This is a genomic window from Desulfobacula phenolica, from assembly GCF_900105645.1.
In the GTDB taxonomy this organism is placed as follows: domain Bacteria; phylum Desulfobacterota; class Desulfobacteria; order Desulfobacterales; family Desulfobacteraceae; genus Desulfobacula; species Desulfobacula toluolica.
The window spans coordinates 288358-346028 of the sequence record NZ_FNLL01000004.1; the positions used below are offsets into that span (position 1 = coordinate 288358).

Sequence of the window (57671 nt, forward strand, 5' to 3'; positions counted from 1 at the left end):
GTTTGACAATATTGCCTATGGATTAAAAATCAGGAACGACAAAACAAACCTTGAACAAAGGATCAAAGAAGCCCTTTTAAATGTCGGACTTGATTATCAGAGCTTTGCTCCCAGAAAATGGCACGAATTGTCAGGGGGAGAGGCTCAAAGGGTGGCCATGGCTGCCAGACTCATCCTGAAACCTGAAATACTGCTCCTTGATGAACCCATTGCAAGCGTTGACACAAAAAGTGCCAAACTTATCCGCAAGGCCTCATTAAACGCCCGGAAAAACTGGGGAACAACTCTTGTTATTGCAAGCCATGATCTGCAATGGCTTTACTCTATCAGCGACATACAACTGGCCATTTTCAGAGGCACTGTTTTTTCTACGGGCATGGAAAATATTCTGACAGGACCGTTTGAAAAATCAGATCCAAAAACCTTGGTAAAAATTCTTGGAGACGGTCAGCGCATAATATTAAAAGCCCCTGACCGGCATTCCGACACCGCTTTGATCAGAAAAAAAAATATTTGTATTGACCTTGAAAAACAATCCGGAGCAAGTATGGGTAAGCAACCGGACAAAGGCAATAGATCTGACAAAGACAATAAATTGTCCGGCCATATAGCTTCCATGCTTCTGGAAAAAAAAAGCGGCCATATCATGGTAGCAATCTCTATTCACGACATTTCATTTACACTCAGACTTGCTCCCGATCAAACAAGAAAAATGGATCTGTATCCCGGCAAAAGCATTGTTCTCAAATTTCACTCAAAAAATACCGAATGGCTGTAGCCAATGACAATCCCGACCTTTTGTTCATGAGTTACCCGGTTTAAGCACAATAAAAAACAACTTTCCGTATACATTCATATGACCTGCAGCAAATTCTGCATAAGAACTGTTTCCACAAAAGATATCCGCTCTGGCAGGACCTTTAATGGCACCTCCCGTATCCTGGTTCAACACAAAAAAAGAGGCTTTTTTCCAATCCTTTACATACATGTTCTTGACAGCCCCGTCCTTTACAAGATTGAAATTTGTTTTATCCGGCAGTTGGGTCCGGGCAAAACACAAAGCCCCTTTGGGAAAAAGCCTGCTGTCTGTTGCAATGGATCGCAAGGCTGTAACATCGACTCCCAGACTGCCATAGGGACCGCCCTCTTCTCGTTGAAAAAACACAAAACTCTTGTTTTCGTGCAACACTTCATCCATTCTTTTTGGATGCTGTTCAAGCCAGGTTCGAATGGCCTGCATGGACATATTTTCTTTTAAAATTTCATTTTTTTCAATCAGATACCGTCCAATTGATTTGTATGCATTTCCATTGCTGCAGGCATAATGCACCCGTACCATATCCCCCTGGCCCAGATCAATTCTTCCGGAACCCTGAATTTCCAGAAAAAACCTGTCCACACGGCTTTTCAGCCAGACAATTGGCTCGGATTCAACATCAAACCCTTTCAGAGAATTAATTTGCGCCCTTGAATAATAGGGCACAACTTTCTTTGTTGAATCATTTACCCTTGCCACCAGACGTTTGTGACCTTTATACTTATCTGAAAACGCTGACAAATCAATTTCCAGCAAATCTTTAGGCCTGGAATAAAGGCAAAAAGGATAATCATCTTTTTTCTCAAGACTTCCCTCATAGGTCGGCTCAAAATACCCGGTAAACAGCACGTCACCGTCCTCATTGCCGGCGGCTTCATAAACAATAAACAAAGACCGGATAAATTCATCCAATTCATTGGCTGAAGGATTTTTTAACAAAAAAGCCTTGATGGTTTCCAGAGACTCAATCATATGGGCGGCCGTGTATGCATCTTTTCCATACTGAAATTTTCTTTCCAGGGGAATTCTTTTAAAATACACAAGGCTGTGATCAATTGAATCCACAAGATCCTGAAAATCCAGACTGCCTGTCAACACCGAACTGTCCACAAATACCGAACTGTCCTTAAAACCCAGACTGTCCGTAAACACAGGATAGGTATTAGGTTTCAATTTCTTCAATGAATTAAACCGTGTAATTTTTTCTCTGACTTTTGGCTGGCATCCGCAAAAAAAACCGGCCATGATGATGATAACCATAAACACCAGAATAAGTTTAAACGCCGTATTATTTATCATTTTGATACCGATTGTTAAATTCTCTGGCAAACATTTTGGAATATACTATTTTTTGCAAATCATCCATGGATTGAGAAGACACATCAAGGTTCTCCAGCTTTCTGGCAGTTGACATTACCCTTGTCTCCATTGCCCCCACCGTTGTATTGTAAGTTGACACACACTTTTCAATATCCTTTCCAAGGCGGTTGATATTGCCGGTCATGCTGCAAATCCTTGAAAACAGCTCAACCCCGAGTGACCTTATCTCTTCTGCATTTTCATAGCTTTTTTTCTGTTTCCAGGAATAGGAAACCGCCTTTAAAAGTGCAATGAGAGTCGTAGGAGTGGCAAGAACTACACCCTTTTCAATCCCTTTTTCAATCATTTCCGGGTAAGCTGTTAAGGCTGCACTGAAAAAATTTTCCCCTGGAATAAACAACACCACAAACTCAGGAGTCGGAGAAATATGTTGAAAATAATTTTTGGATGAAAGGGCAGTGATATGCATCATCACCTGACGCGCATGATCTTTCATCCGGGCTTTTCTCTCTTTTTCACCAGAAGCTTCAAGAGCATCCAGATAGGCCATCAAAGGAACCTTGGAATCAATAACAATCTTACGGTTTTCCGGCAGGGTGACAACCATATCCGGCCTTACAGAACCTTTCCCCCCCCCTGTGGAAACCTGTTCGTCAAAATCACAGTGATCTGTCATCCCGGCCAGTTCAGCCACCCGCTTCAAGGTGATCTCCCCCCACCGTCCCCTTACATGGGGAACTCTTAATGCCTTTACAAGATTTCCGGTTTCAATGTGAAGCAGGGCCTGGTGGCGACCCATTTCCATGAGTTTTTCCGTGATCGCCCCATAGGCCTTTTCCCTGTCTTTTTCCATGGAATTGAGATGGGCTTCATACTTATCAAGGGTCTGCCGGACAGGATCAACCGTCCTTAAAATCTCGTTTCCCTTGATATCAAAATCTTTTTTAGCCTCTTTCACATAAGAAGAAAAATATTTGTCGGCAAGGGCCATAAATTGGGCGGAATTATCAAACAAAGCCTCATTGGACAATTTTTTCAAATTTTTAGAAAAAAACAGAACCCCTGATTTTGCCAGAACCGCACATAAAACAACGCCAAAAAAGAAACCAATGCCAAGATACAACAGATTTTCAGGGGTCATAACACTATTTTGCATTATTTTTAACTATTTTAACTACTTGAAACATTCGAAGCATTTGAAACATTTGCAGTATAGGTTCCGCTTTTTCCCCCGGATTTGGATTTCAGATAAATATCAGATATTTTCATGGACCTGTCATAGGATTTGCACATGTCATAAATGGTCAGGGCAGCAACGGAAACCGCTGTCAATGCTTCCATTTCCACACCGGTTTTTCCACTCAAAGATACTTCCGCCTCAATATCAATGGCACTGTTTTGCGTATCAAAGGAAAAATCAACCCTGGCATGGGTGATATTTAAAGGATGGCACATGGGAATCAGGTCTGATGTTTTTTTTGCCGCCATGACCCCTGCAATTCTTGCGGCTTCAAGCACATTACCCTTTTTCACTTTTTCATCCATTATCCTGTCAAGAGTATCTGATTCCATGAAAATTTTGCCGGCAACCACGGCAACTCTTTTGGTTTCAAACTTATCTCCCACATCTACCATTCTAACCCTGCCATCCTTATCAAGATGCGTAAAATCTGTCATTTTATTTTTTTGCCTGTTTATAATATTGTTTTTTGCTCGTAACTTCAGCTTTGATCAAATTGAGTGTATCAGTCAATGATCCAAGCACATTCTCTCTGATGTCGCCTGCAACCACAAGAAACATGACATCATCACCGACCGCAAGGGATTTGCCCTCATTGATATGCACCAGGATCTCAATAATCCCCGGTCTTTTTTTCTGTTCGCTGAGAATCTGGTCAAGCCTTTCATGGTCCACAGTAAGCTCAAGCCCGGTGACTTCATCACCTTCCCGCGAGGTTCCCCTGACCACACCGTTATGGCATAAAATCATCCCGGCCTTATGGTAATCCGGGTGTTGTTTTATCTGTTCCATCATTGTTGTAATATTCATGTTTTTCTCCTTTTTTTTGCCCTGTTTTTATGGGCGATTACCTTGGCAGCCGCAAGATCATCGGGTGTATTGACATTAAATATAAAGCGCATTTCCGGGTCCAGTGCTTTTAATTGTTCTACGGGAATTTCTTTAACCTTTTTTTTTCTGAAAAAATTTTTAATCATGAAGATATTTTTTGCAAGATTATTTTCTATCAGGGGAATACACTCTTTTGAATACACGGCTGACAAAGTTTCAAGCCCGTCATCCGTCCTGGGAAGAATCACTTCATACCCTGGTTCTATCTGACCCACAATATGCTCAATCACAGACTGTTTAACAAAAGGGGTGTCACAAGCCGTCACATAAGCATATGGACAGGACGCATAAAAAAGACCTGCGTGAAGACCTGCCAGAGCGCATTGAGAAGGAATAATATCCGTCACCACGGTCATGTCCCAGCCGGCAAACTCTTCAGGCTCATTTACCACGATAATGATCTCTTGAAACAAATCTGAAAACATGCCGTAAATATTTTCAAGAATCATTGAATCCCCGATTTTGCGAAAAGTCTTTTTTTTTCCGGGAAGCCGGCTGTTTTTCCCACCGGCCAGTATCACACCTGTACAGTCAAATTTCATTCACACCTGTCCTGCCAAAAATTAAATGTTTATTTTGTAAAAGATTATAGCAACTCAAACTTAAAATCAAGGTATTGCCCGCTATAAAAAAAGATGATACAGATTCTAAACACATATTAAGTCAAGGGAAGGTTAATATATGAAAAAAAAAACCATTCTGAGTGATCAGGATTTCAAACGAATCATCACAAGAATAGCTTATGAGATCATAGAAAAACATAAAGGGACAAAAAACCTTGCCCTTGTAGGAATCCAGACAAGAGGGGATTTTCTGGCCAAACGGCTGGCAGATCAAATCCAGAAGATAGAAAATGTAACCCTGCCGGTGGGCAGCATGGATATCAACATGTACCGGGACGACTGGACAAAAATCAGCCGCCAGCCCATTGTACGGCCGTCCAAAATTCCTTTTTGCGTGGATGACATGGACATAATTCTTGTGGATGATGTACTGTTTACCGGCAGGACCATCAGAGCTGCCATGGATGCGTTGATGGACTTTGGCAGACCGTCCCGCATTGAGCTTGCCATTCTGGTGGACCGGGGACACAGAGAACTTCCCATCCAGGCCGATTACAAAGGGATATCCATAGGCACCGAACACCAGGACATGATCAATGTCATGGTTTTGGAACATGACAACCAGGATATGGTATATATTGAACAGGATTAAAAATGAGTACACATTTACACAAAAAAGATGCACCAAATCATATTAAAATTGCCGTAATTTCAGTATCAACCACACGGGGTCTGTCTGAGGACAAGTCAGGTGCATGGATAAAAAAGCAGGCAAAAAAAGAGGGCCATGAAGTGGTGATTCATCAGGTAGTTACCGATGAGATTGAAGCCATCAGGGAATTAACCGAACATATCACCCAGAAAATCTGCCCGGATGCAATCATCATGTCGGGCGGAACCGGTATCAGCCCCAAAGATGTTACCATCGAAGCTGTCAAGCCTTTGTTTAAAAAAGAACTTACCGCGTTCGGACCTCTTTTTGCCCAGCTGAGTTTTGAAGAGATTGATTCAGCCGCCATTCTCTCCAGGGCCACTGCGGGAATCATACAACAATCCATTGTATTTTGCATGCCGGGCAGTATCAAGGCCTGTAAACTTGCCTGTAATGAACTGATCTTCCCTGAACTTGGACACTTGCTCAAACATATTAAGGAATAAAAAAATGAAAGAAATTAATGACTTTATTGAAAACTGGAATGAAACTAAAACAAAAACCAGACAGGCGTTTATCGAATTATATGACCACTTGAAAACACTTGAGGATACCACCCTGGAATTTAATGCACGCCCAAAGGTCAGCTACTCTCTTCGTCCACGGCACAACAGCCAGAAAAACCGCTCCCTGTTTGCCATGGTGGATGTCATTGATGATGATCCCGATGAACGCTGGCTGTCCGTATGTTTTTACGGAGAGATGATTACAGACCCTGACGAGACCGGCGACCTCATCCCCGAAGGACTGCTGGGTGAAGACGGGTATTGCTTTGACCTCTATGAATACGATGCAGATGAAATCCAATACCTGAAAAAAAGACTGTCCCAGGCCTATGAGAATGCAAAAGAGTAATACCTGATAAAAAATTAAATCTGGCAAAAAAAATGAACCCTGATCCATTGGTCAATCTTCTTGTTTCCCAAGAACAGCGATCCGTTTTAAAAAAGCTGTCATCTTCCATGCCGGATGTTATTTTAAATGACCGGCAGATCTGTGATTTTGAACTGCTTGCAACAGGCGTGTTCTCTCCTTTAAAAGGTTTTATGAAACAGATTGATTATGAATCCGTTCTGGACCGCATGCGCCTGGAATCCAAAGAGCTATGGCCGATTCCCATCTGCCTGGATATTCAGGACAGCCTTGCGTGTACCCTTGAAACCGGACAGTCTGTGGCCTTGAGAGACCCGGAAGGATTTCTTCTGGGCATCATGAACATCGAAGACATCTGGCCTCTGGACATGGAAAAAGAAGCCCTTGCCATATACGGTACCCAGGACAAATACCACCCCGGCGTTGACTATCTTTACAACAAATCCGGCAAAACCTATATCGGTGGTGAAATACAGGCCGTAAACCTTCCAATCCACTCGGATTTTAAACAGATCAGAAACACCCCGGCAGAAGTGCAAAAAACATTTGCAAAACTTGGATGGAAACGTATCGTGGGTTTCCAGACCCGGCAGCCAATCCACCGGCCCCAGTTTGAGATGACCATACAGGCCATGCAGAAAGCCCGTGCCAATCTGTTGTTACTACCCATCGCAGGGGTTACAAAACCGGGAGATTTTGACCATTTTACCCGCATGCGGTGCTACCAGAAAGTGGCGGCTCACTATCCTCCCGACACCTATGTTCTCAACCTGCTGCCCCTGGCCATGAGGATGGCAGGCCCCAGGGAAGCAATCCTCCACATGATCATCGGGAAGAATTTTGGCTGCACCCATTTTGTGATTGGCCACGACCATGCCTCCCCGGGCAATGACAGCGACAACACCCCGTTTTATAAATATGACGAGGCCATAGAATTGACAAGAGAAATCACCAGAGAACTGAATGTTGAGACCGTCACATTCAAAGAGATGGTCTATCTTCCCTTTGAAGATGAATACAAAATTGCAGGCCAGGTCCCGGAGAATGTGGACACCATTTCCTTTAACGGAACCGATATCCAGAAAAGAATCAGGAACGGCAAACGAGTGCCGGACTGGGCCACATTTCCTGAAGTGATCCAGGAGCTTCAAAAGTCCTATCCCCCTCCGTCAAAACAGGGGTTGACCATATTTTGCACCGGACTGTCAGGCGCGGGCAAATCCACCATTGCCAAGATTCTTTATTCAAAATTTCTTGAAATCGGAACAAGACCGGTCACTCTTCTGGACGGGGATATTGTCCGAAGAAACCTTTCTTCTGAACTCAACTTTTCCAAGGAACACCGGGACATCAACGTCAACCGAATCGGGTTTGTGGCAGCGGAAATCACCAAAAACAGGGGCGTTGCCATCTGCGCTCCCATAGCACCCTATGAAAAAACCCGAACCCGGATCAGAAAATCCATTGAAGCCCATGGCGGGTTTTTTGAAGTCCATGTTGCAACCCCCATCACCGAATGTGAAAAACGGGATAGAAAAGGCATGTATGCAAAAGCAAGAGCCGGACTTTTAAAAGGCTTTACCGGTGTTGATGACCCTTACGAAGATCCAACCAACCCTGAACTTCGAATTGACACCACAAGCCTGACACCGGATGAAGCTGCCCAGCAAGTAATGCTCTTTATCAGCCGGAAAGGGTTTATTTAAAACTATCTAAAAAAAAGCTTCATTAAAGAAAAAACTTGGAATAAAATCAATAATACGCCCTTTTGGTGCCTGGTAAAACAACCTGATCTGCGAATCAGACAGAAAACCTGATATTCAAAATATCCCCATCTTCAACAACATAGTCTTTGCCTTCAATATAAATTTTACCACCCTTCTTGAGTTCCGCTTCGCTGCCGGCATCCATAAGATCATCATATTTAAATACTTCGGCACGGATAAAGCCGCGTTCAAGATCGGAATGAATTACCCCTGCAGCCCTGGGGGCTCTTGAGCCGTTCCTGACAAGCCACTGGCGGACTTCATCCTTTCCAACGGTAAAAAAGGAAATCAGGTTCAAAGATTTAAGACATAATTTTGTAAGACTTTCAAGCGCGGTCACTTTAATACCAAGATCCTGAAGAAACTCATCTTTTTCTTCCTGGGTATCCAGACCGGCAATCTCGGCCTCAACCTTTGCAGAGACCAGCATTACTTCTATCTGCTTGGCTTCACAACTTGGCGCAAAAGCCGACAGCAGCTGCTCGTTTTCAAGATCATCTTCAGACACATTAACAGCAATAACCAGTTTTTTGCGTGTGATAAACGGATAACTTCTGATCATCTTTTCTTCATCTTCCGTCAGTTCAAGCAGCCGTAACGGTTTTTCCTCTTCAAGAAAATCCTTTAGCTTTTTCATGAGTACAAGTTCTTTTTGCTGATCTTCATCCTTTATCTTTTTAACCATTGCCTCAAGGCGTTCAATTCGTTTTTCAACAAATATCTGGTCATGCATGATAAGCTCGGAATTGACCGTTTCAAAATCTCTTACAGCATCCACAGAGCCTTGGGCATGGTAGATGGCATCATCTTCAAAGGCCCTGACCACATGGCAGATGGCATCCATGTCAGCGATATCCCTGAAAATTTCTCCCTTTGAGATGGTTTCAGCTTCCATTTTTGGAAGCAGAACAAGATCAATCCTGGCCCTGACATTTTTTTTGGGTTCGTACATATCAACCAGGTGATTGAATCTTGAATCAAGAATATCTGCAGCGCCGGGCACTGGTTTAAATGCCTTTGACGGTTCTTTAATCTCATTTCCCGTTAAAATATGAAACAGTGTTTTTTTGCCTGTCTGGGGCAGGCCGATAATTCCAACCTTCATGGGGTAAGCGGTATCCTTTTTTAAATTTAAATTTTACTTCACATTCAGGGGGCAGGTTACGGAAGCCTGATCTGCTGCTTTTCCAAATCTTTATTCTGCCGGTATAAAATAGCAACATGCCCGATCATACCTGCAATATGGGATTGAGTGGCTTTTGCAATCTCATTTATCAAAGAATTTTTCTGATCCTTTTCTTTGAAATCATTAAATTTCACTTTGATAAGTTCGGTTGCTTCAAGGGCCTGATCAATTTCTGCGATAAGTGTTTGTGTAATGCCTTTTTGACCGATAAACGCAGATGGGTTCAGATTGTGAGCAAGCCCCCGTAAATATTTTTTCTGTGATCCCTTTAATTCTTTCAAATTCATATCCTTAATCTGTTTGTTTTGTAAGCTGTTATCATACCATAGAAAAAAAAAGATTTATAGTTCAGGGAATGCTGATCCGAATAAATTCTTCTTCCATTTTATTTCGAAGCGTTTTGATTTCCTTCAAAACCTGATCAAAACGTTTCTTCATCTTTTGATCATAAAGTGCCAGATATTTTTTCTGGGCAGGACAAAAATACCAGGTACAGACAAAAGGACGATCAAGCCTTGAAAGAGTGCATCCATTTTCGGAAAACCAGCAGCAGGATTTTCTTTTATTCTTTTGGATTTTCTTTGAAATCTGTGATTCAGGAAATGTATTCCGGCCAAAATAAATATACAGCAGATCTTTCAAATCATACCATATGGTCGCTCTTAAACAGCATATATCCTTACACTGCACACAGGTTTGCGAGCAAACCATGTCTATGGCTTCTGATATTTTTTCAAATTTCTGCCGGATTTTGACGGCCATATCAGAGACACTCTCAAGTTTACCCCCGTATAATCCGTCAATTTTTTTTATGGAAATAAAAACCTGGCTCCATTCATCATTTGAGGACCAGGGGATAGTGGCATGACCTTTCATTTTCGAGTACATTCTCCGTTTTAACCATTGCTGCCGATAACTTACTGCCGGCAGATTGACGATCTTTTTTTCACAACACCCCTGACAACTCAAAGCTTTCAGACTGGTTAATGGTATGGATAAATCGTTTTAACAGCTCCTTGTTAAAACAATGTGACATGCCCTTATCTCTTAATTTCATGCGGACTTCCACTCTTTTTTTTGCTTCTTCTTCAATAATTTCTTTTTCTCTCAACCGCCTTAGCTTGATATCATAATCATCCCTGACAATTGCTGTTAGAGGTGTTTTTTTATTTTCAACCGCCTCTTTTTCAAATTTTTTAAGGGTATCAAGGTAGGGATTTTCCCCGATCATGATTTTTAATGCTTCAAAAGGGGTCTTGGATTCCTTATAATGCCGTTTTGAAGTCAGGGCGTCAAACACATCTACAATGTGGCAGACTTTTGCGATCAAGGGGATATTATCGCAGCCTAACCCGCTTGGATAGCCACTGCCGTCTTCATTCTCATGATGATACAAAATCGCCTGCATGGAAAATTTTGAAAGCCCCGTATCAAACAGAAGACTGGCAGAATATGCGGTATGGCACTGAATGATAATATATTCAAGATTATCGAGTTTTCCTTTTTTACTCAGTACATTTTGGGGAATTTTTATTTTCCCGATATCATGAAGAAAGCCTGCTACGGCAGCCTGCAACAGCAATTCCTTTAATTCAGGCCCCCTTTGAACACCAAACAATTCCCTGTTGGCATTGATAAAGGTTGCCATCAGCCAACCCACCTTTATGGAATGCAAGTGGGTTTCATAGTCGTGTCCGATTAAATCTGCAATTCCGTTTAATGAATTAATATCAGATATAAACTCTATGGCCTGTGAAAGAAGTCGCTGGACATTATCGATCGACTTTTTAAAATCTTTGGTAATGGTAAAATTGGTTTTAAAGCATTCTTTTACAACATCGGTTGACAAATCAATCAATGTTTCTGTCTTTTTTGCAATATCAATTTCATCATGTTTTAAAAAGTATGCCAGGTTGTTGTTCAGGTATTCATTATAAATTTTCAATTGTTTTTTATGAATATAGACTTTTTTCCAGAATCTTAATAATTCCATGAGCCTTTGTCTTGGAATAGAGTATGAATCTACAAGAAGACATCGGAATCTAAACCCTTGAGTCCCGCAGGATTGTTTTTCATAAATTGAAAAATCAATCAGATTTTCCGGATTTATGGATAAAGGGTCAATTTCATGAAATGCTGTTCCATCGTTGAAATACTCAATTTGTAAATCCAAATTTTAATTACTCCCAAAAATATCAAAATAACTGAAAGCTCTCTGGACTGCATCAAAAGCCGGAATGCCTCAAATGATAGTGGATAGCACTAACGCCTATGGCAGATTGACCTGGCACAACAAAAAATGAAAGAAATCCGATTTCAACAGGTTAGAAGTTCTTTCATATAAAAAACTTCTGAAACACCGATACAACACAGCTAATTATCGGCATTTATCTAACTATTGGCATTCCATATGTCAATAGTTATTTCCCACACAGCGTAAAGATCAAGGATACATTCATATTGACAATATTAACACCATAACTTATCGTTGACAGTTGATAAACGATATTAAAAAAACGTCTTAAAAACCCGTGGAGAACCCAATGAAAACATCAGGAGAATGCGACTGTAATGAACAACCGTTTCAGAAAAGCCTGAACATATCAAGCTTTGGGGTTCATATCATGTCCTCAATGGAGGTGGTCACGTCAGCATGTTCGAGTGAGATGTCCAACCCTGAAAAAAATCACGAAAAACCCGGGTTTAAGCTGTGTTCCTATGTGTATAAATTTATTCAAACCGATGCAGGCCCCATTCCCATCATCAAATCAAGGCTTGGAAAAAAAGACCTTTTTTCAACATTTTATGTCAGGTGCGGCATTAACCGGCATAAATACACAGTGAGTCCCGGACTTTACGGCATTGGCAACCCGGATAAACATTCCGAGGTTCTGGTAACGGCAAATTTCAAATTGACCTTTGATCACTTAAGACAGAAATTGCCCGGCATCAATGCATGGATACTGGTATTGAATACAAACGGGATAAATGTCTGGTGCGCAGCAGGAAAAGGCACCTTTTCAACCCGGGAACTTGCAAACAAAATTAAAGATGCGTCCCTTGAAAAAATAGTGGATCACAAAAGGATCATTGTCCCTCAATTAGGCGCAATCGGCGTATCGGCAAGAGACGTTAAAAAACTGTCCGGGTTCAGGGTAGTCTATGGTCCCGTCCGGGCAAACGACATCTCGGCTTTTTTAAAAAACAACAAAAAAGCGGAAAAAAAAATGAGACAGGTCACCTTTACCCTGTATGAACGGTTTATCCTGACACCTGTTGAAGTTCAAATGATCCTGAAACCGGCATTAATAACAGCACTTGTCCTGTTCATCCTTTCAGGTTTCGGACCGGGCATATTTTCTTTGTCCGGGGCGGTTGAAAGAGGTGCTTTTTGCGTTGCCGCACTTTTAACCGGAATAATTTCAGGAGCATTTATCACCCCGGTACTGCTGCCCTTTATTCCATTCCGGCATTTTGCGCTCAAAGGAATTATTACCGGAAGCCTATCCGCTCTGCTCCTTCTGATGTTCACAGCATCTGCCTTTAATGGAACAACCGGCTTGTCGGCACTGTTTTTGTTCATCGTGACTGTCAGCTCTTACCTGGCCATGAATTTTACAGGTGCCACACCGTTCACATCCCCCTCAGGAGTGGAAAAAGAGATGAAACTCTTCATCCCGGTTCAATTGGCAATCCTTGTTATTGCATCAGGGCTGTGGATTTTTTCCGCTTTTTAGGTAATCATATTAAGGATCTGACCATGAAAGAGCTAAGATATCTGGATGATGTATCAACCCTGGCACTCAATGACGAAAAATGTATCGGCTGCAGTTTGTGTACCCAGGTGTGTCCTCATGCTGTTTTTAAAATGAGAAACGACAAAGCCCATATTGTTGATTTCAATGCCTGCATGGAATGCGGTGCATGTGTTAACAATTGCCCTTCCGGGGCCATCGCAGTCAGTCCGGGTGTGGGCTGAGCCGCCTATATTATCCAGGTCTGGATAAAAGGAAAAGAAAATGCATCCTGTGGCGACGGGTGCTGCTGATATTGATAGTTTCAACACCCGTCGTGTGCATTTGATTTGTGCGTACGACCGTTATTCGGCTGAATTGATATAGTCTTCAATCCCCTTGCCAAGAGTGTCAATCATATCGCAAAAACGCTTCTCATCCGGCTCCAGAAGAGTCATCCTGAACCCTTGCAGATCCGTATTAAAAGATGAAAGAGGAACCAGGCAAATGCCGGTTGCACCCAACAGGTAATAAACAAACCGTTTATCAGGATTTATTTTCGGGTCATCAATGAGGTTTTCAATCAGGCTGCGGACCGACGGATTTGAAATAGGCAGCGATTGCCTGCCATTCACTTTTCCGTCCTTAAACACGATGCTCATATAAAAAGCACCGTCAGTTCTGTTGACTAAAATACCGGGAATCTTCTTTAATCTTTTGTAGGCAATTCCGGAAAATCTCTCATAGCGCAACCGTCTTTCTCCCAAGTGAGCCTGAAACTTTGGGTGCTGAACAATGTGGGGAAAAGCTTTCTGGGGCAAGGTGGTTGAGCAGACCTCCACCATTTTTGCACCGACTATGGTTTGAATATAGGTGCTGAACTCAGGTTTGTTACGGGCATTATACACTTCGATCCAGCCGCATCTGGAACCCGGCCAGGGCAGTTCCTTTGAAATTCCCTTCATGGAGATAGCCGGAACATCACCGATAACGGCAGCCAGGGGCTTGGACTTTTTACCATTATAAATAAGGTTCTGATAAATTTCATCAGCAATAATAAAAAGGTTGAACTCTTCAGCAATGGCTACAATAGCTTTGAGTATGCTCTCCGGAAAAACCGTTCCTGTGGGATTGTCCGGGTTGATCAGAAGGATTCCTGCTACGGCAGGATTATACTTGACCCTGCGCCTGAGTTCATCAATATCCGGGAACCAGTTGTTGTTGGGGTCAAGAGGATAACACACCGGGGGGAGACCGGCGTGGGCAGCTTCAGATGAAGAGTGGGTAGTGTAGGTGGGTGACGGGGTGATCACCCGGGCTGTCCGGCGCAAAAAACCATAAACTTTGGTTATGGCATCTCCCAGGCCGTTGAAAAAGATAATGTCATCCGGGGTGATTCGGCAATGGCCGTTGCTGTTGTTCATGTCAACCAGAAATTGCCGGGTTTCAAGCAGGCCCTGGGATGGACAATAACCGTAGCATTCGTCCTCCATGACAAGTTTGGAAACAATCTGCTTCATCCATATCGGGACCTTTTCTCCTTTTGCCACTGGATCTCCGATATTTTCCAGATAGACCTCTACTCCCATCTCCTTGAGCTTGTCAGCCACCCGGATGATATTTCTGATCTCGTAGGTTAACTCTTGTGCGCCGATATGTACAATTCTTGTTCTCATTGGAGAAGATCCTTTGTTCAGGTGTTAAAATAAAAAAAGGGCTGCAACAGGCTGCAACCCTTTAAATAAAAAAAAGGCTGCAATTGCTTGCCCGCAGCCCTGGAAATTTTTATAAGGAAATCAAATCATTAAATCCCCTCCAGAACCGCAGGCCACTCGGCCACCGCCGCTGCCGCCGCCGCACAATACGCGATAAAGATGCTGGAGTTCAAATCGTTGATCATAGTTATCCTCTTATTTTTTAAAGTATGTACCATACCATACTCATCAAAGGATGTCATGGAAAATTTATGTTTAAAAAATATTAAACTAAACTTTATTTTTAAACTTTACAATCCAAACATCCTGAATTACATAACTGAGTAATTTCCACACTATAAAAGATTAAAAATGACTGAAAAATTAAAAATCCTGTTTCTTTGTACCGGCAATTCATGTCGAAGCCAAATGGCAGAAGGATGGGCAAGACATCTTAAAGCAAGCCTTATTGATGTTTGTTCGGCCGGGATTGAAACCCATGGGTTGAACCCACATGCCGTAACCGTAATGGCCGAAGCCGGGGTCGACATTTCTCACCACCGATCCAGGCATCTGGATGAATTCAAACATTCACACTTTGACTATGTGATCACGGTGTGTGGGCATGCCCATGAAACTTGCCCCTGGTTCCCCGGCGGCAGCCAAGTCATTCATACTGGGTTTGATGATCCTCCAAAAATGGCGAAGAAATATGAAGACCCCGAAAAAAAACTTGACTGCTATAGAAAAGTAAGGGATGAAATCAAGGCTTACATTCTTACGCTGCCTGACAGTTTGATAAATTCTTGTATGTGATCATTTTCAATTGACACTTTGTCTCATTGATTCCGATCCTTTTTTTAATATCAATTCAATTTTTGACGGGCTGATATTAACGACATTAACCCTGTCATTGGGCAGAATTAAATCTCCTTGGGTAATGTTGTAAATAAATGTCCCGGGGCTTAATGAAAGCAGATCGATAGACGGGATGACATTGTTTTCGTTCAACATGCTGACATCTTTCCTGAGACCGCGACAGGTAATTGATATATTATTATCAACCGGCCTCAAAACCATAAGTCCTGCAGGAATATTTTTAAAGGTCAAGGGCAAATTTATTTTTTTTTCAAAATTCTGTTGCCCGGCAAACACCAGCCACAAAATAAAAACCAGGGCAAAAACAGCAAGCTTAACCGGATACCGCCGGGTAAGCCATAATTTTATTTCATCGTTAATATCCGTATCCGGCTCCTTGGACCCAATAACCGCATTCTCCAGAAGTGTAAACAATTCTTCCTTATCTTTTACCTTTTTAATTTCCTTATCAACCGCAAATGAGACTTCCCCTCTTTCCTCTGAAATAACCATTACCCAGGCATCACATTGTTCTGCCAGGGCTAAAGCCGCCCTGTGTCTTGTTCCCCATTCCTGGGGCAGATCTTCGCGTTTAGACAAAGGCAGATAACACGATGTTTTTAAAATCCTCCCGTTGGAAATAAGACTTGCCCCGTCATGCAAGGGAGATTCCTTGTAAAAAATGGAATTCAATATTTCAGGCTGGGGATCACATTCCATGGCAATTCCCTTTGTGATCAAATCAAAGACCAGGTCCGTTCTTTCAAAAATAATGATGGCTCCGATCCTTTTTTTTGCTGCATCAAATGCCCATTCCGCAAACCCTGGCCCCCAGACATCCACGGTTGAACTTTTTTTAAATCCCATGGTTTTCAAAGGATTAAACCGCTCAAGCATCAGCCGGATTTCTTTTTGAAACAAAATAATCAAGAGAATGACAAAAACCTGCCATAATACCTGGAGAACCCAGGTGGTCAGAAAAAGCCCGAATGATTTAGCCAGAACAAAAATCCCGCTTAAAACGACAATCCCAATCAGGGCTTTAAACGCTTTGGTTCCCCAAAACCATACATAGAGCTGATACACAACGATAGAAATAAAAAAAATATCAAAAATATCCGGCAACCCAATGTTTGACAAGATGGACAGCAAATTCATGAGGCATTCTTCTCCAGTTTAATTTGCCGGATACTATGACATACTTCAATTTAATTTAAAAGTTTTTGATCACCTGATAATAGAATAAAAACTGCCATAGGATTTGTATCATTTCTTATCATCATATGATATTTTGTTGGGTGATGAGTGATGGTGATATTTAATTGATAAAAACAGGGTTATAAAATGATATACGGCTGGACCGGAAACATACTTCATATTGACCTGACAAAAAAAAGCATTGAAGTTGAGACACCCGTTCTTGAAACTTATAACCGCCATGTAGGCGGCAAAGGATTGGGCGGCAAATACCTGCGAGATTGCGCAACCCTGCCTTGGGATCATCCCGACACGGCAATCTGCATATTTTCAGGCCCCCTGACAGGAACCATCGCCCCCACATCAGGACGGGGGCATATCATTTCAAAATCACCGCTCACAGGACTTGTGGGAGATTCATCCGTTGGCGGAAAACTGGCTACCCGGCTCAAGCAGGCGGGCTGGGACGGCATTGTCATCAAAGGAACAAGCCAGGCCCCGGTTGGAATTGAAATTAAAAATTGCAGCATTGAATTTAAAGATGCTACAGGATTATGGGGCGTTGATACCTCCATCCTTCACAACAGGATCATGCCGAAAAAGGCTTCACTTGCCTGCATAGGACCTGCGGCTGAAAATGGTGTGCAATATGCCTCCATAATGGTGGATCGCCATTTTGCCGCAGGCAGGAGCGGACTTGGACTTTGTTTTGCACAAAAAAAAATCAAATACATCCTTGTGAACGGCACAGGCCATTGCAAGGTAAAAGATACTAAACAATTAAAACAGGCAAGGGAAGACATCCTGAGGCTCACAGCCGCCTCCCCTGCCCTTATGGGTCAGTTCGGTTTCACCTGCCTGGGTACGGGGGCCGTATATGATCTTATGGACAACCGCAGGATGATGCCGACGGATAATTTTTGCCGCACCCGTTTTGAGCCTGCGTCCCAGCTTAATGCAGCCATGTACGCAAAAACCTATGCCCCCCAAAAAACAGGGTGCCTGGGCTGCCATATTCTTTGTAAAAAAACAGGTACAAAAATCGTAACAAAGCCAGGCACAAAAAACGGGCAACAGCTCAGCATGCCGGAGTTTGAAACCATGTCCCATTTTACGGCACTGATCGGCTGCCGGGATATCGATCTTGTCGTAAATGCAAACAAACGTTGCAATGACTATGGAATGGATACCATATCAACGGCGTCAACCCTGGCCTGCAGGCGTGAAATAACCGGCCTTGATTATACGCCGGCAACCCTGTTGTCTCTTTTGGATGATATTGCCTTTGGCAGAGGAGAAGGAAAATACCTGGCCATGGGTGCAAAAAAATATGCAAAACATATGGGATCACCCCAAACCGCCATGACTGTCAAGGGAATGGAACTTCCGGCCTATGATCCCAGGGGTGCTTACGGCATGGCATTGGGATATGCCCTGTCCACCAGGGGCGGATGCCATTTGAGGGCCTATCCCATCAGTCATGAAATTTTCAGAAAACCCGTGGCCACGGATCGCTTCAGCTTCAGCGGCAAAGCCAGGATCATAAAAATTGCCGAAGACCTTAATGCCGTGGTGGACTCGCTTACCGCCTGCAAATTCACTTTTTTTGCAGCTGGACTGGAAGAATACGCAACTGCCTATGAAGCTGTTACAGGAATTGAAACAACTGCCCATGATCTTCTGAAAAAAGGGGAATGCATCTATTATAACGAAAGGATCATCAATTCTTTGAACGGATTTGACGCCGGAGAAGATGACCTTCCTGATCGATTTTTCACACAACATGGATCAAGCTCAAACAATATGCCTATCCCTCCCATCAGCAAGGATGCGTTTCTGGAAGCCAGAAAAAAATATTATGATATTCGAGGGCTTACCCCAGACGGCCTTCCAACACAAGAAAAAGCACAAACACTTGGACTTTTATGGAAAACCTTGTAAATACATATGCAGCCAAACTTGTCAAAGCAAAGCTGGGTAGTGACGCAGGCCCTTGCATGCCCTTGATAGGCGGGTTGGATGACAAGCTGGTCTGGAACCGCAAAGCAGATGAGACAAAGGTTCTGGAAAATATTTTCAAAGAACTCAATATCAATTCCCTGGTATTTTTAAGACCAGCCAAACCCTACGGCAGCCTCCTGGGATTTCTGGCAAAAAACGCTCTTAACTCCAATGGATTGATCCAACCCAAAGATTGTGAAACAAGAACCTTTCTCCATGATCTGCCCGTGATCAAAGACTTTTGTGCAGACCAAATCATCCGGGTTTTGAAAAAAAGAAAAACCGCTATCATTGCACCACAATCCCCCAATGACGATTTCAAAGGCCCTGCCATTGTAGCCCACGGCACGGTCAGCCCTGAACAGGGCTTTGTTACGGTCAGTTCCGTTTGTTTTGCAAGCTTTGTTAAATTTTATACAGATTACTTGGAAGCGCTTCAAACAGGAAAAGCCACAAACGATGCCCACGATCTGTTTGACGCTGTATTACCTTATATAAAGCAGGAACAACAGCCTTTGCCCGATTTTATTCGCGCTCCGTTCCCGGATGAAGAAACCGTTTATTCCGCCATTATCGAAGCAGGCAAAAAAACCGTTGAATACGGACTTGTGGATTCTTATTTCGGCAATGTTTCCTATTGCTGCCACAAGACCCTTTACATCAGTCAGACCGGAAGTTCCCTGGATACACTTTCCGGGTGCATTGACCCTGTCCCCCTGGACGGTTCCACCAGCGCCGGACTCACCGCCTCAAGCGAACTGTCCGCCCATCTGGAGATCATTTTTCGTACCAAATGCCGGGCCATTCTACACGGCCACCCCAGATTTTGTGTCATTTTATCCATGGATTGCGACCCTGCTGAAAAAGCCGCCTGTTGTTTTTCAAACCAATGCCACATCAAATGCCCGAAAAAAAGATATGTCGGCACCACCCCCATTGTACCCGGAGAAGTCGGCACCGGCCCCACCGGCCTTTGCAACACACTGCCCCCGGCCCTTGAACAGTCAAACAGTGCCATTGTCTATGGCCATGGATTGTTTACCACAGGAAAAGAAAATTTTTCCGATGCCTTTGCCACTCTGATGGAAGTTGAAAATCGCTGTTATAAACTGTATTTTGAAAAAATTTTCCAGTTAAGGCCGGAATGTAAAGCCCGCTTTAAAAATCATCATCCAAAGCAATAAACTTCTTTGGCAACACTTTTCCGGGTGAACTTTTCAAAGTTCTGGATTTTCGATCATTTTTCAGCAATCCGGCAAGCCTTTGATGATTTGTCTGAAAATCGACCTGTGTTCCATCATCTCCATAATCGGGGCGGATCTCCCGGACAATGCCCTTTTTCTTTTTGCCTGACCTTCCCACGATAGCTATCAGATTACCGATATGAGCCTTCATCCGAAAGGTCTGAGAGTTCATCTGCTTTGCTGTGCCGGCGGACTCTTCAGAAGTTGCCGCATTTTGTTGAACCACTTTATCCATCTCCTGCACCGCCATATTCAGCTGCTCAATCCCTTCAGCCTGATCACTTGATGCGGATGCGATTTCAGTCACCAGTTCGGCCACTTTGCCGGATATATCCATATTTTCCTTGAAGGCATCCTGTGTAAGAATTGTGATATCATTACCTTTTTTTGCGGTCAAAATAGTATTTTCGATTAAGCCGGCTGTATCCCTGGCCGCTTCTGCCGAACGCATGGCAAGATTTCTTACTTCATCAGCAACAACTGCAAAGCCGGCACCCGCCTCTCCTGCCCGGGCTGCCTCAACCGCAGCATTCAAAGCCAGCAAATTGGTCTGAAATGCAATTTCATCAATGGTCTTGATGATCTTACCGGTCTCTTCACTTGATTTGTTGACATCGCCAATCGCACGGGTCATATCCATCATATGCCCATCGACTTTCTTTACTATGTCCTGAACATCGGCCATCATGGTTTTTGCTTGGCTTGCATTGGCAGCATTGAGTTGTGTCATGGATGACAACTCCTCCAGGGATGCTGAGGTTTCCTCGATGGATGATGCCTGTTTTGAAGCACCTTCTGCCAAAACCTGACTGGCATTGGATACTTGTTTAGCACCTTCAGAAACCTGTTCCGACCCTTGAGTAACACCGTCGATTACAATTCGAATTTTATTGACGGTAGATTTTATCGTCAAAATTGCCGCGATGATTCCAATCATAAGAGCAGCAAGGATGCACCCGAATATCAGCAGAGTCGATGTCCTGATCTGATCCTCCAGTTTCTGATTACTCAATCCGGCCAATTCTCCAATAATTTTATTTATTTGGTCTTTGTGATCATTCATTTTCATCTTCAATTCTTCTTGTAGAAGATTGCGGGAATGATAATCAATGGAAACCTTTTCCAAGGAATCGTACAAAACATGGAGTTGTTCACCGACAGGCCTGATACTATCGCTTAATTCGATCTTGGCGCACCATTCATCAAGGACTGATTTGTAGTCATATAATCCGGTTTCATAAGTCTTCCAATTAACTTTTGATGCCTGGAAAACATAACTGTTGAAATGACTTATGGCAATACGACTGTTCACAACTAACGGCTCAGTCCACATGATGCCTTTTTGAATCTGGACATTTGAATCATCAAATTTTTTTAATATTAATGTTGCAAGCCTGCCTTTTTCTTGCTCAATACCGACATATTGATTTAAAGCTGCTCTGTAATCCTTGAGGGGTGCATTCAGCTCTTGGATACCTTTTTTTTCTTTTTCCTCAATCATGCTTGTGCCAAGGAGTTCTGCGACTTTATTTGCTCCCGAATCAAGAAGGCCAAAGGCTTTTTCAACAGACGAATTTTGAACCTCTTTATCGCCACTGTAAACAGACAAGAAGTATTGATCCGTAGCCGCTTTAACAGAGAAGGTAATTTCCTGTACCCCAATCATTTCCTGATAAAAACACATAACTTTTGATACGGACGATAAACCCAAATAACCGCTTGATCCAACAATAAGCATCAAGAACAGCATCAATCCGATTACAGCAGCGATCTTTTTCCCCAATGTCAATTGCATTTTCATGTCACAAATCTCCTCAGTTATTGAAGTTTTCATAAAGTACTAAAAGATCTCAGGCAAAGCTTTAATTGGTTAGCATGCTCCTATAAGACAATGCAATTGTTTTCTATAAAATTTAACAATCAAAACATCTATTCGTACGATAATCATAATTATGACCGAGACGAATTCAATCGTGCGATATTAAAAAAAACAAAGCCTTTTTTTATGGTTCCATCAATGCCTTGACAGATTAAAAATTTAACGATAAACTTCAGATATTATTTGAAGTTCTTCTCCAGTTGTCTTTTCCAACTAACTATTGTGATTTTTTTAAACTCGTGACTCTTTTTTCAATGCATTCATACCCATCTATTTTGTTTGATTTGTATTAAATCAATTTAATCGGTTAAAAATTAAATCATATTATCTGCATTACAACTTCAAGGAGGAACCCATGAAAGCAAAAGCATTCGCAAAGATTCTAATTTTAATCATTTTTTCATTGAGTTTGTGGGCGTGCAGCACCGAACCCGTTATTGATATCGCTGCCGTAACCGCCCAGCCCAAAGACTTTGTTGGTTCCGACACCTGCAAAATGTGTCACCTGGAGCATTACGATTCATGGAAAATGACCATGCACAGCCGCATGCTCCAGGACGCAAAAGCTAACGAAGATGCCATTATCGTTCCCATTAATGAAGAGACCATCCGTGCTGATCTGGCAAAGCTGAGCGAAAAATTAAAGGTCCCGTCCGACAAAATCTATGTGCCCCAAAAAGAAGAGATCCTTTACACCATAGGAAGCCAGTGGAAACAACGCTACCTGGTTAAAAAGGACGATATGCTTTATATCTCTCCCATTCAGTACAATGCAGATACCCACCGGTGGGTCAATTACCATGAGCAGGACTGGGACAAGAGGCCCTGGTTGTTAAAATGCGGCGGATGTCACGCAACCGGTGCAGATCTTGAAAAAAACACTTTCAAAGAACCGGGTGTTGCCTGCGAAGCCTGCCACGGCAAAGGATCATGGCATTCAGCGCTCCCTAAAACAGCAGTATTTGAAAAACGAAACACCATCATAAATCCGGCAAAGCTGACCATGGGGGTGGCCGCACAAATCTGCGGCTCCTGCCATAACCGGGGCCACGCCACCATGAAAAAAGGCAGCGGATGGCCTGTGGGTTACGAACCGGGAAAGGCCCTTGAAGCATATTATAAATCCACATCCTTTGAAGCAGGTGATGTAAAACATGTATATGCCAATGAATTTTCCAAAGGACATCACCAGCAATTTATTGACTGGCAGCAGTCAAAGCATGCAAAAGAAGGGGTCACCTGTACCTCCTGTCATTATGTTCACCAGATCGGAATGCCCCAGACCCGGTCGCAAACCTCAAAATCCGGTTCCATGCAATGTTTTCAATGTCATCTCCAGGTAAATACCAACCTGGCCCATTCCATTCATTCATTTGCCAACTGTATTGGATGCCACATGCCCAGAATTGCCAAGAGTGCTGAATCAGGGGATATTCGCAGTCATGTTTTTGTAACCCTGCTGCCTGAAGACACCCTGAAAAACCCAAAGATTCCCAACTCTTGCCAGACCTGCCACAAGCATAAAAATGATGATTTAGAAGAACTTCAGTCTAACTGGAAAAAACTGGCAATTATTCCGAAACCGGTGGGCAAGCCCATAGAACCTGTTGAATATAAGTATACCAGATAAACAAAAGGGTCTGACATGAAGCTTACAACTATAATTTTCAACGCCCTCACAGTACTTGGCATTCTCATGATAACCGGTGTTTTCATTGGTCACGCATGGGCACAAGAAGAAACAACCACTTTTATTCGGCGGTATAAACAATACGAAATGAGTTCGGGATATTATGAACGATACGAAGTGAAACCGCTACACGAGAAGGCTTTTGTTGAAATACCGGGCGTTCGAACCGGGCTGTTTCCATACAGCCCTTCAGGCGCATCTGTCAGGATCAATACACGGCTGGCCAATTCCCACCAGGGAATCAGGTTTTATGATAACCGGCGGTGCGAAGAGTGCCATATGGAGCAGACCCTTGATCTGCACACGGTCAGGGCAAACCTAACCTGCCGCCAATGCCACGGCAAGGAACCCATTGCAAGCAATAAACACTATTTTTCACCCATGAATCCCATCCGGCGGCATGCATATGTCTGTTCAAAATGCCATGAAGGTGCCAGCGCCTCTTATGCAGCGTATGTAATCCATGAACCCAATCCCGCTTCCGCCGCTGCGCAAAAGTCCTTTCCCGTGTTGTTTTATGCGTTCTGGATCATGATTGCCATTGCAGTGGGGACGTTTGCCATATTCCTTCCCCATACGGTTTTATGGGGAATTCGTGAACTGTTTTCCAAAAAGGAGGAACCTGCAAATGGCCCCCGTAAAAAACAGGATTAAACGATTTACCCCGGTTCAACGATTTTTTCATGTTCTGCTCATGCTTTGTTTCCTGATCATGGGAGCAACAGGCCTGTCCCGCATGTACATGAATACTCTCTGGGGGAAATGGATGGGAACCTTCTTTGGCGGTTATGAGTCGTGTCTTGTGATCCACAAGGTTGTGGGAATAGTCATGATCATCGGATTTATACTCCATTTTTTATACCTGATGATAAAAATCGACTGGTCAAATTTCCCCAAAAGCCTCATGGGACCGGACTCCCTTGTGCCGGGAGGAAAAGATGTTCGTGATTTTTTCCAGCATATCGGATGGTTGATGGGGTTAAAAAAACTTCCTGAATTTGACCGCTGGGGATATTGGGAGAAATTCGATTACTGGGCTGTTTTCTGGGGCATGGTCATTATCGGTGTTACGGGATTGATGATGACCTTTTCGCTTTTTTCAACGCAATACATGCCGGGCTGGGTATTGAATGTTGCGTTCTGGGTACACAGGATCGAGGCGATGCTGGCCATGGCCCATGTATTTATCATTCATTTTTTCATTGCCCATCTCCGCCGCCATAATTTTCCAATGGACCGCTCCATGTTTGAAGGCAGCGCCGATTTAAGAACGATAAAAAATGAAAAACCCGCATGGATAGACCGCCTGAAACGCAGCAAAAAACTTGAAAAAAAACTGGTGACACAAGCATCAAACGGACGAATTGCCGTTTTTTATTGTTTCGGGTATGCCATGGTGGCTGCAGGACTTTTTCTTCTGATCGGGGCGTTGATTAATATTAATCTTGTCATTTGGTAGACAACAGCTAACAATATCATCAATCATAAAACTACCGTATGACACTTAAAAAAACAGACCATTTGCGCAACCATAGGGTTCAATATGAATTGGAAACAAAAGATTGTTGATCCTGATGCTGTCATGAAAAAAATCAAGCCGGGAATGCGTATTTTTCTGGGAACGGGCATTTCCGAACCCCAAACCCTTGTAAAACAGCTGATGCGTTCAGATTACAACAATCTGGCGGACCTTGAATTGATCCAGCTGGTGAATTTCAGTGATGCCATTTCCCTTAAAACCCTTGATGACCACAAGTACCGTTTTAAAACCTTTAGTTCCGGCAATATGGTGAACCAGGCCATCAGCCAAGGGCTGATTGACCTGATACCCACACGGTTCAACCGGCTGCAACGCCTCTTTGACTCAGGGCGAATCCTGGTTGATGCCGCATTCATCCAGATAACACCGCCGGATGACTCCGGAAATGCCAGTCTGGGCGTTTCCCTGGATGTGGCGCGGTCCGCCATGAAACAGGCATCTTTTGTTGCAGGAGAAATCAACCCAAAAATTCCCAGGACTTTTGGCAACACATTTGTAAATGTGTGTGAGTTTGATCTGCTGGTCCATTCAAACCAAGACCCGGTTTATTTTCAACGATGGGAAGCCAGCCAGCCCTTTGACCGGATTGCCGAAAACATTGCCTCTTTGATCCAGGATAAAAGCTGTATTGCCTTTTCCATCGGCCCCCTGTTTGAATCCCTTGGCCGCAAGCTTGCCGCCAAGCACCATCTCGGAGTTCATTCCCCGGTGTTTACCGATGCCTTAATGGATCTGATCAAAAGCGGTGCCGTGACCAATCTGTATAAAACCATTTTCCAGGGAAAATCCATTGCATCCTATGCGTTTGGAACTCCGGAACTGATGGCCTGGCTGGACCGGAACCATTTTGTGGAATTTCAGGAAATACAAACCGTGTTTGATCCTGTCAATATTGGAAAAAATTCACGATTTATAGCCGTTATCCCGGCACGCAAGGCGGATTTGACCGGTCGCATTGCCCTGCACCATGGAAAAGGAAATGTAATCTCCGGCCCCATGGAACTGATGGACACTTTTTTAGGTGCCCAGATTTCCAAAGGCGGACGCATCATATTTGCCCTTCCTTCCAGAAATCTGCAAAACCATTCCAATATAATGGTTTCCATTGAACGGTATCATAACCAGCTGGGATTTGAAGAGTCCATTGACATGATCGTAACCGAGTACGGTACAGCCATGCTGAACGGACTTTCCATCCGGGAACGGGCACTGGCCCTCATAGAAATCGCTCACCCGGACGACCGCCCGGACCTGTTTTTTCAGGCAAAACAAAAAAATTTTCTCTACCCGGACCAGATATTCTCAAAAGACAGCTCCCGCCTTTATCCCCATGAAATAAGTGACCAACAGACTTTTAAACACGATGTAACGGTCAGGTTCCGGCCCATAAAGCCTTCGGATGAGGAACAAATGCGAAGGCTTTTTTACCGGTTTTCCGACGAATCCATTTATTACAGGTACTTCCATTCCATTGCCACAATGCCCCATGCAAAAATGCAGGAATATGTCAATATTGACTGGAAAAACAACATGTCCATCGTGGGTCTGGCAGGGGAAGTCGGACATGGGATTTTAATTGCCGAGGCCAGGTATTTAAAAGAAGAACCCGGTAAAACTGCTGAAGTCGCCATCATTGTTGATGAACACTATAACAGCCTCGGCATTGCCACTCATATGGTGAACCTGTTGAAAAAAATCGGACAAGAGCGCGGCATTGAGGCGTTTACAGCCGAGGTATTATTTTCCAACCGCAAAATAATGAAGGTGTTTAAAAAAGCGTTCCCTCATCTTAAAAGCATATTGGAGGAGGGGGTTTACAGGGTTTTCATGCCCTTTGATCCTGCCTGCGGACAGACTCGCCCATAAACCTGGCACACAAACTTGAATATTTTTTTCATCTTCATACCGGTTGATGCTTGAATTTTTCCACAAACTCTAGTATTGATACCGGCAAGCCAATGTAGCTCAGGTGGTAGAGCAGCTCACTCGTAATGAGCAGGCCTGCGGTTCGAGTCCGCACATTGGCTCCACTCAAAAGCCCAACTGTAATATGTTTTCAACAATTTTCACCATTTTTTTAGCACAATTTTAAAACCTCCATAAAAAAGTGTTTTTTGCACCCAATTTGCGCCCAGACAAATCCAGGATTCGATCACTTGTACCCCAGAACAGATGACAAATCTTGAGAAATTCAGCATCTGAAAAACAAGACTATTAATACAGATCATTACCATTGAATTATCCAGCTATTTTATATCAAAAGACTTCTAACTTGCTGGAATCAGATCTCTTTCATTTTTTTGGGGCAGGTCAATCTGGCATGGCTATTACTGAAAAAATAAAAATTTTGACAATAAACACAAAAATATGATATTAGAGCAAACGTTTATTTTTTTTAAAAAAGGAGTTTTTTTGTTCAAAAAATTATTAGATATTGTGTCAATCGTTGCCGACAAAAGGTACTACTAATTCGGTAGCAGGTTGATTTTAATTTAGTCCAGATCAAAATTAATAATTCGATAAAAACAGACTATATTTTTTTCTGATCCTTTCCGGATAGAGTCTCTCTAAGATTCCGAAGTTAGTTTTACGCCTTTCGTCTGCAACACCCCCTACGCAAAAATAAATTTTTTAAGAAACTATCAATCTAATCATAGATAAATTGGTATTTAATACATAAAAAAATACCTAAGAAGCTATAAAAAACAGGTGACGATTAATGATGATTAAAAAAAAGCATACAAATAATATAGACACAAACGACAGCCTCCAACCTCTTTTAAAAATGGGATGGGATTCCCATTTCCAGATTCATTTGGACAACATTTGCAACGACAACTTTTTCCCGGCCAGAGTCGTCGGAGTACGGAAAAATAGTTTTCTCATTAGCCAGGGAACTTCAGAAAGACTCGTTACTGTTGCAGGAAGGTTAAGTCACCATAAAGAAAGCCCGTTTCCAGTTACAGGAGATTGGGTTCTCGTGAACGACAAAGTTATATCTGCAGTATTGCCAAGGAAAAATACCTTATCCAGAGGGGCAACCGGTACACATGGCAAGCAAGATTCTCAATCGAATAAAGAACAGATAATCGCTGCAAATCTTGATACTGTATTTATCATTTGCGGTCTTGACAGGGATTTTAATATACGACGATTAGAACGGTATCTGACTCTGGTATATAATTGTGGTTTGACGCCTTCTATTATTTTAACCAAAGCAGATCTTCATCAAAATCCTGAGCATTATGTTCGAGAAGTAGGAACTGTGGCCTTTAACGTTCCGGTTCACTTTATCTCGGCAAAGGATTCAACCGGATTGGCTTCATTAGAACCTTATCTTTCACAAGGCCAAACAATTGCCATGGTTGGATCTTCAGGAGCCGGCAAATCCACACTTGTGAATCGCCTTGCTGGAAAAACCATACAGTCCACCAATTTAGTAAGTGAACATTTGGGAAAAGGGAAACATACGACTACCAGTCGTAGCCTTATCATGATGCCTCAAGGCGGCATGGTGATTGACAATCCCGGTATTCGGGAAATAGGATTTTGGGATGATGGAGGTGGTTTGAATGTTGCTTTCCCAGAGATAGAAGAACTGGCGAATACATGTCGTTTTCACAATTGCAGTCATACGCATGAGCCTGGTTGTCAAGTGCTTCATGGCTTAACTATCGGCACAATCAGAAAAGAAAGGTTGGATAGCTACCAAAAAATGAAACGTGAATTGGCGTATTTATCTAACCGGCAAACAAAAAGTGCAGATCGAGTGGAAAAGGAAAGATGGAAAGAGGTTTCTTTGAAAATAAAAGCGATAAATAACAGGAGAAATGATCATGTATAAAAATAGTATTCGTCTCGAAGAAGAAAAGGATATAAAAAAGAAAAAAGCATTGGAAATAAGAAAATCCATTGAATCAGACAAGCTTGAAATCGAAAATATTCATACAAAAGCATTTGGAGAAACAAAAGGGCCTGAAATCGCTGAGCTCGTTAAGGGCCTATTTCATGATAAAACAGCACTTCCAATCCTTTCACTTGTAGCTGTTGAGGATGAAAAATTGGTAGGGCACATCCTCTATACAAAAGTAAAAATCACACAAACCACAAAGTCTGTCTCAGCCCGAATACTTGCACCATTGGCCGTTCTTCCGGACTTTCAAAGCAAGGGAATTGGCGTTCGGCTTATTAGAGAAGGATTGAATCTATTAAAAGATTCAGGTGTGGAATTGGTCTTTGTTTTAGGACATCCTGGATATTATCCACGTGTCGGCTTCACGCCGGCAGGAGTTCTTGGCTATGAAGCTCCATATCACATACCTAAAGAATATGCAGGTGCCTGGATGGTGCAGGAATTATCTCCCGGAGTTATTGGAAGAATAAAAGGGGCAGTGCAATGTTCTAATGTACTTAATCAACCAGAACATTGGCGAGAGTAAAGAAAACTCTCACTTAGGGATTTGATATGTTCACTTTTTAAAAAGATATCAGAAAGTTATTATTGAATCAAAAATATTTATCGGCAATGAAACCTTGGGGATTGAACATTTTCAATCCCCTCTATATTCTTTCCCTCAAAGCTTTAAATTTATTCCTGAGTCTTTATGGCATTAAGTTAAGGAACAATCGGCATAATATATATTCACATGTCCAAATTCAGCAGGCTCGCCCAAATCAGGGATGGTAAAACTATCGAGTTCCGCAATCTTTCGATAAAAAGGGACGTTAAAATTTTTAACTCTGGAGTCAGCAACAAGAACTTCAGGCGCACATGCAATAAATTGATCGAGCAAAGGCAGATTTTTTTCGTCATACAACACATCTGAGGCTAAAATAATGTCCGGTGCTTCTGGACAGGTCGCCCAATCTTCAATGATTTCAACCGAAACCGAATTCAATTGACAATTAAGCGCAGTCGCATGAACTGCACATGGATCTATATCAGAAGCCCAAACTTTTGCAGCACCCGTTTTTGCAGCGGCAATCGCCGCCACCCCGGAGCCACAGCCAAAGTCCAGCACACGCTTACCTTCTATTAAAAGCGGATTATCTATTATGTATCGCGCCATAGCCTGGCCGCTTGCCCAACAAAACACCCAAAACAGTGGTTCCTTCATCAAACGCAAACCCTGTTCCACACTCAATTCGCACTTGGAATAATCCGGATTCAATAGACAGAGGGATATTTCATCACATTGGGGGAGAACCGTGGTTTCAACTATTCCCCCCGGTATAAAATCGGAAATTATTTTTGTAAGATTTTCTTCTATCATCTTCATTTTATCTTATATAGATATAGTATGAAAATCATTAGTTCCATACGGTAAATTTTGTTGGAGATATAGTTGATTTTTAAAAATTCCGCCAGAATAATCTTTATACATCTCAAATTTATCCTAAAGTATAATTTTTATATCCATGTCAAGTCTTTGAACATTCCGGTTTTGGGCAATTAATAAATGATAATTTAAAAACTCAAGATTAAAATTTCCCTCTAATTTACAGATTTAACCGGGGATGATATGAAAATGAGATTAACATTTTAGGTCGGGTATCACACAAATTCACATGATATCCAGATCAGCACAATAACTTGGAGCAAAAAAAACATGAAACCTTGTCGAGAATGCCAACACGAGATCTCCGAGCAGGCCATGGCCTGCCCCCAATGCGGAGTACCGTTCCCTGCCAGGGCAAAATGGAATGGATGGGGATTTGAATACAAATCCAAAGCAACTTTGTTCGGACTGCCTTGGCTCCACATCTCTTTCAAATACAGGCCAAGCAGACGGCCTGTTCCAGCCAAAGGAATATTTGCCATCGGTCAATTTGCTTGCGGTATTTTTACTTTGTCGCAATTTGGTGTCGGTGTTATCAGCGTCAGCCAATTCACAATCGCAGGCTATGCAATAGCACAGTTTGCAGTGGCGTACTCGCTGATCGCACAGATGGGAATCTACGTTCAAGAAGGACATGGACAACTTGTCAAAAACATAACGGAACTACTGAAAATTCTATGATTGGGTAGCCGCACACCGCATGCGGGTCCGGTCCGTACAGGGTATTTCACCAAAATTACCAGGCTGTAGCCGGATTTTGTTTTACCTTGACGATAGACTTTTAGGAGATATGAAAGAATAACAAACATTATGAATGTGTCCCAAATGCAATCACAAACAAAAAAAAAGAACATGGAATGTAAAAAATACGGAATAATTTTCATAACGTCCTTTGCATGGTACGGAATCTTATTGTATAAACCAGACAAAAACCGTATCTAACATGATGCCGAATAAGTCTTTTAGCCAATATAAAATATTAAACAATAAGTTCTTTTCAGGCAATATTATGGGAAATCGGCTTAATAACAAGTAGTTATAAATCTTTAAGGAAAAACAGATGGATGAATTACAAATACCGGAAGGAATAGAAGATGATCCAAATGCTATGGAGATGATCCGAGTTTGGATCGCAAACAAAGATATTCATGTGTCAATGTTATTAGGTGTATGGGAAGAAGCATCAAACTTTGACATAGACGAAAGAGACGCATGGGGTGAATTGCTGGCGGATTTGATCCGCCATATTGCAAATGGATTAACTCAAAGCCACGATTATAATACAACCGCATCTGAAAGGAGAATTGCCAATGCACTGTTAATCCATTTGGGATACGGTGCAAATACAATCAAAGGTGAAATCAAAGATTAACCCAACCCTCCAAAGAATATATCAAGGCTCCAACCTTAGTTTGGAGCCTGTATTTTGGTTAAAATCAGCTTTCGATCAGCTCTATGATGGCCTCAAGATCAGCCAGGGCTTTTTCTTGTGACACATCCTGCCACCCGTCCTCTCTGATCCTTGTTAATTCTTTTAAAAATTTACCAAGGGTCTGGGTGTATTTGGCTGCACTTCCAAGTCCGTTGGTAGGCTTTCCTTTTATCTCACCACTCTCACGACGAATTTCCTGGACCTCCTGAAATGCCTTATTAATGGATTTTTCACCTGCGTTAACACTTTCCCTGATATCGTCAGTTCCATGTTCCAGAACCTTGCGGGCCTTGTCAACCTTATGGGGGCTGATGCCCAGTTCCTTTGCTCGAATTTCATTGGTTTCTTTCCGGGTCAATTTCTGGGAATCCAAATTTTTTTGCTTTTGTGGGACAGCATGGATTGTGTCAAGCAATTCAAGGCATCTTAAGATATCATCATCCGACATGTTCCTACGGTTTCGCTGGATATGAAAACTGTAAAGAACGGCATCATCTTCATTGTCAAAATCTTTGAAAAGAACCGGCACTTCTTCCAGCCCAAGTGCTTTGGCCGCAGCAAACCTTGTGTGACCGTCCACCACAATGTTTTTTCCCTCCCACACAATGATGGGAAAAACCGGATCAAATCCGTTTGTATCCATATCCTGCCTGATCGACTCAAGGGTATCGTTACCGATGGGAAAGATTGAAACAAATGGGTCCTGGATATTCAGTTCAGAAATATTTATAAAATTATTTTCCATGTTCATTCTCATACTTTTTTATTTCCATTTTGTTGTGCCGATTAAATCGAAGGCCGTTTATACACTATTCCAGGACAACAAGGCAATCCCTAATTTTCACACGAAGTCATCCAAATCCAACCATACTCATCTGTCTGCTTGACGACATTCAAAACTTTTTTGTTTAACGGATTATTGTCTTATAAGTATATAGAATGGTGCGTTGATCTTATTTCTCAATGGTTTGTTTTATGGTGATCGGCTTACCCTGTATACCGGCATAGAAAACTATGATTTCTGCCGGTTCATTCCCTTCATTTTTTCCGTAATGCAACTTATTGACCACTTCAACGATTGAATCACCCGCTTTCAGATGTAGTCTCTTCTTGTCTTCTGTCTCAACGGTCAGTTCTCCTTTTAGTAATACACCCGCATTTATAACTGGATGTTCATGCAGTGGAAGCTCTGCCTTTGGAGGGATTGTAATTTTTAGAATCGTTACTTCCGGTTTGCCTGCCTTATAGTCCGGCAGAATTTGCCCATCCCAACTTGAGCTTGTTCTAGCTAACAAATCAACTTTGACTACATTTCCCTCTTGAGCCCAAACATGGCTTGACAACAATGATATCAGGCATATGGAACAAAATATTTTTTTCATTATTTCCTTATCCTTAAATTAACATGTTAAATTAATTTTATATTTATCTAAAGACCCTGTTGATTGAAAAAACAGAATACATCCCATATCACTCCAGGCCAAATATGTAAATCAGCGATTCAAATTCTAATGATTCAAATAAAATACATTACCTTATAATACCTTCCCCGAGTTTGATTACAAAATCGGCCATTTAGGAGAAGATCAAACAATATCAACCCAACAATCCATGCCGGAAATTCATTATCTTGGATGTGGTTATAATAATTATTAAAAATAGGCACGAATTAAATTTCCTTGACTTAAAAAAACATATATGGTTTATATGAATTTTTAAAAAGGAAAAACAAATGAATTTTTATACAACAGACAGACTTTATTTTTATTTTGGGTATTTTTATACTGAGCTGCCTGTTGTGTGCTATAGTTAATTTTTAACAAAAAAAGCCGCAGGCAGCAAAAGCCTGCGGCTTTTTTGGTTTTTAGGCTGTTGGCTTTTGAATAAAACCTGCAAAGGAAAAAAGCAATGAAACAGACCTATGACCAGAATGTAACCGGATACAAACATCTTATTTCGCCCGATACCATCAAAAAAGAACTTCCCGTCAAAGAAGATGTTGCCAAAATCGTTCTGGACGGACGCCGCGACGTTGAAAACATCTTACTGAAAAAAGACAAACGCCTCCTTGTAATTGCCGGGCCCTGCTCCATTCACGACACGGACGCAGCCCTTGAATATGCCGAAAAAATGAATCAATTGAGAGAAGAAGTCAAAGACAAAATCAATCTGATCATGCGGGTATATTTTGAAAAACCAAGAACAACGGTTGGATGGAAAGGATTAATCAATGATCCCTTCCTGAATGAATCCTATGACATGGATGAAGGGCTGAGACAAGCCAGATCCCTGTTGATTAAAATCAACCGGATGGGACTTCCCACAACCACGGAAATTCTTGATCCCATCACCCCACAGTACATTGCCGGTCTTTTGTCCTGGGTTGCCATTGGTGCCAGGACAACGGAATCCCAGACCCACCGTGAAATGGCAAGCGGCCTGTCCATGCCGGTAGGATTCAAAAACAGCACGGACGGCAGCCTTGATTCCGCCATCAATGCCATGGTGGCGGCACGATCCCCCCAGCATTTCCTCGGAGTTGAACCACATGGATATACAGCCATAGTGTCAACCAAGGGAAATCCATTCGGCCACCTTGTTCTCAGGGGTGGAGGACACACGAATTATGATCCCATTTCCGTGGGGAAAGCCCTGGAAAAATTAAAAGCAAAAAATCTGCCTGATGCGGTCATGATCGACTGTTCCCATGACAACTCCGGACAAAAACACACGGGACAGCCTTTTGTGTTTAAGAGTGTGCTGGATCAGCGCATTGAAGGAAACAGCAGCATAATAGGTTTAATGCTTGAAAGCAATCTCTTTGAAGGCAACCAGAAATGCAATGGAGATATAAAATCCCTTAAATACGGCGTTTCCATCACAGATGAATGCATCTCCTGGGAAAGCACAGAAGGACTGATCCGCTGCGCCCATGACAGATTATAATAATGAAACCATCTTCATATGAAAAAAGGGTAAAAAGAAGAATTATTGGCCGGGACCACTCTTTTTTTGTGTCTTGTTCTCCCGGATTAAAACAAGTTTGCCTCAATGAAATGCAAGGACAGACTTCAAATCTGTCCTCTTTCCCTGAAGATAACATAAGCGTCATCCAGGGTGGAATTGAATTTATAGGCAAACTAAATTCATGTGTATTGTTGAATCTTAATTTAAGAAGCCCTTCAAAAATCCTGATGCGAATCAGCAGCTTTAAGGCAGACTCTTTTAAGAAACTTGAAAAAAAAATCAATGCCATTGACTGGATACTTTATCTGCCGAAAAATTGTCATCTCAAATTTAATGTTACAGCCAGAAAATCAAGATTGTATCATTCAGATGCCATTGCACAAAGATGTGAAAAAATAATCCTTGATCAGATCAGGTCAGGCAGCGGATTTGACGGGATACCCGGTAAAATATCAACTCAAACCATCTATGTCCGGGTTGAAGACGACAATTTTACCGTCTCCTTAGACAGCACAGGAGAGCTTTTATTTAAAAGAGGCCTTAAACAGAAAGTAACCCAGGCACCGCTAAGAGAAAACCTGGCCTTTGCCATGCTTTTCTGGGCCGGGTTTTCAAAAGAAGATATATTGATTGATCCCATGTGCGGGTCAGGCACATTCTCGCTTGAAGCCGCCATGATACAATCCAGTATACCACCTGGATTTTTCAGGTCTTTTGCCTTTGAAAACTGGCCTGGATTCAGCCCGAAAGCCTATTCTCACACAAAAAAACAGGCGCAAAAAAATTTTACCCATTGTTCTGCAAAACAGATTTTTGCATCTGATATCGATGAGATGGCCTTGACTGCCATGGAACAAAACGTTTCACATTCCAGGCTCAACCATGTCATAGATGTATCAAAAACAGACTTTTTTACCCTCCTGCCTTCCATGATATCACCTGAAAAAAAAGGTGTGATAATGTTAAATCCGCCTTACGGAAAAAGACTTGGTGAAAAAAGCGATACCCGGTCTTTTTACCGTGAAATCGGGAAAAAACTGACTGCTGACTTTAAAGGATGGCGCTTTGGAATCATTCTTCCGTCCGGAGAATACAAATCATCTCTTGGACTCAAGCTTGAGCTAAAACCCATTTATCACGGGGGACTTGATATTTTTGCCGGCATAGGTATTATTTGATAACAGGTCAAGCATTGGTTTTTCTGATACCTTTTAACAAACATATCGAAATTATCATTTTGACAATCCAGCCCTGATCTCTATATTTTTCAGTAATTTATTAACTCAACTTTTGGATTGAACAGCAAAAGGGGTCTGACTTGTTTTATTATGACCCCATCCTAAATTATGAAAATAGAACATATACTGGAAAAGGGATCAGGCAGGTTAAACGAAGATGCCGTTGTCCTTGAAAAAAATCTTTATGGTGTTTTTGACGGAGCCTCAAGCCTTGATAATGACTTGTTTGACGGCGACAAAACAGGTGGTCTGATTGCATCTTCCACAGCCAGCCATATATTTTCTAAAAATCATTTCCCTCTTTTACAACTGGGTTGTCAAGCCAATCAGGCCATTTTATCCAAGATGATGGCCCAGCAAGTGGACTTAAACCGGCGCCATAGTTTGTGGAGTACCAGCGCCGCAGTTGTAAGGCTGCACAAAAATACTCTTGAATGGCTGCAAACCGGGGATTCTTATATTATTGTTATTTACACCGATGATTCCTACAAAGTCCTGCTGGAACAAGAAGATCATGATTATGAAACCCTCATGATGCTCAAAAAAATCAAGTCCTGCCAAGCTCTGGAATTTAAGCTTCAGGTTAAAAAAATCAGAGCAAACATGAACAAAACCTATGGCGTCCTCAATGGCGAACCTGATGCCCTTGATTTTGTCAACAGCGGATCTCTTCCCCTAAATCATGTCAAAACAATTCTTTTGTTCACCGACGGATTACAGCTTCCCTCATCAACCCCTGAAAAAAAACGGTGTTTTGACCGGTTTGTAACGCTTTATCAAAAACTTGGCCTGACCGGGCTTAAAAATCATATAAGAAAAGTCGAGTCCCTGGACCCGGAAATTCAACACTATCCCAGGTTCAAATGCCATGATGACATTGCCGCAATTGCCATACATCCATAAAATGACAATGCTGCCGCCGTCTATTTGAGAGCTTCCCGGCAAAGCCGGGCATACCCTTGTTGAATCCTTGAAAATATTTTTTCCCAGGTAAAATGAGACGTTGCTGAACAGACATAGGTCATATTCGGTTCAACAGCCTGCATAACCTGTTCAATGCCGGATTTCAATGTCTGGGCAAGACGGGTTTCAAGCATGGCTTCATCTTTTTTAAATGGGGTATCAATGGTTTTCAGGGTTGGAAGAGGAATCATTTTTACCATGGTTCCGTGATCGGTACCAAACAATTGCCTTACTCCGGGCAGCGCAGTGGTTATAATTCTGCATCCGCAGGCCATGGCCTCCATCAGAACAAGGGGAAGACCTTCAAAAAATGAGGGCAGCACAAAGATATGGGATCGCCGCATCAACGTTCCCAGACGTTCATGAGTCAAAGATCCGTGATAGACAGCTTTTGCCCCCAGTTTTCCGGCAAGCTCAAGACAGATCTGTTTTTCCCTGCCACTGCTGCTGCCGGCCAGGTGAAGCCTGAAAGGCAGATCTTTGATCTGTTCCAGACTTTTCAAAAGCCAGGGAACGCCTTTTGAATAACTGAGCTTACCCGCATATACCAGTTCCACAACCCCGTCAAACTCTTTGGATTCACAAAAAAAACAATCCGGATTATAGCCTCCGCTGATCACATTGATTTTTGACGGATCAGCTGCAATGGTTTTCACAATGGACTGTTGCTGATCACAGCTCAAGGCAATTATCCAGTCTATGTTTTGCAGATCCTTTATTATGGACCGGCCAATATGCGGACACAGATAATGCTGGCGAAGACATGTCCCGTGACAGGTGGTCACTATTGGAATATCAGGTGCAATCCTTCTTGCCAGGGCCGACACCACCCAGAGGTGATGAGTGTGCAGTATATCCGGCTGAAACCTGCACACTGCCTGCCTGATCTTCTCTTCAAAAACCCGCTGGTATTCGATCATATCCGTGATATCCAGGTTTGAGAACACGCTGCTTTTATAGGGCATGACATCACTCATGCCGGGGATTGAATAATCAAGATCTTTTCCGTCAAATCTCACAAAACAGCAATGATCTGCCCTGATTAAAGTTTTGGGCAGATTAAAATCAGCCTGAACACCAGCCACCAGATAATTTTCATGACCGTTTCGTGTACTTTGCCGAATCAGTTCCCGGATAAACTTTCCGCTCCCGGTAAAATCCGGGGTCTGGCTGATGATGTGAAGAATTTTCATGACAAAAAAGATATCACAGGATTAATTGAAAAGAAACAATCTGTTGATCCATTTGCGTTAGCCTGTCACCTCATTTAAAATCAAATCTTCTATTGCCTCGATTTTCCCTAAATGCCGGGTCAACTGAAACTCAACATGACCATGGGTGGCTTGGGCCTTTTTTACAAGTTCCGGGATATCCACAAGAATATGGCTGCCGCTTCCGAGAAAAAACGGAAATATCACAAGTTTTTTTACCCCTTTTTCCACAAGCTCATCAATTTTCTTCTCAATCAAAGGATCGGCAAATTGCAAAAAAGCATGAACCACCATGTCAAATGATCCTGATGTTTTTTTGGACAACCGTTCCACCAATGATGCGATCTCCAGGTTTGATTCTTTTTTCCGGCTGCCATGGGCAGCAATTATCAATGCTTTCATACAGTCTCCCTGATATTTTTTTAAGTCCAAATCCATTTAAGTTGTAAAGTCTTGAAAAAAACAGCTTCATATTTTACACCACTATCATAATGCATACCCTGGCCCGGATTTTTCATTATCCCCCTTGCCTGCCACCCTGATGCCTGCACTGCCCTGGACCGGACAGATATACTCACATATGCCGCAGCCAATGCAAAGAGCTGCCACCACATAAGGCTGTTTGAGCAAAACAGAATTGCCAGACTGATCCATGGTATTGATTTCATTAAATTTAATAGCCTTGTCATGGGTTGGGCAGTGTTCTTCGCAAACAATGCAAGATTTTTTTTGTGCGTACACCAGGCACCTGTTTTTATCAAACCAGGCATTGCCCATGACAAAGGCATGCTTTTGTTTTTTTTCCATTTTTTCCAGGGCACCTGTGGGACATACCTGGGAACACAGTGTGCAGTTGAATTCACAATATCCCAGCCGGGGAACCAGTTTTGGAGTAAATATGGCTTCAATTCCCTTTTCCAGAAACACGGGTTGCAGTGCCGTATTAATGCAAACTTTCATACACTCTCCACAACGCACACAGGTGGCAAGAAAATCTTTTTCATCCAGAGCACCGGGGGGCCGGATCAAGGCGTCATCCGTCGTCTTTGACACGGCACTGGTCCGACAGAGAACCGGCAGGGCAAGGCCCGCAATCCCTGCGGCCATCAATTGGCGTCTGTTGATATCCACGGGCGGTTTGCTTTTGCCAGGGGCAAATCGGAACGTGGTTATGGCTTCCGGGCAAAATTCCAGGCAGTCCATGCAAAGAGTACACTCTTCACCCATAAAACAACGGTCTTTGTCAAAGGCTTTCATCCGGCAACGAGTTTCACACAAATCACAATGCCTGCATGCTTTCACAGGGATTCGCTTGAAAAAAGATATCCGTGACATCAATGCCAAAAGTCCGCCCAGGGGACAAAGGTTCCGGCACCAGAACCGCTTGCCGAAAAACTCCAGTATAAAAATAGAGACCAGCAAAAAAAAGGATACAAATGACAGAAAAAAAAAGCTTTGTTTATAAGGAAGAAGAAAAATCTTAAAAACATCATACACAGGCTCGGTCATGCCTGAAAGCCAGGCAGGACCACTGATATAAATTGAATCAAAAAACAGGGAAACAAGGTAATTGATCATCGGATCAATACTGAACACCATACCCCTGACCAACAGGGAAAAAGGATCTGCAAAGCCCAGAATTTGAACACCAAAACCGGCTGAGACCAATACAACCATAAGAACAACATATTTTAACCAGGACAGGCGGATACGGTTTGTTACAGGCTTGATAAACCGGCCGGACAGATCAATCATAGTCCCCAACGGGCAGATCCATGAACAAAAAACCCTTCCCAGCAAAACGGTTAACCCGATAATGATAAAAGACGGCCACAACAATGTCACAAAAGTTTTTTTGGCCAGCGTGACAGTGGCAAGCACCAGGGGATCAAGCCGGAATAAGATATTGACGGCATAGGGGATGATATCACTGCCTGAATAATCTGTCTGCCGAAACAAGAATAAAAATATCAGCAGACAGACAACCTGGGACAACCGTCTCAACTGTTTTAAATACGGTTTTATCTTCATGCTTGCAAGGCTTTCAGGTTGCGGATATTGCACTTGTCCAGATCCATCTGTCCAAGTCCTCTTTTATAGGCTTCAACCGTTGATTTGATCTGATCGGGTTTCAGCCCGAACAGCGTTGTGGCATAGGCATCTGCTGCCACAGGGTCCACACAGCCGATAATGGTGTCCAGTTTTTTTACATCATCCATATCCCCGCCCTGAGGACCGTTCCTGGTAATCACACGGGTGGCATCAACAATGGTAAACCCAGGTTTTATAACGGTGTTCAAATCCGCAAGCTTTTCCCCCAGCTGATAATGTATCCTGCCCCTCCATCCACCGATAATGCCCATGACATTTTTAAGGCCGAGGCTCAGCCCGGAAAGGCCATGATGCTTGGCAACCGGCACATTGATATAGCAATCGGCTTCCAGGGCATCCTTATAAAACGACCATTGTTTTAATGCTTTTCCGTTTTTGATGGTGACCGGCACAAACTTTCTATCATCCACATACTCAAGCCTGAGCCTTTTATCCCGGATCTCTTTTAATGCCGACTTTATCCCGCTGTTATGATAGCACCGTCGCTCTTCATTGCAGGTCCGGTCAAACACCAGCACTTTGGATGCACCCGCATCAAGACAAAGACTTGCCAGCCTGCTGACAATCACCGGATGAGTGTTCGCGCCCTGCTCAACGTTCCTGTCCCACCCGATATTGGGCTTGATCACCACTTTGTCGCCAGGCTTGACAAAGGCCTGTATCCCGCCCATGGCCTGAACCACCTGTGTAACCATGCCAAAATAATTTTCTCCTTTTGCCACCAAAACATCCGGTTTTATCAAAGAAGAAGCCAACAATTCAGGTGTCAGATCAAATACAGGAGGAGTCATGATAATACCTGCAGACCACAACGACACCTGTTTTAAAAATTTTCGCCTGTCCATTTTCCCCTCCCTTTTAAAATTTTATATAAAAAATCTCCAACCTATTGAAATTAGATACCTTTTATTTCTTGTTGTGGCAGAGTGATCTGCCATGGCCGTTATTATATCATTTGATATTTAATTTTGCCTTCATTATATCAAGACCGATACGTTCAATCATCCGGCCCATGCGTTCGCGTTTTGAATTCTCCTTGTAGTACGCCACCACCTTTGCCACCATGGCCCGGGCATCTTCAAAGTCAAGATCTTCCACCAGAAGATCGGCAAGCCTCGGTCTTGCCGACCCATTGCCGCCGACCATGACGGTCCATCCATTTTTGGTTCCGTAAAGGGAGATATCTTTGATACAATTTTCAGCACATTGAATTTTGCAGCCGCTGACACCCATTTTCATTTTACTGGGCAGAACCATGCCATGATAAGTTTCATCCAGTGCCATGCCCATCTTAAGACTGTCCTGCTGTGCCAGGCGGCAATAGGCTGTTCCGGGGCAAACCTTGATGCTTCTGACACAAAGCCCTGTGGCATGACCGGCATCCATGCCAAGATCCTTCCAGATGCCGTCCACCTGGTCTTCGGTAATGCCGATAAGGGCGATCCTTGCCGCACTGGTGATTTTCACATCCGACACATTATATTTTTGGGCCACATCCGCAAGCTTCCTGAGCTGATCCGGATTCACAATCCCGCAGGGAAGATGCGGGGCAATGGCATAGGTTTCTTTTTCCTTACCTCGTTGACGAATCACCCCTTTTTCACCATCTTTGAGCATAACCGACTCCTTTTTTATTTACAGTTTTACAGATAATAGTACAAAATTCATGGTTTGTTTATAGTTTTATATGAAAGTCTTGAAAAATCCAAAAAGAAAATTTCATGTTTTGTTGTGTTCAAACCAAGGCGAAATACCAAGCCTGCCGTGGCAGTTATATCATAATATTATTCACAAACCCCATGGATGATTTTTATTGTTCATATTCCATAAGTCAAGGACATCCGCAGAGTTGCAAATTCATACTCAAATAGTGTATGGATGTTTTATTTAATGATACAGGAGTGCTGTAGATGAACAATCAGGCATTGCAGGAGAAGCAGAGAGATCAGGCCCGGATGCTGGCCAACAAAGTGAAAAAAAGATTCAAGCATCTGCGCAAACGGTATAAAAAACAGGGCCTGGACATCTTCAGGCTATACGACTGGGATATCCCGGAAATCAGGGCTGTTGTGGACTGGTATGACGGCCACCTTGTTGTTGCTGAATACAGCCGCAAACAATCCTTCCCGGAATGGCTTCCCATAATGGGCAAAGCCGTTGCCCGTGCATTGGACGTTCCAAACGAAAACCTGCATCTTAAAATCCGGCGGTCAGGAATCAAGGAAGGAAAAAGATACGAGCGTATCAACCATACAAACCAGAAAATAGCCATGGGTGAAAGAGACCTTAAATTTTACATCAATCCAAACGATTATGTGGATACGGGCCTGTTCTCAGATCACAGGAACACAAGAATGATGGTGCGCAAGCAGGCAGCAGGTAAAAACTTTTTAAACCTGTATTGCTATACAGGGTCATTTACCTGTTATGCGGCAAAAGGGGGTGCCTGCCGGACCGTATCTGTGGATCGCTCTCAAACCGCTGTCAACTGGGTAAAAGACAATCTTGAACTCAACGGTCTCACAGGTTCCCACCACACCATAATCCGGGAAGACACCCTTGATTTTCTTGAACGGGCCAGGCATGACGGATACCGGGACTTTGATCTGGCGGTTGTGGATCCGCCTTCTTATTCAACCACCCGGATGACCAACGGGCATTTTGACATTGCAAAAGAACACCCACATTTACTCAATGCTGTTTTTGAGTTGATGAAAACCAGTGCTGTGGTTTTCTTTTCCACCAATCATCAAAATTTTGATTTAAAGACAAAAGAGCTGACCGTCACAAATATCAAGGAGATTACATCCAAAACCATTCCCGAGGATTATCAAAACAAGCGCAAACAGATTCATAGATGCTGGGAAATACAGATATGAAATTTAACCCGTTTGAAAACCGCTTATCCCGAGACATCAGAAATACCCTGGGCCATTGTTTTGTCAAAGCAATTCAGGCAAAAGACCCGTCTTTTTTTCACACTGCGAGCAGTCAGTATCAATACGGGGAAACTCAAGTCCATATAAAAGCATACGTCAATAACAGGGCAGACTTTTTAAAAAAAACATTTGATCAGATGGCTGCCTTTAATTTGCAGCCGGATGATGATTTTTTTGTAATTGCCCGCATATTATGGAACTTTGAATTGTTTTTTGAATTCCATGAATGGCTGGAAATAAAATGGACAACAGCCCAGGGTAAAAACAAAAAAGCATTGCAGGCAATGGTTCTTGCCGCCATCGCATATGAACAGCTTACATATGGCAGAAAAGCTCCTGCAAAAAAAGTTGCATTAAAGGCAATTGGGCTTTTCAACCAGCACCGGGATATTATTGCCAAACCCTTTGATGCGGATCTGTTTATCTCTAAATTAAGCTTGCTTGATCCTGTTGCACCAAAATTTAAAATGCCCGGCAAAAAAAGCCGGGCATTCAAATAACTTAATTTAAGCACCCCTGATCGCCATGGAAGCAAATCAAGCTGGTTGGCGATATCTAAAAGCTTCACTTCTATGGATATGAAATTTGCCCAATCTGCATCGCCATGCTGCTCTTATATTCCATAGTTGTAACAGGTTGCTTTTTTTATTTTATATTTCTAACTAAAACGATTTAACAACAGAGAAAACCACCTTTGTAGTTTCTGCTTCATTTTCAGTACCAAAATCCTGCAATACCCTCAGGTTGATCTGAAACAGATGAGGCGGTAACCAGAAGAGATTGACTTCCGCTCCAATGGCGTAATTTGTACCCTTCTCATCAGAGGAACCTGTGCCGCTGTCTTCATCCATCTGCCAATATGTGTATCCCACAAGTGCAGGCCTGATAAGAAGCCCTTCAGAGATGGGAAATTGTTTGCTGATTCCCCAATCAACGATAAATTCCCAGCCAGGGGTGATATCTGTATCATCCTGTTCCCCATATACCAGAGTCCTGGACAATGCTGACACAGCCCAGCTTTTGGCCTGGTCTATATAATAAGTCGCACCAAGGGTCATCATGCCGCTGGTATATCCTTGGCCGGCAGATGCCGGTTCTGTCCAGTCATATTCTCCTGTGGGCAGGTTTACGCCCAGCCCCAGTACCGCATCCCATCTGTCCGTGTGCCAAGCCAAAATAAGGGGCTCAATAAAAATATCCCCCAAACCTACCTCGGAATCATGCACACCAGGAACGTTAAGATTAAAATCAGTTCCGACAATCGGGACAATCGTACTCATTCCGTAATCCGCTCCTAAAAACTTGTGTTTGGTGATATAAATAAGCCGGTGTGCCTGGGCAAAAACATTCAGATCAAAACCGATATTTATATCATCGCCATCATCATCCTTCAAGGTATCTGAGTCCACATATATGTTGTATTGCTTGTAATGAAATCCCGGCGGTGGAACGGAAGCTCCCATGGCACCTTCTGTTCCCGGCGTATAATGGCCGGCCCAGGCTGGCATAGCACAGGTCAGCATCAGAAGCAGCATACCGGTAATAGTGAGCGAAACAGTCCAATTTTTTGTCATCTTTTTCTCCTTTTTTTCTTGTTGGTGTTCTATTAAAAAATTAATTTAAATTAATAAAGCCTTCTTTGTCCTGGTTCAAACAAAAGAGGCTTTATGACCTCCCAAAAAAAATAATTCTGCATGTTTCCGGTCTATTGTAACGGTATCGGCTTTAATGGTGCCTTTGGACTGAAAAATTATTTTGGTCAAAATCGCTTGATAAATATCATTTACAGCAGCAGACAAGATATTGATCAAGACTTCAAGAAATTTCATACCCTGCCTCCTGTCTTTGACTTTTTTAACTACTGTATCATCTCTGAATTTCGAGTCGCATTCTAAAATAATAAATTATCCATTGTCAAGAAGACTTTTTTTTAAATAATAATCCCAAAATCCATCCGATATAGCGTTATATCTTAACAAAACAATATATTACCATATAATTCTCCTGATAATATCCTCATAAAAATATAAATCATTTACTATTTTTATAGTTTGTTACCCATACCAATTTAGCAAGAATCTTGAATATCATTCGATATTTGCTTGTTTTAATTATTTTTGAGGCATATTCAAAGACCTTTACAAATATACATCTCTTTTGTCCACCCTTCCAAACAAGCATCCCGCATACCAACCCCTATCGCGAGAAACCTTTTTACCGGTAGCCCTCTACACGACAACGCCAACACAGAAAACTATGGGACCGCAATTTTAAGATGTCCGAAAATCATTCAATGCAGACGGTTGATGAAAAAAAACAGGCCTTGAGAGCCTATATATTCTAACAATTTTCAACATCCAAAACTGATCAAAAAAAAACAATCCTGCATATATTGAATATGCCTCATTTAAAGATGAAGACAATTCAATGTTTTATAAACCGTCAAGGTTTAATTTTTAAATCCCCAAAACGAGATATCGACACGGCCTTATAAGCATTTCTTGCAAAACTATCTGCTTTATTTAAGAAAAACCCAAGTTAAAAATTACAGAAAAATATAAAAAAACCGGAGCAGGGTTTCCCGGATTGAATTTGTTCTTATAAATTGATATTATTAAAAATTCCAAAGATAATGCATACATATTAACGAAAGGGAAAGCCAATGCATCTGCCAAGTCCCAAAGGATGGCTTGCCGTTCTTTTTATTGTGTTCACCCTGGCAATCCCTTTTGCAATCACCTATTATGTATCAACACCATCCTATCAAGACCGTTACAGAGGCAGGCCCAAAAGTTTGCAAACCCCTGGCCTGCCAAGTCGTTCAAAAATAATGGCGGACCAGTTGCTGCTTTTAAAAAATGAAAAGCTTATTACAAACAGGACAGCCATTGTTTTTAAGGGACTAAGCAACAACACGGCAACCATTGATCTTTATCTGCTTGATTTGGACCCAGAGGTTTCATATACTTTAAAATTTCCTAAAACAAAGACGGATGAGGACATCCGGATCGGCAATGTGATGTATCGCCTCATTTCAGTAAAAGACAAGATGTTGCGGCTTAAAATAAAGGAAATCCATCATACCCGTTAAAGATTTCCAGAAAATTTCCAGTGGTTATAAAATTTTAAAAAAAGACCTGGCATTTAAATAATCATGGCTTTTGTACCCATTTGCCTTTAAACTTTCGAGAGTTAATATTTTATATGAAAGGATTTCAAACCTATTGGAATCAGATATCTTTCATTTTTTGTTGTGGGCAAAACAATGTAAAATACCAGGTCTGCCCGTAGCAGTTACATGAAAATTTTGGCAGCCCCAATCGTGATTTTTATTCTTTGTTGCGGCCAAACATAAGCAAAAAAAACAAACCTACAGTGTCAGTTGGGCTGTAGAAGTTGGTTAAAAGAAACGTTCCGGAGATAAATTATGATGAAGCTGTTAATGGTTGGAGCGGGAGGCTTTGCAGGCTCAATCTGTCGATATATGATCAGTGATTTGTCCCACAGACTGTTCAATGATCCTTTTTTTCCCTACGGGACCCTTACGGTTAATGTGATAGGATGCCTTTTAATCGGTTTGCTGGGCGGATTATCAGAATCAAGACAAATATTCAGCCCTGAAATTCGGGCATTGATTCTCATTGGATTCATGGGAGGATTTACAACTTTTTCAACCTTTGGATATGAAATATTCACATTTGCCCGGGATGGGCAGCTTGCCTCAGCCATGACAAACCTGATGCTTCACCTTATTCTGGGTTTTTGCTCTGTCTGGCTTGGATTTTCCTTGTCTAAATTCATATGAAAGTCTTTAAAAATCAAAACAGCAACTTTCATGCTTGTTGTGGCAAATCTCAAATAAAATACCAGGTTTGCCCATGGCAGTTATTATAAAGGAGATTATTTATGGTTCTTCCTGAAAAAGGGCATTTGCTCAGAATCTTTATTGGCGAGTCTGATAAAAAAGACGGAACACCGCTATATGAGTGGATTGTAAAAAAAGCAAGAGAACGGGGATTAGCCGGGGCAACTGTTACCCGTGGTATCCTGGGTTTTGGAGCGCATTCAAGGATTCATACCACAAAGATCTTAAGGCTTTCGGAAGATATGCCCATGGTCATAGAGATTGTAGATACCCTGGAAAAAATAAACAAGTTCATGCCGGTCATTGACCACACGATTATTGAGGGGCTTGTTACCATAGAAGAAATAAGTATCCGGTTCTATCGCACAAGATAACCTGTTTTCAATAACCCCAGGTTAAAAATTCTTTTACATAAAATCAAGAGAAGCCTACAACCCAAAAGCCACTATCCAAAAACCACTGCTTTAATATAAAATCCTTGATTTGATTTGCCCGCAGATATATAAAAGCCTACCATATGACTCATTTTACAGGATACGGGATATGATGGATTCAAACATGACACCACATCATTTTACAGCTCAAGTATATTATGAAGACACCGACCATTCAGGGGTTGTCTACCATGCAAACTATTTAAAATTTTTTGAACGGGCAAGGGAAGATATCATGGGGACCAAGGTTCTTGCCGACATGTGGCATAAGCATGAAATAGGTTTTGCCATTTACAAAATAAATATAGGATACCATGAGGGTGCCATTTTCGGAGATCGTCTCGACATCAGGACAACCTGGAAAAAAGAAGGGCATTACAGGATTATCTTTTTCCATGAAGCTTGGCGGCCGGATGGAAAAAAAGCGGCTGTCACATGCACACTGGAGCTTGTCTGCCTGGGGCCGAACAAAAAATTAATGCCCATCCCGGATCTGGACTTCTTAAAATCCAAGGAATAAAAAAATCAAGTCAGCAGATTCTCGGCAGCTGCTCTCCTGTAAGCATATCAATGGGTCTCACCCCGCCGATAGAGGTCTGCAAAAAAACCTTGCCGGGATCTTCGCTTGTGACGTCACCAATAATCACAGCAACTTTGCCAAACACATCCTGCCGGATGATCTCAAGGGCTTTGTCCACATCCTTTTCCGGCACAAAGGCGATCAATTTGCCTTCGTTTGCAATATAGAGCGGATCAAACCCCAACAACTCACAGGCTCCCCTTACCGGTCCCGTGACAGGCAGAGACATTTCATCTATTCTAATTCCAACTCTTGATTGTGATGCAATCTCATTCAAGGTTGTTCCCAGACCACCCCTTGTAGGGTCCCGAAGCACATGAACATCACAGCCGGACCGGATAAGAGACTGAACCATTTTATTTAACGGGGCTGAATCGGTTTTGATATCGGAATCAAATTTTAAACCCTCCCTTGAGCTTAAGACCGCAATACCGTGATCTGCAAGGGTTCCGCTGACAATGATCTTATCGCCCGGTTGTGCATTGCTTCCGGACACATTCACATGGGCAGGAATCACGCCTATACCGGAAGTGTTGATAAAAATCTTGTCTGCCTTTCCCCTGGGAACCACCTTGGTATCACCTGTGACAATCTTGACCCCGGCTTTTTTGGCAGCCGCTGCAATGGTTTCAAGAATTATCTTTAACTGCTTTACCGGCAGTCCTTCTTCAATAATCAGGCCCACGCTGATAAACTTAGGGACAGCCCCGCACATGGAGATATCATTGACGGTTCCATTCACCGCCAGGTCGCCGATATTCCCGCCGGGGAAAAAAATGGGGTCCACCACATAAGAATCGGTTGAAAAAGCAAGCCTTGCGCCTTCAACATCCAGGATTGCCCCGTCATCTTGTTTTGATAATTCAAAATTTTCAAACAAGGGCAGTATCATTTCGGAAAACATTGAGTGGGAGAGTTTTCCGCCGGAACCATGGTCGAGTAATATTTTTTCTTCAGTCATTTTTTTTTCCTGTTTATATAGTAACCCTATGCCCTGGTATGTATTAGGTACTTGATACTTGACATTGAGGACTTGATAATTGACATTGTGGAGACTTGATAATTAAAATTGAATACTTGGCATTGGGTTCTGGGTGATGAGAATCTCAACACTCATTACTCGCTGCTTTCATATTAACTGTATCTGTAAAATGCTGCACAAACCCCTTCACTTGAGACCATACAGGGACCGACCGGTGTCATGGGAGTACATTTCTTCTTATAAAGAACGCATTTTTCAGGCGTTTTTAACCCCATGAGAATCTGACCGCAGGCGCACCCTTTGGGTTCGGTAACCTCGGGCATATCCATGCTAAATTTTATGGAAGCATTAAATTTTTCATACGATTTTTTCAGCCTCATCCCACTGGATGGAATGTGTCCAATCCCTCTCCAGGAGGCATCACAAATATCAAAGACCTGGTTCATGATCTGTTTTGCCTTTACATTTCCTGAATCTGACACGGCCCTTGGATATGCATTTTCAAGAGCCGGCGTTCCCGTCTCATTCTGTCGGATCAACATCAGGATGGCATTTAAAATATCAACCGGTTCAAATCCGGCAATCACGGACGGCATATTATATTTTTCAAATGTGTCCCTGTAGGCATGGGTTCCGGTAATCACGGAGACATGGCCCGGAAGGATAAATCCGTCGATCTGAACCCCGTCTGTTTCCATCAGGGCGGTAAGTGCGGGCGGGGTGAGTTTATTGGCGGAATAAATGGAAAAATTATCTGTTTTTTCCCGGATGGCCATTAGAATTCCGGCCGCAATGGTGGGAATGGTGGTTTCAAATCCCACTGCACAGAACACCACTTGCTTGCTTTTATTTTCCCGGGCAATGGCAACGGCATCCGATATGGAATAGACCATCCTTACATCCGCACCGGATGCTTTTTCCAGGGCAAGGGTCGAACCGGACCCCGGCACTTTCATGAGATCTCCAAATGTGGTCACTATCACATTTTTAACCCTTGCCAGCGCCACAAAAGCATCAATGTCTTTCTGGGCGGTCACGCACACAGGACACCCCGGCCCGGAAAGAAGCGTTATCCTTTCCGGCAGAACACTTCTGATACCATGCCGAAAAATGGACATGGTATGGGTTCCGCAGACCTCCATCAGTCTGAATTTTTTATGGCTGACAGCCTGGATTCTTTTCACAAGCTCCCTTGCAAGGGAAGCCTCCCTGTATTCTTCAATATATTTTAAACTCATTGATCAGGTTCCTTCCAGGGCAGCCGCAACCACTGCCTGGCCTAAACAGATCCCCCCGTCCCCGGTGGGAACCTGTGTGTGTGCGTATACCTTTAAATTATGTTCTTCAAGTACACGGATCATGGTGTTCAGAATGATATCGTTATGGAACACCCCCCCGGAGAGGATAATTTTTTGGATATGGGTTTGCCGGCTCACGTTGAGAGATGCCGCTGCAAAAGCCTGAACCAGCGTATAATGAAATTTTGCACTGATTCCGGCAACGGGCCGGTTCTGCTGCAACTCCGCTGTTATCTGCCTGATACAAGGCATTAAATTAATTTCAAAAACCTGGCCCCGGCCAACATCCTTTTTACCAAATACCAGATCAAAGGCATAGCCTTCCCGGACCGGATGTTCATCTGCCATAGCTTCCAGTTCCATTGCGGCCTGACTTTCATAAGAAATCGTATGCCGGACGCACAAAAGGGAAGACACCGCATCAAACAGCCTTCCAACACTGGAGGTCAACGGTGAATTCAGATTTTTCTCCATCATACCGCAGATAAAAGACAGTTTTTCTTTTTCCATGGCCTTTATATAAGGAATCTCCATCTGTAAAAAGTCCTTTCCAAAGGCCTGAAAAAGAACGGATGCCGCCATGCGCCAAGGTTCCAGAACAGCTGCATCCCCGCCCGGCATTTTAATGTAGGACAGGTGAGCTTTGCGTTGAAAGGCTTTTTGTGTACACAAAAGAATTTCCCCGCCCCAGATATGACCGTCTGTTCCATACCCCGTGCCGTCAAGGGTGATGGCGATAACCTCTTCATCCAAACCGTTTTCCGCCATGCAGGCGGCAGCATGGGCATGGTGATGCTGAACCGCCACTTTTTTTACCGTGTTCTGCGCTTTGGCATAATCAGTACTCATATATCCATGATGCATGTCATGGGCAATAATGTCCGGCTGGATGTCGAAAATATTTTTCAAATGATCAATACTGTCCCGATAAAACGCATGAGTCTTCATATTATCCAGATCCCCGATATGCTGGCTTAAAAAAGCATGATGACCCCGGGTCAGGCAGACCGCATTCTTGAACCCTGCCCCGCACCCCAGAATTTTCGGCATTTTTCGGTTGATAACAATCGGCAGGGGTGCATATCCTCTTGACCGCCGGATAAATCTTGTTTCACCCGCCTGGATTCTTGCAATGGAATCATCTGCGCGAAAACAGATATCCCGATTGTGCAATAAAAAATAATCCGCAATATGGGAAAATGCTTCCAGAGCATCCTCATTTTCAATGGAAAGCGGCTCTCCTGAAAGGTTGCCGCTGGTCATCACCAGGATGGACGGTCCTTTTTCAAGCAGCAGACAATGCAACGGCGCATAGGGAAGCATGACGCCCAGAGTTTTATTAAAGAAAGCCACATCCGTTGCAAGTACAGACCCTTTTTGATTGTCCCCATTGATATATTTCCTTTTCAGCAAAACAATGGGTCTTTGATAGGAGGTCAGGAGTTGTTTTTCCCTGTTGCTGACATGAACATGGTCAAACAGGATTGATGCCGATGCTGCCATCAGGGCAAAGGGCTTATGGGGACGGTTTTTTCTCTGCCGCAATTGTTTTACTGCATCAAGATTGGCGGCATCACAGGCCAGATGAAATCCGCCAAGCCCTTTTATCCCGATAATTCTACCCTGGCGCAAGTATTGAGCCGCAAGAGTGATGGCTGATTGTGAATCCGTATTGATCCGATTCCCCCGGCGGTCCGTCAAAAAAACCTGTGGTCCGCAGACCGGGCAGGCATTGGGTTGGGCATGAAACCGCCTGTTCAGCGGGTCATCATACTCTTGTTGACATTTTCCACACATCTTAAACGATTTCATGGAAGTTTTGGACCGGTCATAGGGAATATCTTTAATAATTGTATACCTGGGGCCGCAATTGGTGCAATTGATAAACTCATATTCATGCCGTCTGTTGCCGGGATCTTTCATTTCAGCCAGGCAGTCGGAACAAATAGCCACATCAGGAGAAATAAGGGTGGTCCGCCGGTTGGCAACTTCACTGTTCTCAATTTTAAATGAAAAAAAATTTCCAGGCGGCACATCACTGGATTTAATGTCTGTCACCGAAGCCAGCAAAGGACTTTTATGATAAATATCATCGACAAACCGCTCAATTTTTTCAGGGGGTCCTTCCACAATAACCCGAATGCCGCCGGAGGTATTGAATACCTCCCCTTTCAGATGATATTGATCTGCCAGACCAAATAAAAAAGGCCGAAACCCAACGCCTTGAACAACGCCGCTGATTTCCAGCTTTTTTGCTACTGCCGTTTGGTTTAAGGCTATGGGAACGGTCATAAAAACCTGTTACTGTTCATTACGGCCATCATCCTGCCGGGCATCCGCTGCCAGTATTTGGCGCAAATCTTCCAGGGTTTCACGGGCAGTGGCTTCATCGACCTTATTGATGGCAAATCCGGCATGGACAATGACATAATCCCCGATCTTTACATCACCCAGAAGCATGGTACTGATTTGCCGGGTCACACCGTCCACATCAACTTTGGCAACCGTATCGTTTATCTCGACAATCTTAGACGGAACTGCTAAACACATACCATTTCACCTGTTTGTCTTAAAGAATACATTGCTAACATAACACAGGATATCATTTGAGCAATGTTTATTTCAAATTGAAATCCCTTTAAAAATAATATCTAACCGCCGCATAAATATTGGTATTATTTCCAAACCCGGCAAAAAACTTATGATGTTCATATCCGAAAAAAATATTTAATCCTGTTTCAAGCACAAGGCTGTAACTGTATTTATAATTGGCTTTTGGACGAAGATAGCCGTCTTCATAAATGGGTAATAATATGCCGCCAAGGCCAGGGTGAGGTTCTGATTCATCATAAGCTTTGTTAATTCCAGGGTTGCCACATGTCTTATCCGATCCCTGATAAAGCCGGATTCAAACCTGCTGTCCGGGATAAATCCGGCTTTATCAATCTCCCGGTGCAGGCAGAAATATCCTGCACCGGGGCCGTCATTTTAAAGTGTTGAGTCGTGTTCCGAATTCTGATTTTTCCGATACAAAATCAAATCATCAATGGTCAGCACGGGAAACCCGTGTATCCCGGCAAATTCAACGATATTCGGCAGTCTGGCCATGGTGCCGTCGGGGTTGGTCAATTCACACAGCACCCCGCAAGGAGACAACCCGGAAAGGCGCATTAAATCAACGGTGGCTTCGGTATGGCCCCCACGCTCAAGCACTCCGCCGGGTTTTGCTTTTAAGGGAAAAACATGCCCGGGACTGTTCAGGTCACAAGGCCCTGCACTATCAGCTGCGGCTGCATGCACCGTTGCGACACGGTCCTTTGCAGACACCCCCGTAGTGACTCCCGTGGCAGCTTCAATGGAGATGGTAAATGCCGTCTGGTATCGGCTGGAATTGTGCTGAACCATCATGGGCAATTCAAGGGATGCCACCTTGTCTTCGGTCAGGCACAAACAGACGATGCCCGAGCATTCCCGGATCATTATGGCCATCTGCTGTTCCGTCAAAGACTGGGCCGGAAAAATAAGATCACCTTCATTTTCTCGGTCTTCATCATCCGTGACCAGTACGCCGTTTCCGTTCTGAAGGGATAACAGCGCGTTTTTCACACGTTCCTCTGGATTTCCAAATCGAGTTAACAGACTCTGATTCATGGTCGATCTCCTTACAATAATAAAATTAAACATGAATCAGGGCAAAAGGAAAAATAGACGTTCAGGCAGTACAATGCCTGCAGTTCCTTGATAAAAAGGAAACCGCCAAAGACAAAACACAGCCTTGACGCATTCTCTTCCATCCGGACTTTAACCGTCGGCTCCGGAATTTAACCGGATCTGCTGACCTCCCCTGGTTTAAACTTTTCAATTTAAGCTTTCTCATTCAAGCCTTGGGGGGAGCGCTCGCGGGCTTCCTGATACAGGCCAGGTTACCGCCGGTGGGGAATTTCACCCCGCCCTGAGAATATACGGGAGACACCCTATACCCTGTAGCCGGTCATGTCAAACCCATATTTCAAAGAATAAGAACAATCCATAGCAAATTAGAAACCACACCATTTGAAACAGCGGAAATATCCTGACATCCTGTTTATCACTTTCTTTTGTGAGTAATAATGTTGAAAAAAATACCTTTCTCAAAAAGAATGTTGCCATTCCAACATTTTCCTGGTAGCGACTGTATATTATTTATTCAGCTCTTTTTTAATCAACAGTTCGGCAAAAAATTTTAAATATAATTATTCCAATATGTTGCAAAATTAAAAAAACAGTAAAATTTATTATTAACTGAATAAGAGTAATAGAATGAAAACATACCAGTTCAGGGTTTCCATAATAGGAATACCAAAGCTTTATCGACTAATTGAGGCATCTGAAAATTGCACTTTTGATGATCTTCACAATGTGATTTTCCAGTCATTTGACAGATACGATGAACACCTTTATTCATTTTTCATCACTCGAAAAGACACCAAGAGTATGAGGAATATATATGATGCTCCACAGATAACCCATCCCGTGAGTGCAGAAGAGATGATGGGTTATGGGGAAAGGAAAGAATCCACAGCAAAGATGCAAATTTGCGATGTCGGCTTGAATGAAAAAGATGTCTTTCATTACCTGTTTGATTTTGGAGATGAGTGGTGGCATCGAATCAAGGTGCAAAATATCAAAGAGACAAAAGCCAAAAAAAAATATATTAAATTAATCAAGTCAGTCGGAGAATCTCCACCTCAATATCCTGACTATGATGATGAAGAATATGAATAAAACATTGTGGTTGCAATTATCTTCTAACGCAAAACAATGGGTGATTCTGATATGAAAATTTGATCAATCAGATCAGGGAGGCAAAATGAAAAAAGCTGTACTGGCAATTGTAATCCTTATTTTTGCAGCAACTTCGCAGGCCCGGATGAATGCTGAAATAATTATGGATACCGAAGCAATAACGAATGCCGGAACCATCGTTAAAAATGCCTTTGATTACTGGCGCGGGCAAACCTCTGTTTCAACCACAATCATGACCGTCCACCGCCCTGACTGGGAACGCAGCATGACAATAAAATCCTGGACCCGGGGTGAATCCGATTCCCTGTTTGTCATTATTGAACCGGCAAAGGACAAGGGAAACGGCACCCTTAAAGCCGGCAAAGGAATGTGGATATACAATCCCAAGATAAACCGGGTCATCAAACTTCCCCCTTCCATGATGTCCCAAGCCTGGCAGGGATCGGATTTTTCCAACAATGACCTTGTAAAGAGCGACAGCCTGATCAAAGATTATGTGCATACTTTGGAAGCGACAACTCTTGATCAGGACAAAAAAATCCATACAATAAGATCAATACCCAAGCCTGATGCCCCGGTTATCTGGGGCATGATCAAATTAAAAATACGAGAAGACTTTATCCTTTTAAGTGAAGAATTTTTTGATGAAGATCTTCAGACTGTAAAAATAATGACGGCATGGGATATCCAAAAAAGTGGTGACAAGCTTTTCCCCATGAAATGGAAAATGCAAAAATCCGATGCAACAGATGAGTATACCTTTCTTGTATATGAAAAGATTGAGTTTAACAAAAAATTGAGCAACCATATCTTCACCCGGACCAACCTTAAAAATCCGGGCATCTAAAAAAAAGGAAAGATAACATGTCAATAGAATTAAAAATGGCATGGCGCAATATATGGCGAAACCCAAGAAGGACACTTCTCACCATTGCCGCCATTGCTTTTTCAAGTCTGATCCTTGTGTTTATGCTCTCTTTCCAGTTGGGGTGTTATGAAACAATGATCAACACATCCGTTAAAGTCAGCACCGGGCATTTGCAAATCCAGGCAAAGGGGTATCTTGAAGACAAAAAAATAAACCTGGTCGTTAAAAATCCCGCACCGGTTGCAAGCATCCTTGATTCGGTAAAAGGCATTAGCGCCTATACTTTTCGTGCCAATGCCTTCTGCCTGACATCTTCTGATAAAAGAACCTATGGGGTTGTGGTCACAGGTATAGACCCGGTAAAGGAAGCCCATGTTTCAACCATATCCTCTATTATCCGCAAGGGAAGTTATTTAAAAGAGGAAGACGAGTCTTCCGCACTTATCGGAGAACACCTTTCAAAAAACCTGAAAGCCGGTATTGGTGACGAACTCACCATTCTGGGCCAGGGGCGTGACGGTTCAATTGCAGCAGCGGTTCTTACCATAAAAGGCATTTTTGACTCCGGCATTGACGAATTTGACCGGAATGTGATCATGACGGGGCTTAACGATTTCCAGGACATTTTTTCAATGGGAAACAGCGTTCATGAAGCAGTCATAACTGCAAACTCCCTTGGTGATGTATCCATGGTTAAACAAGAGATCCAAAATCATTTTTCTGAAACGCAACAGAATAAAACCCTTGTTGCCGCCGACTGGATGGAAATCATGCCGGGCCTGCTGCAGGGGATTCAAATGGACCTGGTTTCCGGTATCATAATGTATATCATCCTTGTCATTGTTGTTGCGTTCAGCATTTTTAATACATTTTTAATGGCCATCTTTGAAAGAACACGGGAGTTCGGCGTCATGATGGCCATCGGGACAACCCCTTCAAGGATTACAAAACTTGTCCTGTTTGAATCCCTGTTCATGACCCTGGTGGGAATCCTTGCGGGGATAGTCATTGGAAGCCTTTTAACCCTTTATTTTCAAAGCAAGGGCATTTATATTGCCGGTACTGAAGATATCCTTAAACAATACGGGATTCCAGACCGGCTCTATCCGAAACTGTCCCTGATTTCAGCCACGGCAGGGCCTTTGGTCGTATTTTTAATCACCATTGTATCATCTGTTTTTCCGGCATTGAAAATAAAAAAACTGAAACCTGTTGATGCCATGGCCTCAGTATAAATTAAAAAGAAGAGAAAACAAAACAAGACAAAAGACGAGAAACAATTATGTATGCCATATTAGCATGGAGAAATATCTGGAGAAACCCGAGAAGAACCATTGTCATCCTGATGGCCGTGATCATTGGTGTATGGAGCATGATTTTTCTGGGGGCCCTTATGCGGGGAATGGAAACCCAGATGGTCAAAACCGCCATATCCACACTTACCGGAAGCATC

58 protein-coding genes, 1 tRNA gene and 1 riboswitch (2 of these 60 only partly in view) are annotated in these 57671 nt (G+C 42.8%); of the genes, 32 read left to right on the top strand and 27 right to left on the bottom strand.

What is annotated here, in order from left to right; translation table 11 throughout:
- Positions 1-778: the 3' portion of an energy-coupling factor ABC transporter ATP-binding protein gene (locus tag BLT94_RS08420; RefSeq protein WP_092232688.1), read on the top strand. It extends 287 nt beyond the left edge of the window; the window shows 778 of its 1065 coding nt (coding positions 288-1065); the start codon falls outside the window, past its left edge; it ends in the stop codon at positions 776-778.
- 24 nt (positions 779-802) lie between these two features.
- Here the strand turns inward: BLT94_RS08420 and mltA are convergent, their stop codons facing one another.
- The 5 genes from mltA to mobA are packed head-to-tail and all read right to left on the bottom strand — an operon-like array spanning position 803 to position 4810.
- Complete coding sequence (gene mltA, locus BLT94_RS08425) at positions 803-2116, bottom strand: murein transglycosylase A (protein WP_245743052.1); 1314 nt, start codon at positions 2114-2116, stop codon at positions 803-805.
- Positions 2106-3278 (bottom strand): DNA recombination protein RmuC, encoded by a 1173-nt coding sequence (locus BLT94_RS08430; RefSeq protein ID WP_245743053.1) that lies wholly within the window; start codon positions 3276-3278, stop codon positions 2106-2108. Before BLT94_RS08430 ends, mltA begins: the two co-directional genes overlap by 11 nt.
- A gap of 29 nt (positions 3279-3307) precedes the next feature.
- Entirely contained in the window at positions 3308-3814 is a 507-nt protein-coding gene (gene moaC / locus BLT94_RS08435; RefSeq protein WP_092232694.1) for a cyclic pyranopterin monophosphate synthase MoaC, read from the bottom strand.
- A gap of 1 nt (position 3815) precedes the next feature.
- Positions 3816-4187, bottom strand: coding sequence for a molybdenum cofactor biosynthesis protein MoaE (locus BLT94_RS08440; RefSeq protein ID WP_014956374.1), 372 nt, complete (start codon positions 4185-4187; stop codon positions 3816-3818).
- On the bottom strand, positions 4184-4810 hold the full coding sequence (gene mobA, locus BLT94_RS08445) for a molybdenum cofactor guanylyltransferase (protein ID WP_092232697.1): 627 nt from the start codon (positions 4808-4810) through the stop codon (positions 4184-4186). The genes BLT94_RS08440 and mobA overlap by 4 nt, the downstream gene beginning before the upstream one ends.
- A 139-nt stretch (positions 4811-4949) precedes the next feature.
- Here mobA and pyrR point away from each other — a divergent pair, with 139 nt between their 5' ends.
- The 4 genes from pyrR to BLT94_RS08465 are packed head-to-tail and all read left to right on the top strand — an operon-like array spanning position 4950 to position 8122.
- Positions 4950-5483, top strand: coding sequence for a bifunctional pyr operon transcriptional regulator/uracil phosphoribosyltransferase PyrR (gene pyrR / locus BLT94_RS08450; protein ID WP_014956372.1), 534 nt, complete (start codon positions 4950-4952; stop codon positions 5481-5483).
- A gap of 2 nt (positions 5484-5485) precedes the next feature.
- A complete protein-coding gene (locus BLT94_RS08455) occupies positions 5486-5989 on the top strand; it encodes a MogA/MoaB family molybdenum cofactor biosynthesis protein (protein WP_014956371.1) in 504 nt (167 codons plus the stop codon).
- Positions 5990-5993: 4 nt separating this feature from the next.
- Positions 5994-6398, top strand: a complete 405-nt coding sequence (locus BLT94_RS08460) for a hypothetical protein (protein ID WP_092232700.1) — start codon at positions 5994-5996, stop codon at positions 6396-6398.
- A gap of 32 nt (positions 6399-6430) precedes the next feature.
- Positions 6431-8122 (top strand): bifunctional sulfate adenylyltransferase/adenylylsulfate kinase, encoded by a 1692-nt coding sequence (locus BLT94_RS08465; RefSeq protein WP_092232703.1) that lies wholly within the window; start codon positions 6431-6433, stop codon positions 8120-8122.
- A gap of 94 nt (positions 8123-8216) precedes the next feature.
- Here BLT94_RS08465 and ychF read toward each other — a convergent pair whose 3' ends face one another.
- The 4 genes from ychF to BLT94_RS08485 all read right to left on the bottom strand — a co-directional run bounded on the left by ychF (position 8217) and on the right by BLT94_RS08485 (position 11541).
- On the bottom strand, positions 8217-9287 hold the full coding sequence (gene ychF, locus BLT94_RS08470; protein WP_092232706.1) for a redox-regulated ATPase YchF: 1071 nt from the start codon (positions 9285-9287) through the stop codon (positions 8217-8219).
- A gap of 56 nt (positions 9288-9343) precedes the next feature.
- On the bottom strand, positions 9344-9655 hold the full coding sequence (gene yhbY, locus BLT94_RS08475; protein WP_322787272.1) for a ribosome assembly RNA-binding protein YhbY: 312 nt from the start codon (positions 9653-9655) through the stop codon (positions 9344-9346).
- 61 nt (positions 9656-9716) lie between these two features.
- Entirely contained in the window at positions 9717-10244 is a 528-nt protein-coding gene (locus BLT94_RS08480; protein ID WP_092232712.1) for a hypothetical protein, read from the bottom strand.
- Between the two features lie 70 nt (positions 10245-10314).
- Positions 10315-11541 (bottom strand): HD-GYP domain-containing protein, encoded by a 1227-nt coding sequence (locus tag BLT94_RS08485; protein ID WP_092232715.1) that lies wholly within the window; start codon positions 11539-11541, stop codon positions 10315-10317.
- Positions 11542-11911: 370 nt separating this feature from the next.
- Between BLT94_RS08485 and hgcA the strand changes: the two genes are divergently transcribed.
- Both hgcA and hgcB read left to right on the top strand, forming a co-directional pair.
- Positions 11912-13105, top strand: a complete 1194-nt coding sequence (gene hgcA, locus BLT94_RS08490; RefSeq protein WP_092232717.1) for a mercury methylation corrinoid protein HgcA — start codon at positions 11912-11914, stop codon at positions 13103-13105.
- Positions 13106-13128: 23 nt separating this feature from the next.
- Positions 13129-13416: a mercury methylation ferredoxin HgcB gene (hgcB, locus tag BLT94_RS08495; RefSeq protein WP_281243366.1), complete on the top strand. Its 288-nt coding sequence runs from the start codon at positions 13129-13131 to the stop codon at positions 13414-13416.
- A 51-nt stretch (positions 13417-13467) separates the two neighbouring features.
- Here hgcB and BLT94_RS08500 read toward each other — a convergent pair whose 3' ends face one another.
- Positions 13468-14778, bottom strand: coding sequence for a pyridoxal phosphate-dependent aminotransferase (locus tag BLT94_RS08500; RefSeq protein ID WP_092232722.1), 1311 nt, complete (start codon positions 14776-14778; stop codon positions 13468-13470).
- Positions 14779-15168: 390 nt separating this feature from the next.
- Here BLT94_RS08500 and BLT94_RS08505 point away from each other — a divergent pair, with 390 nt between their 5' ends.
- On the top strand, positions 15169-15612 hold the full coding sequence (locus BLT94_RS08505) for an arsenate reductase ArsC (protein WP_092232725.1): 444 nt from the start codon (positions 15169-15171) through the stop codon (positions 15610-15612).
- A 6-nt stretch (positions 15613-15618) separates the two neighbouring features.
- On the opposite strand, the gene BLT94_RS08510 is transcribed toward BLT94_RS08505, so the two are convergent.
- Complete coding sequence (locus tag BLT94_RS08510; protein WP_092232728.1) at positions 15619-16812, bottom strand: diadenylate cyclase; 1194 nt, start codon at positions 16810-16812, stop codon at positions 15619-15621.
- 186 nt (positions 16813-16998) lie between these two features.
- Between BLT94_RS08510 and BLT94_RS08515 the strand changes: the two genes are divergently transcribed.
- Together BLT94_RS08515 and BLT94_RS08520 are read left to right on the top strand one after the other, a co-directional pair.
- Positions 16999-18792, top strand: coding sequence for an aldehyde ferredoxin oxidoreductase family protein (locus BLT94_RS08515; protein ID WP_092232731.1), 1794 nt, complete (start codon positions 16999-17001; stop codon positions 18790-18792).
- Complete coding sequence (locus BLT94_RS08520) at positions 18777-20036, top strand: class II aldolase/adducin family protein (protein ID WP_092232733.1); 1260 nt, start codon at positions 18777-18779, stop codon at positions 20034-20036. The genes BLT94_RS08515 and BLT94_RS08520 overlap by 16 nt, the downstream gene beginning before the upstream one ends.
- On the opposite strand, the gene BLT94_RS08525 is transcribed toward BLT94_RS08520, so the two are convergent.
- The gene (locus BLT94_RS08525; protein WP_175530306.1) at positions 20011-21897 is read right to left on the bottom strand and encodes a methyl-accepting chemotaxis protein; all 1887 of its coding nucleotides are present in this window, start codon (positions 21895-21897) and stop codon (positions 20011-20013) included. The genes BLT94_RS08520 and BLT94_RS08525 overlap by 26 nt on opposite strands.
- Before the next feature lie 433 nt (positions 21898-22330).
- Between BLT94_RS08525 and BLT94_RS08530 the strand changes: the two genes are divergently transcribed.
- The 7 genes from BLT94_RS08530 to BLT94_RS08560 all read left to right on the top strand — a co-directional run bounded on the left by BLT94_RS08530 (position 22331) and on the right by BLT94_RS08560 (position 29644).
- On the top strand, positions 22331-23605 hold the full coding sequence (locus BLT94_RS08530; RefSeq protein ID WP_092232739.1) for a multiheme c-type cytochrome: 1275 nt from the start codon (positions 22331-22333) through the stop codon (positions 23603-23605).
- 15 nt (positions 23606-23620) lie between these two features.
- A complete protein-coding gene (locus BLT94_RS08535) occupies positions 23621-24319 on the top strand; it encodes a cytochrome c3 family protein (RefSeq protein WP_092232742.1) in 699 nt (232 codons plus the stop codon).
- Positions 24294-25124, top strand: coding sequence for a formate dehydrogenase subunit gamma (locus tag BLT94_RS08540; RefSeq protein ID WP_092232744.1), 831 nt, complete (start codon positions 24294-24296; stop codon positions 25122-25124). Before BLT94_RS08535 ends, BLT94_RS08540 begins: the two co-directional genes overlap by 26 nt.
- Positions 25125-25208: 84 nt before the next feature.
- Positions 25209-27071: a GNAT family N-acetyltransferase gene (locus tag BLT94_RS08545; RefSeq protein ID WP_092232746.1), complete on the top strand. Its 1863-nt coding sequence runs from the start codon at positions 25209-25211 to the stop codon at positions 27069-27071.
- A gap of 88 nt (positions 27072-27159) precedes the next feature.
- Positions 27160-27235: transfer RNA gene (locus BLT94_RS08550), tRNA-Thr, on the top strand.
- Positions 27236-27924: 689 nt separating this feature from the next.
- Positions 27925-29049: a ribosome small subunit-dependent GTPase A gene (gene rsgA, locus BLT94_RS08555; protein ID WP_092232748.1), complete on the top strand. Its 1125-nt coding sequence runs from the start codon at positions 27925-27927 to the stop codon at positions 29047-29049.
- Positions 29042-29644: a GNAT family N-acetyltransferase gene (locus BLT94_RS08560; RefSeq protein WP_092232750.1), complete on the top strand. Its 603-nt coding sequence runs from the start codon at positions 29042-29044 to the stop codon at positions 29642-29644. Before rsgA ends, BLT94_RS08560 begins: the two co-directional genes overlap by 8 nt.
- Positions 29645-29815: 171 nt before the next feature.
- Here BLT94_RS08560 and BLT94_RS08565 read toward each other — a convergent pair whose 3' ends face one another.
- Entirely contained in the window at positions 29816-30478 is a 663-nt protein-coding gene (locus BLT94_RS08565; protein ID WP_245743054.1) for a class I SAM-dependent methyltransferase, read from the bottom strand.
- A gap of 336 nt (positions 30479-30814) precedes the next feature.
- Here BLT94_RS08565 and BLT94_RS08570 point away from each other — a divergent pair, with 336 nt between their 5' ends.
- Both BLT94_RS08570 and BLT94_RS08575 read left to right on the top strand, forming a co-directional pair.
- On the top strand, positions 30815-31225 hold the full coding sequence (locus tag BLT94_RS08570; protein ID WP_092232756.1) for a zinc ribbon domain-containing protein: 411 nt from the start codon (positions 30815-30817) through the stop codon (positions 31223-31225).
- 379 nt (positions 31226-31604) lie between these two features.
- Entirely contained in the window at positions 31605-31916 is a 312-nt protein-coding gene (locus BLT94_RS08575; protein ID WP_092232759.1) for a DUF5076 domain-containing protein, read from the top strand.
- Positions 31917-31980: 64 nt separating this feature from the next.
- Here BLT94_RS08575 and BLT94_RS08580 read toward each other — a convergent pair whose 3' ends face one another.
- Entirely contained in the window at positions 31981-32721 is a 741-nt protein-coding gene (locus BLT94_RS08580; protein WP_245743055.1) for a ParB/RepB/Spo0J family partition protein, read from the bottom strand.
- Between the two features lie 208 nt (positions 32722-32929).
- The gene (locus BLT94_RS08585) at positions 32930-33358 is read right to left on the bottom strand and encodes a cupin domain-containing protein (RefSeq protein ID WP_092232765.1); all 429 of its coding nucleotides are present in this window, start codon (positions 33356-33358) and stop codon (positions 32930-32932) included.
- A 526-nt stretch (positions 33359-33884) separates the two neighbouring features.
- On the opposite strand from BLT94_RS08585, the gene BLT94_RS08590 reads away from it, so the two are divergent.
- The 3 genes from BLT94_RS08590 to BLT94_RS08600 all read left to right on the top strand — a co-directional run bounded on the left by BLT94_RS08590 (position 33885) and on the right by BLT94_RS08600 (position 37084).
- Entirely contained in the window at positions 33885-34922 is a 1038-nt protein-coding gene (locus tag BLT94_RS08590; protein ID WP_092232768.1) for a 3-deoxy-7-phosphoheptulonate synthase, read from the top strand.
- A 2-nt stretch (positions 34923-34924) separates the two neighbouring features.
- Positions 34925-36121, top strand: a complete 1197-nt coding sequence (locus tag BLT94_RS08595; protein ID WP_092232771.1) for a THUMP domain-containing class I SAM-dependent RNA methyltransferase — start codon at positions 34925-34927, stop codon at positions 36119-36121.
- A 168-nt stretch (positions 36122-36289) separates the two neighbouring features.
- Positions 36290-37084, top strand: coding sequence for a protein phosphatase 2C domain-containing protein (locus BLT94_RS08600; RefSeq protein ID WP_092232774.1), 795 nt, complete (start codon positions 36290-36292; stop codon positions 37082-37084).
- A 20-nt stretch (positions 37085-37104) separates the two neighbouring features.
- Here BLT94_RS08600 and BLT94_RS08605 read toward each other — a convergent pair whose 3' ends face one another.
- The 5 genes from BLT94_RS08605 to BLT94_RS08625 all read right to left on the bottom strand — a co-directional run bounded on the left by BLT94_RS08605 (position 37105) and on the right by BLT94_RS08625 (position 42084).
- Positions 37105-38337: a glycosyltransferase family 4 protein gene (locus BLT94_RS08605; protein ID WP_092232777.1), complete on the bottom strand. Its 1233-nt coding sequence runs from the start codon at positions 38335-38337 to the stop codon at positions 37105-37107.
- A 57-nt stretch (positions 38338-38394) separates the two neighbouring features.
- Positions 38395-38757, bottom strand: coding sequence for a sirohydrochlorin chelatase (locus tag BLT94_RS08610; protein ID WP_092232780.1), 363 nt, complete (start codon positions 38755-38757; stop codon positions 38395-38397).
- An 84-nt stretch (positions 38758-38841) separates the two neighbouring features.
- Positions 38842-40419, bottom strand: coding sequence for a 4Fe-4S binding protein (locus BLT94_RS08615; RefSeq protein ID WP_245743056.1), 1578 nt, complete (start codon positions 40417-40419; stop codon positions 38842-38844).
- Positions 40383-41312, bottom strand: a complete 930-nt coding sequence (locus BLT94_RS08620) for a DUF362 domain-containing protein (RefSeq protein WP_092232786.1) — start codon at positions 41310-41312, stop codon at positions 40383-40385. Before BLT94_RS08620 ends, BLT94_RS08615 begins: the two co-directional genes overlap by 37 nt.
- A 106-nt stretch (positions 41313-41418) precedes the next feature.
- Positions 41419-42084, bottom strand: coding sequence for a nitrite/sulfite reductase domain-containing protein (locus tag BLT94_RS08625; RefSeq protein ID WP_014956259.1), 666 nt, complete (start codon positions 42082-42084; stop codon positions 41419-41421).
- Positions 42085-42377: 293 nt separating this feature from the next.
- Here BLT94_RS08625 and BLT94_RS08630 point away from each other — a divergent pair, with 293 nt between their 5' ends.
- Both BLT94_RS08630 and BLT94_RS08635 read left to right on the top strand, forming a co-directional pair.
- Positions 42378-43346, top strand: coding sequence for a class I SAM-dependent methyltransferase (locus BLT94_RS08630; protein WP_014956258.1), 969 nt, complete (start codon positions 42378-42380; stop codon positions 43344-43346).
- The gene (locus tag BLT94_RS08635; protein ID WP_014956257.1) at positions 43343-43906 is read left to right on the top strand and encodes a DUF309 domain-containing protein; all 564 of its coding nucleotides are present in this window, start codon (positions 43343-43345) and stop codon (positions 43904-43906) included. Before BLT94_RS08630 ends, BLT94_RS08635 begins: the two co-directional genes overlap by 4 nt.
- A gap of 162 nt (positions 43907-44068) precedes the next feature.
- Here the strand turns inward: BLT94_RS08635 and BLT94_RS08640 are convergent, their stop codons facing one another.
- Entirely contained in the window at positions 44069-44980 is a 912-nt protein-coding gene (locus BLT94_RS08640) for a SphA family protein (RefSeq protein ID WP_014956256.1), read from the bottom strand.
- A gap of 75 nt (positions 44981-45055) precedes the next feature.
- The gene (locus BLT94_RS08645; RefSeq protein ID WP_092232789.1) at positions 45056-45235 is read right to left on the bottom strand and encodes a hypothetical protein; all 180 of its coding nucleotides are present in this window, start codon (positions 45233-45235) and stop codon (positions 45056-45058) included.
- Between the two features lie 833 nt (positions 45236-46068).
- Here BLT94_RS08645 and BLT94_RS08650 point away from each other — a divergent pair.
- From BLT94_RS08650 to BLT94_RS08665, 4 genes are all read left to right on the top strand, one after another.
- Positions 46069-46497 (top strand): hypothetical protein, encoded by a 429-nt coding sequence (locus BLT94_RS08650; protein ID WP_092232792.1) that lies wholly within the window; start codon positions 46069-46071, stop codon positions 46495-46497.
- A gap of 336 nt (positions 46498-46833) precedes the next feature.
- Positions 46834-47211 (top strand): fluoride efflux transporter CrcB, encoded by a 378-nt coding sequence (gene crcB / locus BLT94_RS08655; RefSeq protein ID WP_014956254.1) that lies wholly within the window; start codon positions 46834-46836, stop codon positions 47209-47211.
- 101 nt (positions 47212-47312) lie between these two features.
- Positions 47313-47645 (top strand): DUF190 domain-containing protein, encoded by a 333-nt coding sequence (locus BLT94_RS08660; protein ID WP_092232795.1) that lies wholly within the window; start codon positions 47313-47315, stop codon positions 47643-47645.
- A 169-nt stretch (positions 47646-47814) separates the two neighbouring features.
- Positions 47815-48225: a YbgC/FadM family acyl-CoA thioesterase gene (locus BLT94_RS08665; RefSeq protein ID WP_014956252.1), complete on the top strand. Its 411-nt coding sequence runs from the start codon at positions 47815-47817 to the stop codon at positions 48223-48225.
- A 10-nt stretch (positions 48226-48235) separates the two neighbouring features.
- Here BLT94_RS08665 and hypE read toward each other — a convergent pair whose 3' ends face one another.
- The 5 genes from hypE to ribB form a co-directional block, all read right to left on the bottom strand.
- On the bottom strand, positions 48236-49246 hold the full coding sequence (hypE, locus tag BLT94_RS08670) for a hydrogenase expression/formation protein HypE (RefSeq protein ID WP_092232798.1): 1011 nt from the start codon (positions 49244-49246) through the stop codon (positions 48236-48238).
- 173 nt (positions 49247-49419) lie between these two features.
- A complete protein-coding gene (gene hypD / locus BLT94_RS08675; RefSeq protein WP_092232800.1) occupies positions 49420-50505 on the bottom strand; it encodes a hydrogenase formation protein HypD in 1086 nt (361 codons plus the stop codon).
- A 3-nt stretch (positions 50506-50508) separates the two neighbouring features.
- Positions 50509-52857, bottom strand: a complete 2349-nt coding sequence (gene hypF / locus BLT94_RS08680) for a carbamoyltransferase HypF (protein WP_092232804.1) — start codon at positions 52855-52857, stop codon at positions 50509-50511.
- A gap of 9 nt (positions 52858-52866) precedes the next feature.
- Positions 52867-53115 (bottom strand): HypC/HybG/HupF family hydrogenase formation chaperone, encoded by a 249-nt coding sequence (locus BLT94_RS08685; protein ID WP_014956248.1) that lies wholly within the window; start codon positions 53113-53115, stop codon positions 52867-52869.
- Positions 53116-53553: 438 nt separating this feature from the next.
- Positions 53554-54216 (bottom strand): 3,4-dihydroxy-2-butanone-4-phosphate synthase, encoded by a 663-nt coding sequence (ribB, locus tag BLT94_RS08690; RefSeq protein WP_092232806.1) that lies wholly within the window; start codon positions 54214-54216, stop codon positions 53554-53556.
- A gap of 127 nt (positions 54217-54343) precedes the next feature.
- A riboswitch (FMN riboswitch) is annotated at positions 54344-54529 on the bottom strand.
- 335 nt (positions 54530-54864) lie between these two features.
- On the opposite strand from ribB, the gene BLT94_RS08695 reads away from it, so the two are divergent.
- The 4 genes from BLT94_RS08695 to BLT94_RS08710 form a co-directional block, all read left to right on the top strand.
- On the top strand, positions 54865-55329 hold the full coding sequence (locus BLT94_RS08695; RefSeq protein WP_014956246.1) for a plasmid pRiA4b ORF-3 family protein: 465 nt from the start codon (positions 54865-54867) through the stop codon (positions 55327-55329).
- Between the two features lie 85 nt (positions 55330-55414).
- Complete coding sequence (locus tag BLT94_RS08700; RefSeq protein ID WP_092232809.1) at positions 55415-56197, top strand: outer membrane lipoprotein-sorting protein; 783 nt, start codon at positions 55415-55417, stop codon at positions 56195-56197.
- A gap of 17 nt (positions 56198-56214) precedes the next feature.
- On the top strand, positions 56215-57453 hold the full coding sequence (locus BLT94_RS08705) for an ABC transporter permease (protein WP_092232812.1): 1239 nt from the start codon (positions 56215-56217) through the stop codon (positions 57451-57453).
- Between the two features lie 47 nt (positions 57454-57500).
- Positions 57501-57671 carry the start of an ABC transporter permease gene (locus tag BLT94_RS08710; protein WP_092232815.1) on the top strand. The gene runs 1065 nt beyond the window's last position, so the window shows 171 of its 1236 coding nt (coding positions 1-171); its start codon is at positions 57501-57503; its stop codon lies beyond the right edge, outside the window.

Bases quoted from the DNA above. Each gene is read 5' to 3' on its own strand.
- yhbY (WP_322787272.1), bottom strand. From the start codon at position 9,655: ATGAATTTGAAAGAATTAAAGGGATCACAGAAAAAATATTTACGGGGG.
- pyrR (WP_014956372.1), top strand. From the start codon at position 4,950: ATGAAAAAAAAAACCATTCTGAGTGATCAGGATTTCAAACGAATCATC.
- BLT94_RS08560 (WP_092232750.1), top strand. From the start codon at position 29,042: ATGTATAAAAATAGTATTCGTCTCGAAGAAGAAAAGGATATAAAAAAG.
- BLT94_RS08635 (WP_014956257.1), top strand. From the start codon at position 43,343: ATGAAATTTAACCCGTTTGAAAACCGCTTATCCCGAGACATCAGAAAT.
- BLT94_RS08500 (WP_092232722.1), bottom strand. From the start codon at position 14,778: ATGAGAACAAGAATTGTACATATCGGCGCACAAGAGTTAACCTACGAG.
- BLT94_RS08510 (WP_092232728.1), bottom strand. From the start codon at position 16,812: ATGAATTTGCTGTCCATCTTGTCAAACATTGGGTTGCCGGATATTTTT.
- BLT94_RS08565 (WP_245743054.1), bottom strand. From the start codon at position 30,478: ATGATAGAAGAAAATCTTACAAAAATAATTTCCGATTTTATACCGGGG.
- BLT94_RS08620 (WP_092232786.1), bottom strand. From the start codon at position 41,312: ATGGACAGGCGAAAATTTTTAAAACAGGTGTCGTTGTGGTCTGCAGGT.
- BLT94_RS08585 (WP_092232765.1), bottom strand. From the start codon at position 33,358: ATGAAAAAAATATTTTGTTCCATATGCCTGATATCATTGTTGTCAAGC.
- BLT94_RS08660 (WP_092232795.1), top strand. From the start codon at position 47,313: ATGGTTCTTCCTGAAAAAGGGCATTTGCTCAGAATCTTTATTGGCGAG.
- BLT94_RS08590 (WP_092232768.1), top strand. From the start codon at position 33,885: ATGAAACAGACCTATGACCAGAATGTAACCGGATACAAACATCTTATT.
- BLT94_RS08630 (WP_014956258.1), top strand. From the start codon at position 42,378: ATGAACAATCAGGCATTGCAGGAGAAGCAGAGAGATCAGGCCCGGATG.
- BLT94_RS08505 (WP_092232725.1), top strand. From the start codon at position 15,169: ATGACTGAAAAATTAAAAATCCTGTTTCTTTGTACCGGCAATTCATGT.
- hypE (WP_092232798.1), bottom strand. From the start codon at position 49,246: ATGACTGAAGAAAAAATATTACTCGACCATGGTTCCGGCGGAAAACTC.
- BLT94_RS08575 (WP_092232759.1), top strand. From the start codon at position 31,605: ATGGATGAATTACAAATACCGGAAGGAATAGAAGATGATCCAAATGCT.
- BLT94_RS08665 (WP_014956252.1), top strand. From the start codon at position 47,815: ATGATGGATTCAAACATGACACCACATCATTTTACAGCTCAAGTATAT.
- BLT94_RS08685 (WP_014956248.1), bottom strand. From the start codon at position 53,115: ATGTGTTTAGCAGTTCCGTCTAAGATTGTCGAGATAAACGATACGGTT.
- BLT94_RS08600 (WP_092232774.1), top strand. From the start codon at position 36,290: ATGAAAATAGAACATATACTGGAAAAGGGATCAGGCAGGTTAAACGAA.
- BLT94_RS08525 (WP_175530306.1), bottom strand. From the start codon at position 21,897: ATGAAAATGCAATTGACATTGGGGAAAAAGATCGCTGCTGTAATCGGA.
- BLT94_RS08455 (WP_014956371.1), top strand. From the start codon at position 5,486: ATGAGTACACATTTACACAAAAAAGATGCACCAAATCATATTAAAATT.
- BLT94_RS08605 (WP_092232777.1), bottom strand. From the start codon at position 38,337: ATGAAAATTCTTCACATCATCAGCCAGACCCCGGATTTTACCGGGAGC.
- BLT94_RS08650 (WP_092232792.1), top strand. From the start codon at position 46,069: ATGCATCTGCCAAGTCCCAAAGGATGGCTTGCCGTTCTTTTTATTGTG.
- BLT94_RS08580 (WP_245743055.1), bottom strand. From the start codon at position 32,721: ATGGAAAATAATTTTATAAATATTTCTGAACTGAATATCCAGGACCCA.
- hgcA (WP_092232717.1), top strand. From the start codon at position 11,912: ATGAAAACATCAGGAGAATGCGACTGTAATGAACAACCGTTTCAGAAA.
- BLT94_RS08440 (WP_014956374.1), bottom strand. From the start codon at position 4,187: ATGAATATTACAACAATGATGGAACAGATAAAACAACACCCGGATTAC.
- BLT94_RS08520 (WP_092232733.1), top strand. From the start codon at position 18,777: ATGGAAAACCTTGTAAATACATATGCAGCCAAACTTGTCAAAGCAAAG.
- BLT94_RS08465 (WP_092232703.1), top strand. From the start codon at position 6,431: ATGAACCCTGATCCATTGGTCAATCTTCTTGTTTCCCAAGAACAGCGA.
- BLT94_RS08570 (WP_092232756.1), top strand. From the start codon at position 30,815: ATGAAACCTTGTCGAGAATGCCAACACGAGATCTCCGAGCAGGCCATG.
- ribB (WP_092232806.1), bottom strand. From the start codon at position 54,216: ATGAATCAGAGTCTGTTAACTCGATTTGGAAATCCAGAGGAACGTGTG.
- BLT94_RS08700 (WP_092232809.1), top strand. From the start codon at position 55,415: ATGAAAAAAGCTGTACTGGCAATTGTAATCCTTATTTTTGCAGCAACT.
- mltA (WP_245743052.1), bottom strand. From the start codon at position 2,116: ATGATAAATAATACGGCGTTTAAACTTATTCTGGTGTTTATGGTTATC.
- BLT94_RS08595 (WP_092232771.1), top strand. From the start codon at position 34,925: ATGAAACCATCTTCATATGAAAAAAGGGTAAAAAGAAGAATTATTGGC.
- BLT94_RS08540 (WP_092232744.1), top strand. From the start codon at position 24,294: ATGGCCCCCGTAAAAAACAGGATTAAACGATTTACCCCGGTTCAACGA.
- hypF (WP_092232804.1), bottom strand. From the start codon at position 52,857: ATGACCGTTCCCATAGCCTTAAACCAAACGGCAGTAGCAAAAAAGCTG.
- BLT94_RS08430 (WP_245743053.1), bottom strand. From the start codon at position 3,278: ATGACCCCTGAAAATCTGTTGTATCTTGGCATTGGTTTCTTTTTTGGC.
- BLT94_RS08545 (WP_092232746.1), top strand. From the start codon at position 25,209: ATGAATTGGAAACAAAAGATTGTTGATCCTGATGCTGTCATGAAAAAA.
- mobA (WP_092232697.1), bottom strand. From the start codon at position 4,810: ATGAAATTTGACTGTACAGGTGTGATACTGGCCGGTGGGAAAAACAGC.
- hypD (WP_092232800.1), bottom strand. From the start codon at position 50,505: ATGAGTTTAAAATATATTGAAGAATACAGGGAGGCTTCCCTTGCAAGG.
- BLT94_RS08695 (WP_014956246.1), top strand. From the start codon at position 54,865: ATGAAAACATACCAGTTCAGGGTTTCCATAATAGGAATACCAAAGCTT.
- BLT94_RS08705 (WP_092232812.1), top strand. From the start codon at position 56,215: ATGTCAATAGAATTAAAAATGGCATGGCGCAATATATGGCGAAACCCA.
- ychF (WP_092232706.1), bottom strand. From the start codon at position 9,287: ATGAAGGTTGGAATTATCGGCCTGCCCCAGACAGGCAAAAAAACACTG.
- BLT94_RS08610 (WP_092232780.1), bottom strand. From the start codon at position 38,757: ATGAAAGCATTGATAATTGCTGCCCATGGCAGCCGGAAAAAAGAATCA.
- BLT94_RS08515 (WP_092232731.1), top strand. From the start codon at position 16,999: ATGATATACGGCTGGACCGGAAACATACTTCATATTGACCTGACAAAA.
- BLT94_RS08480 (WP_092232712.1), bottom strand. From the start codon at position 10,244: ATGAAAGGTCATGCCACTATCCCCTGGTCCTCAAATGATGAATGGAGC.
- BLT94_RS08645 (WP_092232789.1), bottom strand. From the start codon at position 45,235: ATGAAATTTCTTGAAGTCTTGATCAATATCTTGTCTGCTGCTGTAAAT.
- rsgA (WP_092232748.1), top strand. From the start codon at position 27,925: ATGATGATTAAAAAAAAGCATACAAATAATATAGACACAAACGACAGC.
- moaC (WP_092232694.1), bottom strand. From the start codon at position 3,814: ATGACAGATTTTACGCATCTTGATAAGGATGGCAGGGTTAGAATGGTA.
- BLT94_RS08530 (WP_092232739.1), top strand. From the start codon at position 22,331: ATGAAAGCAAAAGCATTCGCAAAGATTCTAATTTTAATCATTTTTTCA.
- crcB (WP_014956254.1), top strand. From the start codon at position 46,834: ATGATGAAGCTGTTAATGGTTGGAGCGGGAGGCTTTGCAGGCTCAATC.
- BLT94_RS08625 (WP_014956259.1), bottom strand. From the start codon at position 42,084: ATGCTCAAAGATGGTGAAAAAGGGGTGATTCGTCAACGAGGTAAGGAA.
- BLT94_RS08460 (WP_092232700.1), top strand. From the start codon at position 5,994: ATGAAAGAAATTAATGACTTTATTGAAAACTGGAATGAAACTAAAACA.
- BLT94_RS08535 (WP_092232742.1), top strand. From the start codon at position 23,621: ATGAAGCTTACAACTATAATTTTCAACGCCCTCACAGTACTTGGCATT.
- BLT94_RS08640 (WP_014956256.1), bottom strand. From the start codon at position 44,980: ATGACAAAAAATTGGACTGTTTCGCTCACTATTACCGGTATGCTGCTT.